Origin of the sequence: Sphingomonas sp. (assembly GCF_036269755.1) — a bacterium.
In the GTDB taxonomy this organism is placed as follows: Bacteria; Pseudomonadota; Alphaproteobacteria; order Sphingomonadales; family Sphingomonadaceae; genus Sphingomonas.
Genome location: NZ_DATBDV010000018.1, coordinates 1 through 54917 on the forward strand (window position 1 = coordinate 1; position 54917 = coordinate 54917).

Genomic DNA, 54917 nt, shown 5'->3' on the forward strand with positions numbered 1-54917 from the left:
CCGCCGCGGGAAGGCCGCCGGGTCATCGCGTATTTTCATGGCAATGGCGGCAATATCGCCTACCGCGCCGATCGGCTGATGCGGTTCGCCCGCGACGGCTTCGGCGTCCTGATGCCGGAATATCGCGGCTATGGCGGCAACCCCGGCACTCCGAGCGAAGCCGGGCTGTTTGCCGACGGCCACGCCTCGCTCGATTTTCTGCGGGGCGAGGGGATCGCCGGCAAGCGGCTCGTGCTCTACGGCGAATCGCTCGGCTCGGCGGTGGCGGTCGAGATGGCGGCGACCGTGCAGATCGGGGCGCTGGTGCTCGAATCGCCGTTCACCAGCATCGCGGCGGTGGCGCAGCACCATTACCCGTTTGTGCCGGCAAAGCTCTTGGTGCTGGACCGCTTCGACGCGCTTTCGCGCATCGGCCAGGTGAGGGCGCCCCTGCTGGTCCTGCAGGGCGGCCGCGACCCGGTCGTCCCGCCGCATTTTGGTGACGCGCTGTTCGCCGCTGCGATGGAGCCGAAGGAGCGCTGGTTCGCCCCCGAGGGCGGCCACGAGGACCTGGCCCGCTTCGGCGCGCTTGATGCGGTCGTCGATTTTATCGCGCGCCATGCCCGCTAGTCCTGATCGCGAAGTGTTGCCCAGCGCTCTGTGCGTTTTCCCGCCAACTCGGCGAAGGCCAGGACCCACGCTTCGGCCATTCGCGCCTGATGAGCGATGGGGCCCGGCCTTCGCCGGGATGGCCAACCCAGGGATGCGTTCGGATATCGGAGACGAGGCAGCTGGCCGTATTTTTTCTGCAGATAACAGCGAAAACATCGAACACCGTCGGGGATCGCCACCGCATGCGATTGCGGCTTTCCCGGCGCAATGACAAAACACCGGGGTGATTGTTGAGCGGAGCGGGACATGGCCGACAGGGTGAAGCCGGGCGAGGTGAAGAAAGTGGTACTGGCCTATTCGGGCGGGCTCGACACCTCGGTCATCCTGCGCTGGCTGCAGCAGACCTACCGGTGTGAGGTCGTCACCTTCACCGCCGATCTCGGGCAGGGCGAGGAGCTGGAGCCGGCCCGGGAGAAGGCCGAGCTGCTCGGGGTGCGCGCGATCTTCATCGACGATTTGCGCGAGGAATTCGTCCGCGATTTCGTCTTCCCGATGTTCCGCGCCAATGCGCTTTATGAGGGGCAGTACCTGCTCGGTACCTCGATCGCGCGGCCGCTTATCGCCAAGCGCCAGATCGAGATCGCCCGCCAAACCGGCGCCGACGCGGTGGCGCACGGCGCCACCGGCAAGGGCAACGATCAGGTCCGCTTCGAGCTCTCCTATTACGCGCTCGCGCCCGACATCAAGGTGATCGCGCCGTGGCGCGAATGGGATTTGACCAGCCGAAGCAAGCTGATCGAGTTCGCCGAAGCGCACCAGATCCCGGTGGCCAAGGACAAGCGCGGCGAGGCGCCGTTCTCGACCGACGGCAACCTTCTCCATACGTCGTCCGAGGGTAAGGTGCTCGAGGATCCGTGGGAGGAAGTGCCCGATTACGTCTATTCGCGCACCGACAATCCCGAGGACGCGCCCGACACGCCCGAAATCATCACGATCGATTTCGAGCGCGGCGACGGCGTCGCGCTCAACGGCGAGGGCATGTCGCCAGCGACCTTGCTGACCAGGCTCAACGAACTCGGCAAGCGCCACGGCATCGGGCGGCTCGACCTAGTCGAGAACCGCTTCGTCGGGATGAAGTCGCGCGGCATGTACGAGACGCCGGGCGGCACGATCTATCACCTCGCGCATCGCGGCATCGAGCAATTGACGCTCGACCGGGGTGCGGCGCACCTTAAGGACGAGCTCGCGCCGCGCTATGCCGAATTGATCTATAACGGCTTCTGGTTCTCGCCCGAGCGCGAGATACTCCAAGCCGCGATCGACCACAGCCAGGAGAAGGTCACCGGCACCGTCCGCCTCAAGCTCTACAAGGGTGGTGTCTATGTCATCGGGCGCAAGTCGCCTTACTCGCTCTACAGCGAGAAGGTCGTGACCTTCGAGGACGATCAGGGCGCGTACGACCAGCGCGATGCGGCCGGATTCATCAAGCTCAACGCGCTGCGGTTGCGGTTGTTGGGGCGGCGCGACCGCTGAGATCTCCCCTTCCCGGGAGGGAGGGGAGTTTAGCCTGCTCTTAACTGCCGCCGGGCTAAGCACCCGCGATGGAACGGACCGATCGCTTGGCGTGGATCGACGCACTGGTGGCGGCGTTGCTGGCGGGTGTGCTGGCCGCGGCGTGGAGCGTGCGCGACTGGTCCAATCTCGCCGCGCTGCGATTGCCCGACTCGGACGACATGATGCGGCTCCAGCAGATCCGCGACTGGCTCGGCGGGCAAGCGTTCGCGGACCTGACTCAATATCGCCTCGGCGCCGATGGTGTGCCGATGCACTGGTCGCGGCTGCCGGACCTGGTGCCGGGCGTGATCATCTGGTCGCTCGATGGGCTGGTCGGGCGGCATATGGCGGAAATCGTCGCGGTGATCGCCTGGCCGGCGATGCTGCTCGCGGCCGCGATCGGTCTGACCGGGCGGATCGCGCGCGCGGTCGGTGGCGCGGAGATTGCGCGGCCGGCGATGATCGTCGCTGCCTTCGCCTATCCCGCCAGCACCTTGTTTCTGCCGGGGCGGATCGACCACCACAATCTCCAGATCGTTTTCGCATTGCTTGCGACGCTGATGCTGGTGCGGCCCGGATCGATGATGGCGGGGCTGGTCGCCGGGGTCGCGACGAGCCTGAGCGTCGTGGTCGGGATGGAGACGACGCCGTTGCTCGCGCTGATCGGGTTGGTGATCGTGATCGATTGGGTGATCGGCGGACGGCCGGCGCGCGATCGGTTGATGGGGTTCGGCATCGCGCTTTGTGCGGCGACGCTGGCGTCGTCGATCATCTTCCGCACGATCGCGTGGGATTATGCCGCATGCGATGGCTTCACCGCGATTTCCGCGCGCGCGCTGATGGTCGCTTCCTTCGTCCCGATCGGGCTGGCGCTGGCCGGATGGGATTCGTCGGCGCGGGTCCGGCTGGCGCTCGGCATATCGAGCGCGCTGGCGCTCGCCGCGACGCTGGCGATCAGTACGCCACAATGCTTTGCCCCATATGGCAACGTTCCCCCGCTGCTGCGCTCGCTATGGCTGATGCGCGTCGGCGAGGCGCAGCCGCTGTTCGCGGCGCCGCTCGCGGTGGCGATCGGCTATGTGGGACTGACCGTCGCGGGGATCGCCGCCGGGGTCTGGCAATGGCGGCGCGAACGGTCGCGCGGCTGGCTGGTGCTGCTCGCGCTCCAACTCGGCGCGTTCGCGGTCGCGGTGATGCAAGTGCGCGGCGCCTATGACGGTGCGGTGCTCGCGGCTCCCGCGCTGGCGGCTGTGATCGTCGCCGCGCGTCGCGCCGGGGCATTGCCGCTGGCGGGCGCGTGGCTCGCCTCGGCAGGGATGCTCTATCCAATAGCCGCGCAAGCGATCGTGCCCGCGACACCGCCGAAGCCGGGTGCGAGCTGCACCGCGCCCGATCTGGTTGCGGCGCTCGGCGCCTTGCCGCCGGGGCGCGTGATGGCGCCGATCGACACCGGCGGGGTCGCGATCGCGGCGACGCGCCAGCGGTTGATCGCGGGCGCGTATCATCGTGACGGCGCGGGGGATCTCGCGATGTACGCTTTCTATCGCGGCACGCCTGAAGGTGCGGCCCACCTCGCGCGCGGCTGGCGAGTCGATTACGTCGTTGCATGCGACGGGTTTGCCGATGTCGCAGCGCCGTTCGCCGAAGCGCTCGAGCGCGGCCAAGCGCCCAACTGGCTGCGCCCGGTCGCGGCGGTGCCCTCGGGTGGGCGAATATTCGCGACCGTTGCGAGAAGCGCCGCCAAGCCCTAGCCACCGGCGATGGCGGGGGAAGAGACGATGTGGTGGCAGCGGCGGTGGGTCGCACTTACCGCGATCGTGATCGCGACCGTCCCGTTGCTCTATCCCGCCATTCCGCCCCTGACCGACGTGCCCGGCCATATCGGCGGCTATCGAATCCTTGCCGAGGCGGGTCGGGGCCCGCTCGCGCAGCATTACGCGGTGCACTGGGCGATGATCGGCAACCTTGGTATCGAGGGACTGGTGCTCGCGCTCCATCCGTTGCTCGATGTCGAACCGGCGACGCACCTGATCGTCGCGCTGATCCCCGCGCTGACGGTCGCGGCGATGCTGTGGCTGGCGCGCGAGGCGCATGGTCGCATGCCGGCGGCGGCGGGGTTCGCGCTGCCGCTCGCCTACGCGCTCCCGTTCCAGCTCGGCTTCGTCAACTTCGCACTCGCCGCTGCGCTCGCGATGGCGGGGTTGGCACTGTGGATACGTTTGGCGCGAACACGCGCGGGCTGGGTGCGGGTCGTTGTGCTGGCGGGGATCGCAGGGCCGGTATGGCTGTGCCACAGCTTCGGGTGGGCGATGCTCGGGCTGTTCGTGCTCGGTGCCGAATGGGTGATCCGTGGTCGGCGCGGCGAGCGCGGCTGGGGCCGGCTTGGGCTGACCGCGCTTGCCTGCGTGCCGATGGCTTGGCCGCAATTGCTGGCGATGGCCGAGGGCACGCCGATGTCGGGCGACACCGGCGATTGGTTCCACCTCTCCATCAAGGCGCAGTGGATCGTTTCGCTGCTTCAGGAGCGTTGGAAGATATACGATGTCACCTGCGTGGTCGCACTAGCAGCACTATTGTGGACCGCGATCCGCTCTCGGCGGATGCGGTTTGAACCGCTGCTTGGGGTGCCAGCACTGTTCGGGTTGATTGCGTTCGTGGTGACGCCGCGGCTGTTCGCGGGCGGTGCATATGTCGATATGCGGATGCTGCCTTATACTGTCGCGCTCGCGGCGTTGGCGATTCGCGCCGACGAAGATGTGGTACGTCCGCTTGCGGCATTCGGTGCGGCATTTTTCCTGCTACGACTGGGAACCTCGACGATTGCCTTCGCCCTGATTGCACAAGGGCAAGCCAAGGAACTGGCAGCAGTCGCGTACATACCGCCAGGGGCGGCCGTGCTGGCGCTGGTCGACGAGCCCTCGACGGCGAAGTGGGTTAATCCGCGCCTCGGTCATATCGCGGGCATCGCGGTGGCGCGGTCGCGTGCCTTCACCAACGAGCAATGGGCGATTTCGGGTCAGCAATTGATCGCGCCGCGCCATCCGGCCGCTGCGCCGCTCGACCGCGACCCGTCGCAACTCGTTCCCCAAGACGACCCCCGCGCCGAAAAAAGGTATTTCGATGCGGCGATCGCTGGGTTCGATCGCGCCACGTTCAATTATGTCTGGACGGTCGGGTTCCCGGCCGGGCGCGCGCGTGCTCGCGACCTGACGCTGATATGGTCGAACGCGCACTCGGCGCTCTACCGGGTCGATCGCGTCGCGGCCTTGTCGCCGGTGGCGACGGCCCGCTAAGGGATTGGCGATGGCGACCAAGCACGCGACCGATCTCGAATGGTGGCAGACGCGGCGCTTCGTCGTGGCGATGGCGCTGCTTGCGGCAGTGCCGTTGTTGTGGCCAGACATTCCGCCGTTGGTCGATCTGCCCGGGCATATGGGGCGCTATCGGGTCCAGCTCGACCTTTATCGCTATCCGTGGCTGACCGATTGGTACGACTTCAAATGGTCGCTGATCGGCAATCTCGGCATCGACATATTGGTGCAGATTTTCGCGCCGGTGTTGGGGCTCGAGTTGACGGTCAAGCTGATCGTGATGGCGATCCCGCCGCTGATCGTGGTCGGGCTGTTGTGGATCGCGCGTGAAGTGCACGGACGGATTCCGGCGACCGCGTTGTTCGCGCTGCCGCTGGCTTATTGCTTCCCGTTCCAGTTCGGGTTCGTCAATTTCATGCTGTCGATGGCGCTCGCGCTGCCGATGTTCGCATTCTGGCTGCGGCTCGGGCGGTTGGGCAAGTTCCGGCTGCGCGCGGCCTTGTTCGTGCCGCTGTCGTGTGCCTTGTGGATCTGCCACACGTTCGGCTGGGGCGTGCTCGGCGTGCTCGCTTTCTCCGCCGAAATGGTTCGCGAGCATGACCGCGCCAAGGAGACGGTCGAGCATCGCTTCAACCCGGTCACCAGCGCGGGGCTGAAGCGCTGGGCGATCGCCTGGTTTCGCGGGGGCCTGCACTGCCTCCCGCTCGCGTTGCCGATGCTGCTGATGGTCGCTTGGCGCAGCGGCCAGCATGTGACTGGGCAAACCGCCGACTGGTTCAATTGGCAGGCCAAGTTTGCCTGGTTGACGATGATGTTGCGCGATCGCTGGATCAGTTTCGATGTCGGGTCCGGCGCCTTGCTCGGGCTGATCCTGTGTCAGTCGTTCCGCGATCCAAACATCGAATATTCACGCAACCTCGGGCTGTCGACGTTGTTTCTGGTCGCCGTCTTTGTGCTGCTGCCCCGCATCGTATTCGGATCGGCTTACGCCGATATGCGGCTGGCGCCGTTCATGGTGGCGATCGCCCTCATCGCGATCCGGCCGCGTCCGCTGCCCGGCGACGCGCGGTGGCTGGCGCTCAAGCATCCCGGTCTCGACGATCGGCGACTTAAGGCAATGCTTGCGGCAAATCGCCGCCGAACGATGCAGTGGTTCGCAACCTTCGGGCTCGTGTTCGTGATTGCTCGTACTGCCGGGACGACGGTCAGCTATGTCCTGTTCGACCAGGTCTATGATCGCCAGCTCAAAGCGCTCGATCACATTCCGCAGGGGGCGCGACTGATCAGCTTCGTCGGCCAGAATTGCGTCGCCGACTGGAAGATGACTCGGCTCGAGCACATGCCCGCGCTCGCGCTCGAACGGAAGGAAGCCTATACCAACGATCAATGGTCGATGGCCGGCGCGCAATTGCTCACCACCAAATACGCGCCCGCCCGCCCGTTCGCGCACGATCCGTCGCAGATCACCACGCTGACGCAATGCCCGCGCGAATATTGGCGCCCGATCGACCGCAGCCTGGCGCGTTTCCCGCGCGCGGCGTTCGATTATGTCTGGCTGATCAACCCGCCGCCCTATGATCCCAAATACACCGAGGACCTGACCCCGATCTGGCGCGACGGCATCAGCGCGGTGTTCAAGGTCAATCATGTCGATGTCGCGCCAGTCACCAAGAACGGCGATTTCCCGCTGCCGCCGCGCGGCAAGACGCCGCTTTACTGATCGCGTTTGAACGGGGTCAGCGCGCCGAGATAATCACGGTCGCTCTCCACGCCGAGCCGCTCGCGCGCGAGAAAATCGGCGATCGCGCGGCGGAAGTTGCGATCGGGAATGTAATGCGCCGACCAAGTCGGCACCGGCACATAGCCGCGCGCGAGCTTGTGCTCGCCCTGCGCGCCCGCTTCCACCGTCGCCAGCGCGCGTGCGATCGCGGCGTCGATGGCTTGGTAATAGCATAGTTCGAAATGGAGGAATGGCACGTCCTCTATGCACCCCCAATAGCGGCCGTAGAGCGTGTCGGCACCGATCAGGTTGAGCGCACCGGCGATCGGGCGGCCGTCGCGCTCGGCGAGGATCAGCAGAACCTGATCCGCCATTCGCTCGCCGAGCAGCGAGAAGAACGGCCGAGTCAAATACGGATGCCCCCACTTCCGGCTGCCGGTGTCCTGATAGAACACCCAGAACGCGTCCCAATGCGCCTCGGTCAAACCGGCGCCGGTCAGGTGGCGGATCGTCAGCCCTTCGACCGCCTTTGCGCGCTCGTGGCGAATCGCCTTGCGCTTGCGGCTCGACAGGGCTGAGAGAAAATCATCGAAGCTGCGATAGCCCTCATTGCGCCAGTGGAACTGCGTACCCTCGCGGATCAGCCAGCCCGCCGCTTCGAACAACGGCACTTGGTCGGGCGCAACGAACGTAGCATGCGCCGAGGACAGTCCATTCTCGTCGGTCAACGCTTCGAGGCCAGCGATCAGCGCCGGGGCCAGCGCTTGGTCGCGCAACAACAGCCGCGGCCCCGGCACCGGGGTGAACGGCGTCGCCACCTGAAGCTTGGGGTAATAGGTGCCGCCGGCGCGCTCCCACGCATCGGCCCAAGCATGGTCGAAAACGTACTCGCCTTGGCTGTGGCTCTTGGCATAGGCTGGCGCGATCGCACCGGGGCGATCGTCCGTGTCATCGACGACGATCGGCAAGGGCTGCCAACCAGTGCCGCGCCCGACGCTACCCGATTGCTCGAGGATCGATAGGAAGGCGTGCCCGACGAACGGGTTTGCGGTGCCGGCGCACGCATCCCAATCGGCGGCCGAAATCGACGAAACGCCGTCGGCGACGCGTGCGGTAATCGGATGGGAAGTCACCGGCCCCAGATAGGGTCAGTCGGCTAGCTTCACCACCGCGTCCACCTCGACCGCCGCACCACGCGGCAATACCGCGACGCCGACCGCGCTACGGGCGTGCTTGCCGGCATCGCCGAACAACGCCTCCATCAGGTTCGACGCACCGTTCGCCACTTCGGGCTGGTCGGTAAAGTCGGGCGACGAATTGACGAACACGCCGAGCTTGACGATCCGCTCGACGCGCGAAAGGTCGCCGCCCAGCGCCGCCTTGATCTGCGCGACAAGCATCAGCCCGCACAATTCGGCGGCTTCCTGCCCCGCGACCTTGTCGAGATCGCCGCCCAGTCGCCCCGTGACGACCTTGCCGTCCTTGAACGGCAATTGCCCCGAAATGTGCAGCATCCCGCCGGCATCGACGCTCGGCACGTACGACGCGACCGGCGCGGCGGCGGCGGGCAGAGTCAGCCCCATTTCCTCGAGCTTGCGGTCGATACGGTCGGTCATGGCGATACTCCTTCGATGGGCGTGTTTGGTTCTTGTGCGGGTTGGTTGGCGTCAAAGCGCGCCGCGATCCAGCGCTGCGCCTCGGCCCAGTCATCGATCCGGGCGTGTGCGAACGGGGCCGGGGGAACGCTGGGCGCCATGCGCGGCTCGGCAATCAAGTGCAGACGATGGACTTGCGGCGCATGCCGGGCGACCGATTCGTGGTGCGTCGCCAGATCATCGACGAACACCGTCACCGGGTTGCCATGTTCTGCGACCAGCTTGGCAACGGGGCCGCCCTTCCCACCTTGGTTGGTCTCGACTCGGTGGTGAATGCCATGGCGGGCCAACTGAGTGATCCGATCGTCGCGGCAATGATCGCCGAGGTTCGTCAGGACGACGATGTCGGCCTGCTCCGACAGCGCCGCCAGTGCCTCCGCGGCGCCCGGCACCAAGGTCTGGCGATCCATTTCGCCAGGGAAGAATGCGTCGAGCATCCCCCACATCGTTTCGCGCTCGACCGGGCGTCCGTCGGCGTGCTTCATCGAATTCGCGAAATCGCCGCCGTCGGGCGAGAAGTCGATGTCGTGGTGCTCGCGCAGCCACACGCCGAAATGCCGCACCATGTGGAGCAGCACCTCGTCGCAATCGCAGATGAGGAGCGCGCGACTCACGCCTCGAGCTCGCGATGCGCGGCGACCAAGGCTTCGGGCTTCACCGCCAGCTCCTCGGCGCAGGCGATCAGATCGGGCTCATGGTTTTCGAGAAAGCCGAGTAGCGCCGACAAGGTCGCGCGATCGCCCGCCGATTGCTTGAGGTCGCCCGCGGTCAGACCGGTGACGGCGAGCAGCCGCGCAGCGCGCGCGGGCTCAGCGAGCGTCCAGACCAGGGCCTGGAGCGCGAGCGTCGCTGGATCGTGATTGGTGTCGGGCGCTGGCATTGCTATCGTGTCGGAATGGAGAACGAACTCCCCGTGGCAAAGCGCGTGCTCGTTGTCGAGGACAACGAGCTCAACCTCAAACTGTTCTGCGACTTGTTGCGCGCGCACGACTTCGCGACGGAGCCGGTGCGCGACGGGCGCGAGGCGGTCGAGCGCGCACGGTCGTTCGCACCCGACCTGATCGTGATGGACATTCAGCTGCCGCATGTCAGCGGTCTGGAGTTGATCGAGCAGATCAAACGCGACACTGCGTTGGGACGGACGCCGATCATGGCGGTGACCGCCTATGCCGGACGCGAGGACGAGGATCGCATCCGCGCGGCGGGCGCCGACGCATACGTGTCGAAGCCGATCTCGGTGGCGCGGTTCGTCGCGGAAGTGAGCGCGCTGCTTTAGGCAAAGCAAAGGCCGCGAAGGTTACCCCTGCGGCCTAAGGTCCCCGCCTTCGCGGGGACAAATAAGCCGGAGGCTTATTTGATCTTCGCTTCCTTGAACTCGACGTGCTTGCGCACGACGGGATCGTACTTGCGGAACGACAGCTTCTCGGTCTGGGTGCGCGGGTTCTTCTTGGTGACGTAGAAGAAACCGGTGTCGGCCGAGCTGACGAGCTTGATCTTGACGGTGGTCGGCTTTGCCATGACCCAAATCCTGTAGGTTGAAATGCAAAAGCGGCGGAACGCGCCGCCGCTTGTCGGGGTGGGCCAATGCCGAAGCTGCCTTGGTTTGTCAAGCAAAGGGGCGGGCGGCGCTCTTAATCCTTCGTTTACCATCTCGGGCGCACGCTGCCATTCGTCCCAACAGGAGTTCGGGCGATGGGGGTTTACCAACGCGATCTCGCCGCCAGCGTGGCGAAGCTCAACATGATGGCGGGGCATGCCCGTCCGGCCGACCTCGCCAGCGCGGTCGATGCGATCCGCGCCGCGGCTCAGGTCGAAGGGCGGCTTCCCGTCGTCGCGGTGGCACGCGCGATCGAAGCGGCACTGGCGCGCGGCGAGCGCGGCGTCGTCATCAGCGGCTGGATCACGATGCTGGGCGAAGCGGTCGGCTGCGACCGCAACGACGCCGACTGCACCAGCGCCTATCTCGCCGCCGGCGCGGTCCGGCTCGCACATTAAGCCGATACGATGGACTCGCTGATGGCGGCGCTGGTCGCGGCGCTGCTGATCCGGGTCACCGATCCCAGCGCGGACATGGTCGCAATTACCGCAGAGCGGTCGCGCAAGACCGGCGTCGTCGTGCTCGGCGTGGTGATCGCGCTTTTCGTGACTCAGGCAGTGGCCGCTATCGGCGGCTGGCTGGTCGCCCCTCACCTCAACGTTCATGCGGCGCGATTGCTGTTCGCCTTTTCGCTGCTGATGGCCGGCGGCGGCGCGATCTGGCCGAGAAAACCGGTCAAGCCGAGCGACGGTGGCCATCCCTTCGTGGCGACCACCAGCAAGTTGATCGCAAGCGGGATCGGCGACCGCACGATGTTCGCGACCTTCGCGGTGGCGGCGGGCGGTGTGCCGGTGCTGGCGGGGATCGGCGGGCTTGTCGGCGGGTTGGTCGTGCTGATCGGGGCGGCGATCACCGGCGAGACATTGTGGCGTGATCGGCCGGCGCGGGCGGTTGACCTGACGATCGGTGGCGTGCTTGTGGCGGCCGGCGCTTGGCTCGCGGTCTCGGCGCTGCGGCTGATCTAGCGGGCCGTCGCCTCAGGTGCTATCCTGGGAACGCCGCGCTTCAGCCGATCGTTGGCCGCGACGGGAGAACGATCATGTTGCGTTGGGCCATCATCTTCGCGATCATCGCGCTGGTTCTGGGGCTGCTCGGCTTCGGCGGCATCGCGAGCGCGTTCGCCGGCGTCGCCAAATTGCTTTTCTTCATCGCGATCGCGATCTTCGTCGTGCTGCTGGCGCTCGGGGTGATGGCGGGCCGCGCGATTAAAAAGGGGGTCGATTAGGGTCCGAGTGTCAGCAGCCAGAGGTCGGGCGGAACGCCGAGCCGCACCGGCGGCCCGCTGGTGCCGAGTCCCGCGGTGACGACGACGGTGCGCGATCCGTCGCGGATCACGCCGCAGCGATATCGCCGGTTGTAGGGCTGGTGACCCGGATACCAGCCGAACAGTTGCACTTGCCCACAATGCGTGTGCCCGGCGAGCAGCACGCTGCCGTCGGGCAGCAGCGGCACGATGTCGGGCGAATGAGTCACGAACAGGCGACCGCCGATGAGCGGTCGCAAGGCCGCGATGGTCGCGGCGAGATCAGCGTGGCCGGAAAAGCGATCGCCGATCCCGCCGATCGCAAGCGGGCCGCGCACGATCGCCCGATTGTCGAGCACGATGACGCCTGCGCGGCGCAACTGGTCCTTGACCACCGCCGCTCCGGTCCAATTGTCGTGGTTGCCGAGCACCGCGATGACGCCAAGCGGCGTCTTGAGGTGCGATAGCGGCGCGACCATCTTTTCGCCAATCGCGGCCGCGCTGTTGGCGCCAGCGCCGTTGATCATGTCGCCGGCAATGAACACGATGTCGGGCTTGAGCGCGTCGATCTGGCCGACGATCCGATCGAGCCGCGCCGCATCCATCGCAGGCGATCCGATGTGAATGTCGCTGATCAGCACCGCGCGGATCGGCTTGGCACCCGCCGGCCAGCCGGGCGGCGACAACGTCGCCGTCCTCACCACCGGGTCGCGGCGTGCTTCGGCGCGCGCGAAGAGATACAACCCGGCTCCGAAGAGCAGAGCCAGGATGACGATCAGCAGCCGTTTGCGCATCGGCCGAAGCTAGCGTGGCGATGCCGCTGGCGGAACTCCCCGCGCGCGGCCATGTTGATCCATACAATGCACGCCTTCGCGCAGCTCCTCGATTCGCTGATCTATACGCGGTCGCGCAACGCCAAGCTCAAGCTGATCGGCGATTACCTCAAGGCGACGCCCGATCCGGACCGCGGTTGGGCGATGGCGGCGCTGACCGGCGACCTGGATTTGCCGGCGGTCAAGCCCGCGGTGATCCGCGGGCTGATCGAGGCGCGGGTCGATCCGGTGCTGTTCCGGATGAGCCGCGACTATGTCGGCGACACCGCGGAGACGATCGCCTTGCTGTGGCCGGGTGCCGACGACGGGACGGGCGAGCCGTTGTCGGTGGCGCAGGTGGTCGACACGCTCAACAGCCTGTCGCGCTCCGACGCGCCGGCCGCGCTCGCGGCGATGCTCGACCGGATGGATGCCGAGGAACGCTTCGCCTTGCTCAAGATGGCGACCGGGGCGCTCCGGATCGGCGTTTCGGCAAGACTTGCCAAGACTGCGCTGGCGCAAGCCTTCGCGGTCGACGTCGAAGCGGTCGAGGAAGTGTGGCACGCGATCCGGCCACCTTATGCCGAGCTGTTCGACTGGGTCGAGGGACGCGGCGATCAGCCGACCGCGGCCGACGTGCCGGTGTTTCGCCCGTTCATGCTCGCCCACCCGCTCGAGGATTTGCGGGTCGACCTCAACGACTATGCCGCCGAGTGGAAATGGGACGGCATTCGCGTCCAGCTCGTCCATGTCGGCGGCGAGACTCGGCTCTATAGCCGGGCCGGCGACGACATCACAGGCAGCTTTCCCGATGTCGCGCGGGCGTTCGCGACGCCGGGCGTGCTCGATGGCGAACTGATGGTGAAAGGCGAGTTTCAGGGGGGCGAAGCAGCGAGCTTCAACGCGCTACAGCAACGGCTGGGGCGCAAGATCGTGTCGGCGAAGATGCTCGAGGAGTATCCCGCGTTCGTCCGGCTCTACGACATCCTGTTCGACGGTTCGCAAGACCTGCGCCCGTTGGCATGGACCGAGCGTCGCGCCCGACTCGAGCGATTCGTCGCCCAACTCCATCCCGATCGATTCGACCTCAGCGCGCTGATCGACGCCAGCGATTTCGACGCGCTCGAGGAAATCCGCGCCGGCGCGCGCGACGCCGCGATCGAGGGCGTGATGCTCAAGCGCCGAGACTCCGACTATGTCGCCGGACGCCGCACCGGCCTTTGGTACAAATGGAAGCGCGACCCGCTGACCGCCGATTGCGTGATGATGTACGCGCAGCGCGGCAACGGTCGCCGCTCGTCTTACTATAGCGACTACACCTTCGGCTGCTGGACCGACGAGGGCGAACTCTTGCCCGTGGGCAAGGCCTATTCGGGGATCACGGACGACGAGCTGAAGATGCTCGACAGCTTCGTGCGCAACCATACGCTCAACCGGTTCGGCCCGGTGCGCGAGGTCGAAAAAACCTTGGTGCTCGAAGTCGCATTCGATTCGATCCACGAATCGAAACGCCACAAATCGGGCGTGGCGATGCGCTTCCCGCGTATCCACCGCATCCGCACCGACAAACCCGCGGCCGAGGCGGACCGAATCGATACGCTTCGGCGGATGATTACCTGAGCCCGGCGCAAAGTTGACACCAGGATCACACTATCAGCGCCGTCCGCCCGAACCGAAGGTCACGAAAGTCACGGGACGGCACAGGCGGATTGCGACGAACCGAGCGAGGGGCAGACGATGAGAAAGAGCGTCGATGAACGCTGACAGACGAAATCCAACATTGCCAACCATTTATCGAGGGGCCGGCCACAGGAGGAAGGCCGGCCCCTCGCGACTTCCGGATGTTACGGTAACATCACGGTGTCGATGACGTGGATCACGCCGTTGGACTGCATCACGTTGGGAATCGTGATCATGCCCTTGTCGCCCTTGCCGTCCATGATCGCCCAGCCGGCGCCCATCTTCGTGAAGCTGAGCGTCTCGCCCTGCACGGTCGTGTAAGTCGCGGTGCCGCCATTGGCCTTGGCCTTCGCGGCGATCATCGCCGCGGTGATCCGCCCGGGGACGACGTGATAGGTCAGGATCGAGGTCAAGGTCGCCTTGTTCTCGGGCAGGACTAGCGTGTCGACGGTGCCGGCTGGGAGCTTGGCGAACGCCGCGTTGGTCGGCGCGAACACGGTGAACGGCCCCGACCCCGACAGAGTGTCGACCAACCCGGCGGCCTTGACCGCGGCGACCAACGTCGTGTGATCCTTCGAGTTGACGGCGTTCTGAACGATAGTCTTGGTCGAATACATTGCGGCGCCCCCGACCATCGGGTTCTTCATCGCCGCGATCCCCGCGGTCGATCCGATCGCGAGCGTCGTCGCGAGCATCAATTTCTGAAACGTCTTCATCTTTTTTCCTCCGCCTTGATGGCGGGGGGAGATACGGCCGGGCCGCCGCCGCGGATGCAGCTCAGGCGAGCGTAAGCTTGCCGCTCGCGACGACCGGGCCGGTCGGCTTTCCAGTCGGTGAGCCGCCGATCGGCTCGACCGACACGGCGAGCGTCAACCCGTCATGGAGTTGGCGGCGCTCGCCCGATGCCAGCGTCATCCGCGACGTGCCTTCGGGCGCGAGGATCCCCATCGGCTTGGGGATGCCGTCGCCGCCGATCATCCACAATTGCGCGCTCTTGCCCGTCGGCGCCATGTCGGCGTGCGGGATGCGCATTTCGCCCGTGGTCATGTCGATCACGGCGGGGACCGAGGCCGATTTGTCGGTCATCATCAACGACGCGACCATCATCGTGTGCGGCTGGCCGGCTTGGGGAATCGGCAGCGGCGCGGGGCCGGGGCGCGTGACGAAGAACAAGGCGATCGTCGCTGCAAGCGCGGTCGCGAGCGCGAGCACCGGCCAGGCCGCGCGAGGCCGCGCCGGCGCCGACGCATCCATCGCCGCCAGCCGCATCGCCACCGCATCGGGCGCCGCCACCGGGCGGTAATCGTCGAACAATCCGTCGAGCCGCTCGCGCCATTGCTCGACCTCGCGCGCGAAGACGGGATCCGCCAGCACGCGGCGCAACGCCGCCGCGCGTTCGTCGCCGTCGAGCAGCCCGAGCGCGAACTCCGCCGCGGTCATATCGGGATCGGGATCGTCAGTCGTCACCGACGCATCCTTTCAATTGCTGCAATCCCCGCCGTACCCAGCTCTTCATCGTCCCCAGCGGCACACCCTTGGCGGTGGCGAGCTCGGCATATGTCAGCCCGTCGAAAAATGCGGTGCGGATCGACTCGCGCTGGCGTTCGTCGAGCGCATCGAGGCAGTCGTGCAGGCGGCGCGAGCGGTCGTCGCGTTCGGCCAGCGCCAGCGGATCGGGTGTGTCGTCGGCGATGTCGGCGGCATCCTCGATCGGCCGGCTCGATCGCTTGCCGCGCGCGCGAACCCAATCGATCGAGCGGTTGCGCGCGATCGTCGCGAGCCACGATATCGGGCTGGCGCGTCCCGGCTCGAACGCACCCGCGCGCTTCCAGATCGTCAGATACACGTCGTGCAACACATCCTCCGCGCTACTGCGGTCACCGCAGACACGCAGGCAAATCCCGAAAAGCTTCGCCGAGGTCAGGGCATAGACTTCGCGGAACGCGCCGCGATCCTCGGCGCCGACGCGTTCGAGCGCTTCGCAAAGGCGAGCGCGCGCTGCCGCGGCGGCATCAGGGGCGGGATCGCGCACGGCCAACGACTACCCGTCGGCATCGACTTAGGCAACGCGCCGGGGCGACGCGCGCCGGACAAGGAAAAGCCCGGCCCGCAGCGATGCGCGAGCCGGGCTTTTATCGATTCGCGGGCCTTACTGGATCGGCGAAAGGTTCACCGCCGCATACTTGCCGCGGCGATTGTCGACCTCGAGCTCGAACTCGAGCCGGTCGCCTTCGTTGAGGTTGGTCATCCCGGCGCGTTCGACCGCCGAGATGTGGACGAATGCATCGGGCTGGCCGTCGTCGCGCTGAATGAAGCCGAAGCCCTTCATCGCGTTGAAGAACTTGACCGTGCCGGTCGCCTTCTCGCCGGTGAGCTCACGCCCGCCGCCGCCACCACCGGCGCCACCGCGCGGAGCGGCGTCGCGATCGCGCGGCGGACCGCGGTCGGTGACGGGCAACGGCTCGCCCTCGATCTTGAGGTCGGTCGCTGAAATGCGCCCCCCGCGATCGACCAGGGTGAAGCCGAGCGGCTGACCCTCGGCGAGACCGGTCAGGCCGGCTTGCTCGACCGCGCTGATGTGGACGAACACGTCCTCGCCGCCATCGTCGCGCACGACGAAGCCGAAGCCCTTTTGCCCGTTGAAGAACTTAACCACGCCGGTGCCTTCGCCGACGACCTGGGGGGGCATGCCGCCGCCACCACCGCCGCCGCCACGGAAGCCGCCGCCACCGCCGCCGCCGCCGCGGAATCCACCGCCACCACCGCCAAAGCCGCCGCCACCGCCAAAGCCGCCGCCACCGCCGCGATAGCCACCGCCGCCGCCGCCATAGCTGCTACCGCCACCGAAGTCGCCGCCGCCGCCGCCAAAATCGTCACTGCCGCCGAAACTGTCGCGCTTGTCGCGACCGCGCCCACCACGGTTACCGCGACCACCTTTATCGAAACTCATGCCCTGTTCGTCTTTCCCGGTTCGCCCAAATCCTATCCAAGGACCAACACGCCGGACGACGGACGCGATCCCTCGGGCGCAAACAGCCGCGCCACCCGAGTCGCTTAAACCAAAAACGGCAACGCCGCGAACGAAATCGTCCCCATTCCGGCGCTTGCAGTCGCGATACTTGCGCGGGCGTTGCCGAGACGGCACAGCCGGAGGCATGGGGTTGATCGAACTGCTTACCAATCCGGCTGCCTGGGCGGCGCTCGTCACGCTGATCGTAATGGAGGTCGTGCTCGGGATCGACAACCTCGTGTTCGTCGCGTTGCTGTCGAACAAGCTGCCCGAGGCGGAGCGCGCACGGACTCGGCGAATTGGCATCGGGCTGGCGCTGGTGATGCGCATCATCCTGCTATTCTCGCTGTTCCTGATCGTCGGGATGGTGAAGCCGGTGTTCGATCTGGGGCTCCATGCGAGCGACGCGAACGGGCACACGATTTACGAGACCGCTTTCTCGATTCGCGACCTGATCATGATCGCGGGAGGCACGTTCCTGCTGTACAAGGCGACGAGCGAGATCCACCACAATCTCGATTCGCACGAATCGGCGGCGCCGGCGGCAAAACGCGGCGCGAAGCCGCTGGGGTTCGTGTCGGCGATCGTCCAGATCCTGTTGCTCGACCTGGTGTTCTCGATCGATTCGATCCTGACCGCGGTCGGGATGACCGACGAGCTGCCGATCATGATCGCCGCGGTGATCGTCGCGGTCGGGGTGATGATGCTCGCCGCCGATCCGCTCGCCAGGTTCATCGAGCGCAACCCGAGCGTGGTGATGCTCGCGCTCGGCTTCCTGCTGATGATCGGGCTGGTGCTGATCGCCGACGGTTTCGGCGTCCATGTGCCCAAGGGATATGTCTATACCGCAATGGCGTTTTCGGGGCTGGTCGAGGCGCTCAACATCCTGCGCCGCCGAAGGGGCAGCTAGCTTGGCAGCTTCGGTGTGGGCCGGTACCGCATCCGGTTCAGTTTCCTGAACCGGCACAAGCACGGCCATTGAGCGTTCAGCGCGATCAGGTTAGGCGAGCACGATGACCGTTCATCTGCATGAGGAAGACATCCCCGCCGACCTGTTCGCGCCGGGAGTATCGATCGCCGTCGACACCGAGACGATGGGGCTGATCACGCCGCGCGACCGGCTGTGCCTGGTCCAGTTGTCGGATGGCGGCCCAGACGAGCACCTCGTGCGGTTCGCGCCGGGGAGCGACTATGCCGCGCCCAACCTCAAGGCGTTGCTGAGCGATCCGTCGCGCGACAAGCTCTACCATTTCGCGCGGTTCGACCTGGCCGCGATCAAGCACTATCTCGGCGTGGTGGCCGCCCCGGTCTATTGCACCAAGACCGCGTCGCGGTTGGTGCGCACCTATACCGACCGCCATGGTTTGAAAGAACTGGTCCGCGAACTGCTCGGGCAGGATATCTCGAAGCAGCAGCAATCGTCGGACTGGGGCAGCCCCGATCTGTCCGACGCGCAGAAGGATTATGCCGCGTCCGACGTGCGCTACCTCCACCGCATGCGCGAGGAACTCGACCGTCGGCTGGTGCGTGAAAACCGCGCCGAGCTCGCCAAAGCCTGCTTCGATTTCTTGCCCTGGCGCGCCGAGCTCGACCTGGCCGGCTGGCCGGAAATCGACATTTTCGCGCATGTCTGATGTCTGACGTTGCCGTCAGGATGCGGTCCGAACGCCAGCTATGGGCGGCGCCGGGCAGCGCACATGACCATCTGGTCGCGGTGCTGCGCATCGTGCTGCCGGCCGCCGTGGGCGTAGTTGCGGCGATGATGGTGTTCCTGCCGCTGACCAGCGGCAGCGAGGTCAGCTTCGTGCTCGACAAGAACAAGGTCGAAGTGTCGAAGGAGCGGCTCAAGGTCGAGGCGGCGAGCTATCGCGGGCAGGACAATAAGGGCCAGCCGTTCGTGCTGACCGCGCAATCCGCGCTACAGAAGAGCGCCGCCGACCCGATCGTCGACATGCAGCAACTGGTCGCCGAGATGCAATTGCCCAACGGCATCGCCAAGCTTCAGGCGCCCAGCGGACGCTTCAATCCGATCAACCAGCAGGTCGAGGTCGCCGGCCCGATCACGTTCGATGGCCCCAACGGCTACAGCCTCAAGAGCAACGCCGCGACGGTCGACCTCAAGACCAAGACGATGAACGGCTCGTCGGGCGTATCGGGCACGGTGCCGCAAGGCACGTTCTCCGCCAACACGATGAGTGCCGATCTCGACAATCGCTCGGTCGAGCTCGACGGGCACGTCCGCTTGCGCATTGCGCCGCGACACGCGAGATAGGCGCGATGCGTATCACCACCCTTCTCGCGATAATCGGCGGGCTCGCCGCAGCCGATGCCGCGGTCGCGCAACAGCGTCACGATTCGAACGCGCCGATCAGCTTCGATGCAGGGCATGCCGAACTCCAGGACCAGCAGGGCCGTGCGATCCTGTCGGGTGGCGTGACGGTGCGTCAGGCCGAAATGACGTTGCGCGCGTCGCGGGTGACGATCAGCTATTCGGGCAAGGCGCTGAGCGGCGGCTCGCCGCAAGCCTCGCGGATCGACGCGTCGGGCGGAGTCGTCGTGACTCGGCCGGACCAGACCGCGCGCGGCGCGTATGGGGTCTACGACATCAATCGGCGCGTCGTGATCATGCTCGGCGGGGTCGCGCTGACGCAGGGCGGCAATACCGTCAACGGCAATCGGCTGACGATCAATCTCGACACCGGCAGGGCGGTGATCGATGGCGGCGGCGGCGCGGCCGGTACCAGCTCGACGACACCCGGCGGACGCGTGACCGGGACCTTCTCGGTGCCCAAACGCAATTAGTTTGCGATGCAGCTTGGCTGTATCGAGACGGTGCCAGCCCGCTCCCCCACCCGATCGCCCATAGGGTAAACTGATTGGGCGGCCGGGTGGGGAGCGGGCTGGCACCGCACACGCGCGTGAGCGCGTCAAACAAAATAGCCGATTTTTGCCTGAGATTGTCGCGTGCCGCTTCCCTTGGCGGCGCGGGCGGGGCATGGATTTGCGCGTGCGCCATGCACGAAGCTTGCCAATTGGCTCACCGGTAACGATCCGGTAACCATGCGGCGGGCACTGACGGAGCCGGTATGGACGAGATGACCACTCTGGAATCGATCGAACCGATCGCCGAAGCGCCGGTGATGCGGGGTCTGTCGGTGGTGTCGATCGCCAAGTCGTACGACAAGCGCGTGGTGCTGTCCGACGTGTCGGTGTCGGTCGGGCCGGGCGAGGTGATCGGACTGCTCGGCCCCAACGGAGCGGGCAAGACGACCTGCTTCTATTCGGTGATGGGGCTGGTGAAGCCCGATTCGGGCCGGATCATGCTCGACGGCGACGATATCACTGGCCTGCCGATGTATCGCCGCGCGATCCTGGGGTTGGGGTATTTGCCGCAGGAAACCTCGATCTTTCGCGGGCTGACGGTCGAAGGCAACATCCTCGCGGTGCTCGAACTCTCCGAGCCCGACAAGTCGGCGCGTGCCAAGCGGCTCGACACGTTGCTAGAAGAATTCGGGCTCACGCGGCTGCGCGATGCGCCCGCGATGGCGCTGTCGGGCGGCGAACGTCGCCGCGCCGAGATCGCGCGCGCGCTTGCCGCCAATCCGTCGATCATGCTGCTAGACGAGCCGTTCGCCGGGATCGACCCGCTGTCGATCTCGGACATTCGCGACCTGATCGTCGAATTGAAGAAGCGCGGCATCGGCGTGCTGATCACCGACCATAACGTGCGCGAGACGCTCGACATCGTCGATCGCGGCTACATCATCTATGACGGCCGCGTGCTGTTCGCGGGCTCGCCCGAAGAACTCGTCGCAGACGAGAATGTGCGGCGGCTGTATCTGGGCGAGAGTTTTACCTTGTAGCCATGCGTGACTCTTCTCCTCTCGTCGTCCTGGCGGAGGCCGGGACCGTTGGCGGTGAAGGACCGGCAAATTACCAAGCGGCCCCGGCGTTCGCCGGGGCGACGGTGTCAACGCTATGAGCCTCGCGCCGCGTCTCGACCTTCGGCAGTCGCAATCCTTGGTGATGACGCCGCAGCTGCAGCAGGCGATCCGGCTGCTTGCGCTCAGCAACCTTGAGGTTGAGGCGTTTATTGGAGAGGAAATCGAGCGCAATCCGCTGCTCGATAGCGCGGCACCCGACGACGACGGCCCGACGATCGATCGCGAACCCGAGCCGGTCATCGGCGAGGAGCCCGCGAGCGCCGACGCCTTGCTCAACGGCGACAGCGGCGGCGAGGCGGCGCTCGACGTCGATTTCGCCGCCGAAAGCTTCCACCACGACAGCGCCGCCGACCAGGCCGGGATGGACGGCTCTCTCGGGCTCAACGGCGGCGGCTCGGGCGGAATGAGCGAGGACGGTCCCGATCTCGACGCGTTCGCCGATACCTCGCTCAGCCTCGCTGATCATCTGCTCCACCAGGCGGGCGAAGTGTTGTCGGCGCGCGACTTGTTCATCGCCCAGCATCTGATCGATCTGATCGACGAAGCCGGATATCTGACCACGCCGGTGCTCGACATCGCCACTCGCCTCGGCGTGCCGCTCGTCGCGGTCGAGGACGTGCTCGAAACGATCCAGACGTTCGACCCGACCGGGGTCGGCGCGCGCGACCTCGCCGAATGCCTGGCGCTCCAGGCGAAGGAAGCCGACCGCTACGATCCGTGCATGAAGCGGCTGATCGAGAATCTGGATCTCGTCGCGCGCGGCGATCTCGGGCGATTGAAGCGGCTGTGCGACGTCGACGACGAGGATCTGGCGGACATGATCCGCGAGCTGCGCGGCTACGACCCCAAGCCCGGCTGCAAGTTCGGCGGCGAGGCGATGCAGGCGGTCACCCCGGACCTGTTCGTCGCTCGGCGCAAAGACGGCTGGGCGATCGAAATCAACGCCGCGACCCTGCCCAAACTGCTCGTCAACCGCTCTTATTATGTCGAGCTGTCGGCCGGGCCGCAGGACAAGGCGTCGAAGGCGTGGTTGTCGGACATGCTCGCCAGCGCCAACTGGCTGGTCAAGGCGCTCGACCAACGCCAGCGCACGATCATCAAGGTCGCGAGCGAGATCGTGAAGCAGCAGGAGGCGTTCTTCCTTCACGGCGTCGCGCATTTGAAGCCAATGACGTTGCGCCAGGTCGCCGACGCGATCGAAATGCACGAATCGACCGTCAGCCGCGTGACGTCGAACAAATATCTCAGCTGCGCGCGGGGGTTGTTCGAGCTCAAATATTTCTTCACCAGCGCTATCCAGGCCGCCGACGGCGGCGACGCGGTGTCGGCCGAAGCGGTCAAGTCGGCGATCCGCGCGCTGATCCAGGCCGAGGATTCCAAGGCGATCCTGAGCGACGACACGTTGGTCGACATGCTCAATGTCAAGGGCTTCGGCATCGCGCGGCGTACCGTGGCCAAATATCGCGAGGCGATGGGGATCGGCAGCTCGGTCCAGCGCCGCCGCCAAAAGGCGCTGGAGGGCGTGGGCTAGGTTTTAGCAATTTTGCAAAACTTTCGCCTTACCGATCGGTGACATGCCCGCGCAATTCACCGTCACCGCCGAGCCGGCGCGCGATTTGATCCGGATCAGGATGTCCGGCTTCTTCACCCCCGACGACATCCAAGCGTTCTATGCCGCGCGCGCGGTCGAGCACGCCAAGCTGACCTGCGGACCCAATCGTCACCTGACGCTCAACGACGTCTCGGGCATGAAGGTGCAGGCGCAGGATGTCGTCGCGTCGTTTCAGGCGCTGCTCGCCGATCCTGCCTATCGCTCGCGCCGGCTGGCGTTCGTGGTCAGCCGCACGCTCGCGCGCAGCCAGTTGATGCGCGCGCTCGATACGCGGAGCGCGCGCTGCTTCGAAGATGCGGCGACTGCCGAAAAATGGCTGCTCACGCCCGATGCCGACGCCGAAGCGGCCTGATTGACCGTTCCCCCGTCGCCGCTCTAGCTGGTCGGCGAAGGAGAAGACGATGATCATCGTCACCGGCAGCGTCACCGCCAAGCCCGGCAGTTTCGAAGCCTTGCTCGAGGCCGCCCAAGCGCACGTCCACCGTTCGCGCTCCGAAGGCGGCTGCATCAGCCACGCGGTGCGGATCGACAGCGAGGAGCCGCTCAAGCTCGTCTTCTTCGAGGAGTGGCGCGACATGGCGGCGCTCCAGGCGCATTTCGCGACGCCGGGGATCAAGAAGTTGCTCGCCGCCTTCCGCGAGCATTCGTGCGCGAGCGAGAAGATCACGACTTATGAGGCGACCAAGCTGCCGCCGATAATGTAGAGCGGTCGCTTAAGTCCACGCTTCCCCGGCGAAGGCCGGGGCCCAGCTACGAGCGGCCTGCTACTGGGCCCCGGCCTTCGCCGGGGAAGCGTTGGCAGGGCGGCTCAGTCATCCTCGTCCTCATACCCCACCAGCGCCAGCGCCCTCGCCTTGATCTGGCGAGTCATGCACCAATGGATCAGCGCTTCCTCGCGGCCGTGCGTGACCCACACTTCCTTGGGCGCGATTTCGGTCAGCGTTTCGATCAGCTCGTCCCAATCGGCATGGTCGCTGAGGATCAGCGGAAGCTCGACGAGCTTTTGCCGCGCGCGCTGGCGGACTCGCATCCATCCGCTCGCCATTGCGGTGATCGGGTCGGGCAGACGGCGCGACCAGCGATCGTTGAGCGCGCCCGGCGGGCACATCACGATTCGACCCTGCAATTCGGCCTTGGGCACGCCGGTCGCGGGGCGAAGTTCGCCGAGTTCGACGCCCAATTCGACATAGAGATCGCACAGCCGTTGCAGCGCGCCGTGGATATAGATCGGATCGTCGAACCCCATGTCGCGGAGCTCGCGGATCACGCGCTGCGCCTTGCCCAGGGCATAGGCGCCGACCAGCACGCAGCGCGTGGGGTTGGCGCGCAAAGCGGCGAGAAGCTTGTCCATTTCGTCGTGCGTTTCGGGATGACGGAACACCGGCAGGCCGAACGTCGCCTCGGTGACGAAGATGTCGCATTTGACCGGCTCGAACCGGGCGCAAGTCGGGTCGGGGCGGCGCTTGTAGTCGCCCGATACGACCACCGTCTCGCCGCGATGGCGAAGCACGATCTGCGCCGACCCAAGCACGTGCCCGGCAGGGACGAACTCGACCTCGACCCCGCCCATGTCGCGCTTCTCGCCGTATCGGACCGCATGCCCGGCTTGCGGGCCGTAGCGCGTTTCCATGATCGCCAGCGTCCCGGGCGTCGCCCACACCGCCGCGTGCCCGCCGCGCGCATGATCGGCATGGCCGTGAGTCACCAGCGCGCGGGGGGACGGCACCGACGGATCGATCCACGCGTCGGCGGGCGCGACGTAGATGCCTTGCGGATGCGGCACGATCCAGTCGCCGAGCTTTGCCATATCGGTTGAACAAGATGCCCGCATACGCGGTTCCGCGCCAGTGCGCGGACCCGTCGGACGGGTCGCGCGTTGGCTGTTCGACATCTGACCGAATTGGGAGCGTCGCGATGGAAGGCTTGTGGGGTTTCGTGATCATCGGCGGGCCGATCCTGCTCGCTCTGGTGCTGATCATCGCCAAGTTGCGCAACCGCCGGATGCCCGCGCCGGGACCCGAAGGCGCCGACCGGACACCATCCAGCTACGAGAATGCCGGCGACCGCAAGACATAGCGCCGCGCCCGAATCCGCTTATATCGCGGCGGTGTCCGCAACGCTGCCGCCCATAGTTTCGCGCTGGTTCGCGGCACGCGAATGGCAGCCGCGGCGGCACCAGCTGGAGATGCTCGACGCCGCGCGCGCTGGGCATCACGCGCTGTTGGTCGCGGCAACGGGGGCGGGCAAGACGCTTGCCGGGTTCCTGCCGACGCTGGCGGAACTGATCGAGGCGCCGGCCGACGGGCTGCACACGCTCTACGTCTCGCCGCTCAAGGCGCTCGCCGTCGACGTGCAGCGCAATTTGCTCACGCCGATCGAGGAGATGGGGCTCGATATTCGAGTCGAGACTCGCACCGGCGACACGCCATCGGACCGCAAGGCGCGCCAGCGGGTCAAGCCGCCCAACATCCTGCTGACGACGCCCGAATCGCTGTCGCTGCTGCTCAGCTATCCAGACAGCTTCACGATGTTCGCGGGGTTGCGAACGATCGTGATCGACGAGGTCCATGCGTTCGCCACGGGCAAGCGCGGCGACTTGCTGTCGCTGTGCATGGCGCGGCTGCAGCGGATCGCGCCCGACCTGCGCCGCGTGGCGCTGTCGGCGACCGTGGCCGATCCCGACGGCTATCGCGCGTGGCTGGCGCCTGATGGCGACATCGATACGGTCGACCTCGTCCTCGGTGAAGCCGGCGCGGAGCCCAATGTCGCGATCCTGCTGCCCGAGGATCGCATCCCCTGGGCGGGGCATTCGGGGCGCTATGCCGCCGAGCAAGTGATGGCGGAAATCGAGACTCACCGCACCACTTTGGTGTTCTGCAACACGCGCAGCTTGGCCGAACTGATCTTCCAGGATTTGTGGAAGGTCAACGCGATGTCGCTGCCGATCGGGGTGCATCACGGCAGCTTGGCGCGCGAGGCGCGGCGCAAGGTCGAGCAAGCAATGGCCGACGGGCGGCTGCGTGCGCTGGTCGCGACCGCTTCACTGGACTTGGGTGTCGATTGGGGCGACGTCGATTGCGTGATCCAGATGGGCGCACCCAAGGGCGCGTCGCGGCTGACGCAGCGGATCGGGCGCGCCAACCACCGGCTCGACGAAGTATCCGAAGCGATCATCGTGCCGGGCAACCGGTTCGAATATCTCGAAGCGCGCGCGGCGATCGATGCGGTGGAATCGGGCGCGCTCGACGAGGATGTGTTCCGGCTGGGCGCGCTCGACGTGCTTGCGCAGCACGTCATGGCGTGCGCGTGCGCGGCGCCGTTCGACCAGGCCGCGTTGCTCGACGAAGTGCGATCGGCGCTGCCTTACTCGGCGTTGTCGGACGAGCTGTTCGACCGCGTGCTCGGGTTCATCCGCGATGGCGGTTATTCGCTCCGCGCGTACGATCGCTTCAAGCGATTGACGCAGGACGAGGACGGCATCTGGCGAGTCAGCCATCCGCGTTTCGTCACGCAGCATCGCCTCAACGCGGGGATCATCGTGGAGGCGACGATGCTCAACGTTCGCTTCAAGAACGGCCGGATGCTCGGCAAGGTCGAGGAGAGTTTCGGTTCGACCCTATCGATCGGCGACACGTTCTTCTTCGCCGGGATCAGCTGCGAAGTGCTGCGGATGGACACCGAGGATCTGTTGGTGCGCGCATCGGCCAAGCCGGCGCGGATCCCGACCTATGGCGGCGCGCGGATGCCGATCTCGACCAACCTCGCCGACAGGGTGCGCGCGTTTCTGGCGACGCCGGACGAATGGAGCCGGTTTCCCGACGACGTCCGCGAGTGGCTCGAGGTCCAGTCGTACCGCTCGGTCTTGCCCCGCGCCGACCAGCTTCTGGTCGAGACGTTCCCGCGCGAGGGGCGGCATTACATGGTCGCGTACAGCTTCGAAGGGTGGAACGCGCACCAGTCGCTCGGCATGCTGCTGACGCGGCGGATGGAGACGCAGGGGCTGCGCCCGCTGGGGTTCGTCGCGAGCGATTACGCGATCGGCACCTATTCGCTCGACCCAGTGACCGACCCGGCGAGCCTGTTCTCCGCCGACATTCTCGAGCACGAATTCGTCGACTGGGTGCAGCAGAGCCACCTGCTCAAGCGCGCGTTCCGCGAGGTCGCGGTGATCGGCGGCCTGGTCGAGCGCCAGCATCCCGGCAAGCGCAAGACCGGCAAGCAAGTGACCTTCTCGACCGACCTGATCTATGACGTGCTGCAGAAATACGAACCGACGCATCTGCTGCTCCAGGCGGCGTGGGACGATGCGCGCGCCAAGATGACCGATGTCGGTCGGCTTGCGCACCTGCTCGATCGCGCGGGCAGCACGATGATCCATGTCGACCTCGACCGCGTCTCGCCGCTCGCGGTACCGGTTCTGACCTTGATCGGGCGCGAGCGAGTCGCGACGGGTACCGCCGACGACGCCTTGCTCGTCGAGGCCGAGTCGCTGGCGCAGGAGGCGATGCGGATCGACTGACCGCGCGTCTATTATCCGCTTGGTACGCGAAACGAATAAGCGTACGCTTCCGGGATGCGCAGGCTCCCCTTCCTGCTAATTGCGGCTGCGACGGCCGCGACGGCGGCGCCGCCCCCGCAAAAGCCCGACGCGCCGGCAGTGCCCCCTCCCGCGCCAGCCCCAGCGCCGCCGGGCGAGGTCTTCACGCTAGGACAGACGACCGACCGAATGACCGTTCCGGTCGGCGTTGCCGGGCAAGGTCCGTTCCCGTTCATCATCGACACCGGCGCCGAACGATCGGTGGTATCGCGCGAACTCGCCGAGCGGCTGAAGCTCGATCCCGGCGCCGACGCCAAGGTTTTCGACTTTGCGGGCAGCAGCACGGTCGAAACCGCCAAGGTTCCCCTGTTGTCGGCGGGCAAGATCGAGACCGGCGCGATCGAAGCGCCGATGTTGATGGCGGCAAATATCGGCGCGCCGGGGATGCTCGGGATCGACGCGTTGCAAGGGCGTAAGATCATCCTCGATTTCGACCGCAAACAGATGACGCTGGTGCCCGCGAAGCGGCATGCGGGGGGCGACATCATCGTTCGCGCGCAATCGCGTACCGGTCAGTTGATCGTCACCAAGGCGTCGTTCGAAGGCAAGCCGATCGCGGTCATCATCGATACCGGATCGTGGCTGAGCATCGGCAATTCGGCGATGCGCGCGCTGGCCCGGCAACGGCCGCGAAATTATGGTCCGGTCGAAGTCAAGTCGGTCACCGGGCGAAGCTTCGAGGCCGATTACGTCGCGGTGAACGATGTCAGGATCGGCGATATCCGGATCGACCAATTCAACCTGTCGTTCGCCGATGTGCCGCCGTTTGCTCGCTTCGGCCTGCGCGATACGCCAGCGCTGATCCTCGGCATGAGTTCGCTCCAGCTCTTCCGCCGTGTCGAGATCGACTTCGTCAATCGCGAGGTCGCGTTCACGCTGCCGCGGCCGAAACCGAACTTTCATGATACCTGCCGCGGGTTTTCGCTTTGCAAGCAATTGTGAGCCGCCCGGCGGCGATTCTGGCCGTTGTCTTTTGCTCGATATTGGCCGCGCCGTCGCTGCGCGCACAGAACGACAGACCCGCAACGCCGGCGCCGGCCGAACCGGCCGCCGCCACGGCGGATACGCTCGGGATCGGGTTCGAGGAAACCCGGATGACGGTGCCGGTATCGATCGGCGACAATGGGCCATACCGCTTCGTCATCGATACCGGAGCCGAGCGGACCGTGGTGTCGCGCGAGCTTGCCGGCTCGCTCAACCTCACCGCCGGGCGCCGCGTTCGCGTGACGACGATGGCTGGGCAAGGCGAGCTCGATACCTTTCTGCTGCCCGCGCTCCAGGTCAGTCTGGTCAGGCCGGGTGTGATCGAGGCACCGGCGGTCGACGCGAACAACCTGGGCGCACCCGGTATGCTCGGGATCGACGCGCTGCAGGGGCATGCCGTCGCGATCGATTTCGACAAGAACCTGATGGAGGTGCGTCCATCGGCAAAGCGTGGCATGACGGCAGGACCGGACGACATCGTGATCCGCGCCAAGAACCTGTACGGCCAGTTGATCGTCACCGACGCGCGTTATCGCGGGCGGCGGATCTCGGTGGTGATCGATACCGGATCGCCGGTGACGATCGGCAACCTGGCGCTCCTCAAGCGCGTGCGCACCGACAAATCGCTGGGGCAGATCCGGCTGATGTCGGTCACTGGCCAGTGGCTCCAGGCCGATTACCGGCAGATCGACACGCTATCGATCGCGGGGATCGGGTTCGAACACATACCGATCGCGTTCGCCGAAGCGCTGCCGTTCAAGAAGTTCGGGCTGACCGACACCCCCGCTCTGATGCTCGGGATGGACACATTGAAGCTGTTCCGCCGCGTCCAGATCGATTTCGCCAATCGCGAGGTGCGTTTCACGCTGCCGCGTAACGTGATCGTCGTGCCGCCGATCCAGCGGCAATAGCGCCGATTGCCAGCGCGGCGAATTGACGCTTTATAGGCGGCTATCGGCAATGAGGGGGAAACCAATGCGCGGCTTGGGGTGGATCGTGGGGGCGGCATTGGTCGCGCAATCGGCGGCGGCATCGGCGGGCGAGCTTCGTCCCGATCAGCAAGCATTCTTCGGGCTCTACAAGGAGCTGGTCGAGACCAACACCGTGGTCGACATCGGCAGCTGCACGCAGGCGCGCGACCAGATTGTGGCGCGGATGAAGGCGGCCGGCTATACCGACCAGGAGCTGACGCCGTTCTCGGTCCCCGAACACCCCAAGGATGGCGGGTTGGTCGCGGTCCTCAAGGGGAGCGACCCCAAGGCCAAGCCGATCCTGCTGCTCGCGCATATCGATGTCGTCGCGGCGAAACGCGAGGATTGGGTGCGCGATCCGTTCAAGCTGGTCGAGGAGGACGGCTATTATTACGGCCGCGGCACCGTCGACGACAAGGCGATGGCGGCGATCTGGGCCGACGCGATGATCCGCTTCAAGACGAGCGGGTACCGCCCCAGGCGCACGATCAAGATGGCGCTTACGTGCGGCGAGGAAACCACCTATGCGTTCAACGGCGCCGAATGGCTGGCCAAGAACAAGCCCGACCTGATTGCGGCGGAGTTCGCGCTCAACGAAGGCGGGGGCGGGCGCTACAACGACAAGGGCGAGCGCGAAATGCTGGCGATCCAGGTCGGCGAGAAGGCGGCGCAGAACTTCACCTTCACCACCACCAATCCCGGCGGCCATTCGTCGCAGCCGGTCCCCGACAACGCGATCTACGAACTCGCGGACGCGCTGCAGCGCGTGCGGACGTACGAGTTCCCGATCAAATTCACCGACACGACTCGCGCGTTCTTCGGCATGGTGGCGAAGGCGCCGACCACGCCCAAACCGGTGGCCGACGCGATCACGACGTTGCTCGCGAACCCGAACGACGCGGCGGCCGACAGGATCGTCAGCATCGACAAGGCGATGCACTCGACGCTGCGCACGACTTGCGTCGCGACCTTGCTCAAGGCCGGGCATGCCGAAAACGCGCTGCCGCAGACTGCAACCGCCAACGTCAATTGCCGCATCTTCCCGGGCGAGAGCGTCGACGGCACGCTCGCCAAGTTGAAGGAGCTCGCCGGTCCCAAGGTGACGGTCACCGCGAACATGCCGATCCGCCCGATCGGGATTCCGCCCAAGCTCGACCCGAAGATCGTCGGCCCGATGAAGGCGGTCGCGGACAAATATTTCCCGGGCGTGCCGATGCTGCCGTCGATGTCGACGGGCGCAACCGACGGCATCTTTCTGGAAGCGATCGGCATCCCGGTCTACGGCGCGCCTGGCGTATTCATCGATGCCGATTTCTCGGGCATCCATGGGCTCAACGAGCGGATCCGGACCGAGTCGCTCTATGCCGGGCGCGATTATCTGTTCGATCTGGTGAAGGCGTATGCGGGTTAGGCTCGCTGGAGTGAAATAGCGGCGCTATTTCACCCCCGGCCAACGAGCCCGGCCGACGCTGCCCCGGTAGCGGCCGACGGCGCGAATTCACTTCGCGCCGCTTTGCCACCCGACGCAGCAGCGGCACCCAGATCAAGTTCGGGTGACGATCGGGTCGTCCCGCACCCGCGTTCAGGGGTTGGCGGTAATGGACTTGCCCGCCGCGGAAAGTTCGCTGCCCATCGCGGTCAGTTCGGCGATGCAGCGGGCACGGTCCGCATTCACCACGTTGGCGTCGCTCGTGTAGACACGACGTAGCGTCGCCTCGATCCCGACATTCTCGTTCACGCCTTTCAACTTTCCGACGAAAAAGGCTACGCCAGTGACGGCGGATTGCTTGCCTGCCGGATCGGTGACGGTACCGGCAAGGTATGCGAACACCGCCAGGCATCGCGCGTCCGCGTCGCTCGGCGGTGGTGGTGCAGCTGCGGTGCCGAGTAGCAGCGGCAGGGCAAGTGACAGCATAGATTTGCTCCGGAAAATGGTGGCCTTGGTGCGAAGATGCTGCCGTAATCGCCGGCGTTCGTCTAGCGCTACACCGTAACCTGCTCGCCAAGCTCGAGCACCTTGCCTGGCGGGATGCGCAGGAAATCGGTGGGGTCGCTCGCGTTTCGCTGCAGGAACATGAAGATGCGGTCCTGCCAGATCGGCATGCCGACCTCGGCGTCGGCCTTGAGCGTGTTGCGGCCGATGAAATAGCTCGCCTTCATCGGATCGACCGACAGCAAGCCGGCCTGGGAAGCGACCGCGAGATCGCGCGGTACGTCGGGGCTTTCCATGAAGCCGTAGCGCAGCACCACGACGCTGAAATTATTGTCGAGCCGCTTGATCTCGCAACGGTCGTCGGGATCGACCTGCGGCCGGTCGGTGGTGCGGACGGAAGCGATCAGGTTGGTCGCGTGGAGCACCTTGTTGTGCTTCAGGTTGTGGAGCAGCGCGCCCGGCGCACTTTCGGGATTGCCGGTCAGGAAGATCGCGGTGCCCTCGACTCGCTCGGGTGGGCGGCGGGTGAGCGCGGCGGCGAGGTCGGCGAGCGGCACGCTCTGGCGCTGTTCGAAGGTGCGCACGATCGACTTGCCGCGCACCCAGGTGAAGATCGTGAACCCAATGCACGCCGCGATCACCAGCGGCACCCAACCGCCCTCGACCACGCGCAATATGTTGGCGCCGAAGAAGACCAGGTCGAGCGTCAGGAACGGCGCGATCAGCCCGATCGCCCACGGCCGCGACCAGCGCCAGCGATGCCGCACGACGAGGTAGGCGAGGCAGGTCGTGACGACCATCGTGCCGGTCACCGCGATGCCGTACGCCGCCGCCATCGCCGACGAAGTGCGGAACTGGATCACCAGCACCAGCACCCCGACCAGCAGCAGCCAGTTGATCGACGGAAGGTAGATCTGGCCAGCATAATCGGCCGAGGTGTTGCGTATGCGCAGGCGCGGCAGCAGCCCGAGCTGGACCGCCTGCTGAGTGAGCGAATAGGCGCCCGTGATCACCGCCTGGCTGGCGATGATCGTCGCCAGCATCGCCAGGATGATCAGCAGCGGTCGCACCGCGTCGGGCGCCATCAGGAAGAACCAGTCGGCGTTGTCGTTCGGCCCGAACACGCGCCCCGCCGCGGCGAAGGCGTCGAGCTTGTGCAGCGCATAGGCGCCCTGCCCGAGGTAATTGAGCATCAGCGCCGGCCATACCAGGGCGAACCAGCCGAGCCGGATCGGCTTCAACCCGAAATGCCCCATGTCGGCGGTCAGCGCTTCGACCCCGGTGACGGTGAGGAACACCGCGCCGAGCACGAACAGCCCGAGCACGCCGTGAGTCACGAGGAATTCGCCGGCGTAATAGGGGTTGAACGCGAATAGGATCCCCGGCCCGTCGGCGATATGCCACAGCCCCAGTCCGCCAATCACCACGAACCACAGGATGCAGACCGGGCCGAACAGCGCGGATACTCGCGCGGTGCCGCGCGCCTGGATTGCGAACAGGCCGATCATCAGCACGATCGTGATCAGCATGATCTGAGTCTCATTGACCGCATGGCTTCCGCCCGGGAGCGTGCGCAGTCCCTCGACCGCCGACAGCACCGACAGCGCCGGGGTGATCATCGCGTCGCCGTAGAACAACGCCGCGCCCGCCGCGCCGAGCACGAGCGCGGTGCGCGAGCGCCAGCCGAGCGCGCGCCGCGCCAGCGCCGCCAGCGCGAGCACGCCACCTTCGCCGCGATTGTTCGCGCGCATCAGGAACAGCACGTATTTGACGGTGACAACGAGGAACAAGGTCCACAGCGCGAGGCTGAGCACGCCCAGCACTTCGTATCGAGTCAGCCCGTCGGACGCCGCCTGGCCCAGCGCTTCGCGAAACGCGTAAAGCGGGCTGGTGCCGATATCGCCGAACACCACACCGATCGCGCCGATGGTCAGCGCGATCAGAGCAGGTCTGGAAAGTTGGGCTTTGCGCGACACCGAGTGCTGGCCCCCGAAAGAGCGCGCGCTTTACGCTTGTTACGCGGCCGATCAAGCGGATTCTGCTGCACCGCCGCAAGCCATTGCTCGGGCCGCGCCAATGCGGCATTGCATGGCTATGGTTCCCTTTTCGTTCGCCGGTCATGACCTCGCCGCACTGCCCGATGGCGCGCTGTACTGGCCGGCGCGGCGCGCGTTGATCGTTGCCGATCTGCATTTCGAGAAAGCGAGCTGGTTCGCGAGCTTCGGCCAGATGCTGCCGCCGTACGACAGCGCGGCGACGCTGACCGCGATCGAGGCTCTGGTGGCGGCGACGAAGCCGGCGGAGATCTGGTGCCTTGGCGACAGCTTCCACGACAGCCGAGGCTGCGAGCGTTTGCCCGCCGCCGAGCAGGCGCGGCTGCGCGCGCTGACGGCGGCGCACCGCTGGGTGTGGATCGTCGGCAATCACGACAGCAGCATCGGCAATCCGTGTGGCGGCGTGGTGATGGACGAAGCGTTGGTCGACGGGCTGGTGCTCCGGCACGAAGCCGACCCGCGCGAGCCAAGGCCTGAGCTTTCCGGGCATTTCCACCCAAAACTGCGCGTGCGGGTGCGTGGCCGGCTGGTGTCGCGGCGCTGCTTCGTCGCGACTGGGTCGAAGCTGATCCTGCCGGCGTTCGGCGCGCTCACCGGCGGGCTCGATGCCGGGCACCCGGAGATCGTCCGCGCAGTCGGGCGGCACGGCGAAGCGCTGGTGCCGATCGCCGACCGCTTGTTGCGGTTTCCGCTGGCTGCCTGACTATTTCGCGAGCTGGGGAAACACTGCCCTGAACGCCGCAACCTTGGGCTTGTCCCAGGTGACGATGTACGGGTGGTTGGGGTTCTTGTCGTAGAAGTACTGGTGGTACGATTCGGCCGGAAAGAAGCGGCCGCTCTCCAGCTTGGTGACGATCGGCCGCCGGAAGGCCTTGGCGCGAGTCAGCTGCGCGATATAGGCGGCGGCGACGCCGCGCTGCGCCGCGTTTTGCGGAAAGATCGCGGTGCGATAGCTCGGCCCGGAATCCGGCCCTTCGCGATCGAGCGAGGTCGGATCGGTCGCGACCGAGAAATAGACGCGCAGCAATGTGCCATAGCTCACGACGCGCGGGTCATAGGTGATGCGGATCGCCTCGGCATGGCCGGTGCCTTCGGTCGAGACCTGATCGTAGGTCGCGGTCGCCGCGCTGCCGCCGGCATAGCCCGCGGTCACGCCGGTCACGCCCTTCACGCGCTCGAATATAGCCTGCATGCCCCAGAAGCAGCCGCCGGCGAACACCGCGACTCTCGGCTGCGCAGTCGGGACGACGTCGCCTGCGGGGGCGGGGATCGGCACGGCGCGATCAGCGACAGCCGGGCTGCTGGCCAAGGCGATGCCGATCGCGGCTACGGCAACGGTCAGCGGAAGGGCGATGGTCTTGATCATGGCTGCGGCTCCGGGGTTCGTTCGCATATAGGAACGGCCCGGATGCGGCCAAGGATGCGCGGAATCAGCGAGTCGCGGCGATCGTCGTCGGCGCGGGGCTCGAGGTTTCGGCGGTTGCGGGGTGCAGCGCGAGCACGCCCAGTCCACCCAGCGCGAACCCGCCGAGGAACCGCCACAGCATCGCGGACTTGATCAGGATCTTCATCGGACTGTTCCCTTTCTGCTGGCCGCGACGTGGCGATGTTTCCCGTCGCTTCAACCAGCCAGACGTGAACAATAGGTTTCCCGATCTGAACTTTTGCTGGGTTCGCGGTTCATCCGCGAGCAGGGATCGTTAACGCAAAGCGGCGCAGGCGGTCTGGATTCGCTCGCACGCTTCGCGCAGCAGCTCTTCCGACGTCGCGTAGCTAATTCGCATCGCCGGCGAGAGCCCGAACGCCTCGCCCTGCACCGCCGCCACTCGCGCGTCGTCGAGCAGATAGCCGACGAAATCCTCGTCGGTCGCGATCCGCTTCCCGCCCGGGGTCGCCTTGCCGATCAGCTCCGAAATGTCGGGATAGACGTAGAACGCCCCGTCGGGGCGCGGGCAGCGGATCCCGCTTGCCTGGTTGAGCATCGACACGACCATATCGCGGCGGCCTTCGAACAGCGCTGCGTTATCCTTGAGAAACGCCTGGTCGCCGGTCAGCGCTGCGACCGAGGCGGCCTGCGCGATCGAGCAAGGATTGCTGGTCGATTGCGACTGCAGCTTTCCCATCGCCTTGATCAGCCAGGCGGGGCCGCCCGCGAAACCGATCCGCCATCCCGTCATTGCATACGCCTTCGACACGCCGTTGGCGGTCAGCGTTCGGTCGTGGAGCGAGGGGCAGACCTGCGCGATCGTGCGGAACTCGAAGTCGCCGAACACGATATGCTCGTACATGTCGTCGGCGTAGATCCACACCTGCGGATGGCGTTCGAGCACCTCGCCGAGCGCCTGCAATTCGTCTTCGCTGTACGCGGCGCCGGTCGGGTTCGACGGCGAGTTGAGGATCAGCCATTTGGTGCGCGGCGTGATCGCCGCCTCGAGCTGTTCGGGCCGAAGCTTGTAGCCCTGGTCGGCGCCCGCCGCGGCGAACACCGGTGTCCCGTTCGCAACCAGCACCACGTCGGGATAGCTGACCCAATAGGGCGCGGGCACGATCACTTCGTCGCCGGCGTCGAGCGTCGCCATCATCGCGTTGAACAAGGTGTGCTTGCCACCCGCGTTCACGGTGATCTGGTCGACGCGGTAATCGAGGTCGTTGTCGCGCTTGAACTTGAGCCGCACCGCCTCCTTGAGTTCGGGCGTCCCGTCGACATTGGTATATTTGGTCTGGCCGTCGCGGATTGCGCGGATCGCGGCCTGCTTGATGAAATCGGGCGTGTCGAAATCGGGCTCGCCCGCACCCAGCCCGATCACGTCGACCCCCGCGCGCTGCAACTCGCCGACGCGCTGCGTGATCGCCAGCGTCGGTGACGGCTTGATGCGATTGAGCGCGGCGGACGGCTGCATGGCGATATCCTTCAGACCAGCCGCTATAGTCAGGCGGGTTCGGCGTGCGCAACCGCGAGCGTCGCGGGGAGGAGGCCGCGCAGCGCATTGCCGACAAGAAAGCCGTGCGCGAGGTCGGCGCGGGTGAGGGGCGCTTCGACCGCGCGGCCGGTGTCTAGCAGCTCGCCGCGCAGCACTCCGGGGAGCAAGCCGAGCCCGAGCGGCGGGGTCAACAGCACGCCGTCGCGCTCGACGAACAGGCTGGTGAAGCTACCCTCGGTCAGCTGGCCGTCGCGTTCGAACAACACCTCGAATGAATCTCCGCGGGCCTGGTCGTAGAAGGCACGATCGCTGGTTTTGTGGCGCAAGCGGAAATCGGCGCGGGCCACGGGCATCGGCACGATCTCGACTGCCACTGGGCCGGTTGGGGCGGCGGGCAACGGCGCGACCTCGATCGCCACCGCGCCGCTTCGCGCGAGCAGCAGCCGGACTCGCGCCGGCTCGCGCAGGCGGAAGGTCGCCGCCTGGAGCTCGTTGCGCGCGGCGTGGCGGTCGAACGCGAAGCCGAGCAGGCTCGCGCTGGTCTTCATCCGCGCCAGATGCCGTTCGAGCAACGTAATGCCCTCGACCGGGTCGAACGCCATCGTCTCGATCAGGTCGATCATGCGCGCGTTCGCGGTCACGAAATCCATCTTGGCGAGCGCTTCGTCCCACTCCTCGGCCTCTTGCGAATCGGCGACGATCCCGCCGCCCGCACCGAGCACCGCGTGATCGTCGTCTCCGCTGATCGCCAGCGTTCGGATCGCGACGTTGAACATCGCGTCGCCATCGGCATCGAACCGCCCGATCGCGCCGGTATAGGCGCCCCGCGGTGCGCTCGACGCCTCGATCTCGGCGAGCGCTTCGATCGCGCGGATCTTGGGCGCCCCGGTGATCGATCCGCACGGGAACAACGCCGCGAGCACGTCGACCGCGTCCTGGTCGAGCGCCAAGGTCGCGGTCACGGTCGAGGTCATGGTGTGGATCGTCGGATAGGTTTCGACCGCGAACAGTTCGGGCACCGTGACGTTGCCAGCGACGCGCGACAGGTCGTTGCGCAACAGGTCGACGATCATCAGATTCTCGGCGCGCTGCTTGGGGTGATCGGCAAGGCTGGCGGCGAGCGCACGATCCTCCGGTGGTGTCGCGCCGCGCCGCGCGGTTCCCTTCATCGGCTTGGCGGTGAGGCGCGGGCCATCGAGCGCGAAGAACAATTCGGGCGATAGCGAGAGTAGCCAGTCGGTCCCGGTCGACACCACCGCGCCATACCCCGCCCGCGCCCGGCTGCGGAGTTGCGCGTAGATCGCCAGCGGATCGCCCGCCACCGGCACGCGCGCCCTGAACGACAGGTTGGCTTGGTAGAGGTCGCCCGCGTCGATCAGCGCGCGGACTTGCTCGAACCGCTCGGCATAGGTGGCGCGATCGACATCGGGAACGGGGGCGCCCGCCCAGCCCGACATCGGATCGGGAAGCAGGCCAGGCACGTCGTCGGGCGCGATCTCGTCATAATGGTCGAACAGCCCGAACCAAAGCAACGGTCCCTTGCCGCCGGGGAGAGCGCCGAGCACCGGCTCGAACGCTGCCGCGGCCTCGTATGCGACGAATCCGGCCGCATGCAGTCCGCGATGCCGCGCGCCGCGCAAGCGGTCGAGTGCTGGCTTGACCTCGATCGCGGCGTGCGCCGCGACGATCGACACCGGCGCCTGGAACAGCCGCGCCGGCGCAGCGCCCTCGGCACGGGCGTCGTCGAGCAATACGAAAGGGCGGTCGCGGCGGATCACTGGCGTGAGATGCAACTGACATCGCCTCCGGGGCAAGCCCAAGCTTGCAGCCTTCTCGTCGTGCCGGCTGCGCGAGCTTGCCGTCATGCCGCCCGCGCCCTAATTCGCCGCCATGGCCGAGCCCAACCAGCCGCTTCGCGCGGCGATCATCCCTGTCACGCCGCTCCAGCAGAATTGCACGCTTGTGTGGTGCACCAGTACGATGCGCGGCGCGTTCGTCGATCCGGGCGGCGATTTGCCGATGCTCAGGTCGGCGATGGAGAAATACGGTGTCACGATCGAGAAGGTGCTGATCACCCACGGCCATTTCGATCACGCCGCGGGCGCCGCGCAACTCGCCGAAGATCTGGGCGTCGAGATCGAGGGGCCGCACCCCGACGACCTATGGCTGCTCGAAAAATTGAGCGAGGACGGGCTAAAATACGGTGTGCCGGGGCGCTCGTTCGTTCCAGCGCGGTGGTTGGACCAAGGCGATGAGGTGACGGTGGGCGAGGTAGGTTTCGCAGTCCACCACACCCCCGGCCATACGCCGGGGCACGTCGTGTTCCACAATGCCGAATCCAAGCTCGCGATCGTCGGCGACGTCTTGTTCCAGGGATCGATCGGCCGCACCGATTTCCCGCGCGGCGACCACAACCAATTGATCAGCTCGATCGTCACGCGGCTGTGGCCGATGGGAGACGACACCGTATTCCTCCCCGGCCACGGCCAGCCGAGCACGTTCGGTCAGGAGCGCGCGAGCAACCCGTTCGTCGCGGACTCGGTGTTGGGTTAACCCTGTGGGGTGCCGATGACGATCGTGCTGGGCGCCGGACGCACTGCGGCTGCCTGATACCCGATCGCCAGCGCCCATATCGCTAGCGCGAGCGTCACCAGCAACGTCGTGATCGCACCGAACGGGCGAAGCCAGCGCAACTTGGGCGCATCCATGCCGATCCCGTGCGCCAGCCGAGCGACGATGAACAGCGCGCCGAGCAGCCACAGCCACAGGTTCGCGCCGCGTGCCAGCTCGATCAGCGCGATCAGGATCAGCACGATCGGCGCATATTCGGCGAAGTTGGCGTGTGCCCGCGTCCGCGCGACCACCGGCTCGTTTCCGCCGTCGCCCATCCACACCCCCGCCGCCTGCCGCACGCGCGTGACGCGCATCGCCAGCCAGATGTTGATCAACCCCGCCGCCGCGGCGATCACGAGCGTTACCGGTAAGATCATGCGTATGTCCTCCCCTTCGTGCCCGCCTAGGTGCCCCACCGCCGCGTGGGTTGCAACCGCGCGGCAAATCGGTATAGCGGCGCGCTTCCGCGATCAGACCGCCGACCAGGCGCGCGGCCGGCTCCCACGTCGGTTGCGCCGCTTCGCTTTCGGGCCTAATCGCTTCGTCGAAATCGTTTTACGCTAGAAGGTTGTCGCCGCAATGGCCGTTCCGAAGAGAAAGACCTCGCCCTCCCGCCGTGGCATGCGCCGCGCGCACGATTCACTGTCGGTCGAATCGTATCAGGAATGCCCGAACTGCGGCGAGCTCAAGCGCCCGCACAATCTGTGCGGATCGTGCGGCCATTATAACGGCCGCGAGATCGTCTCGGTCGAAGGCTGATCGACCACCCCGAGGGGAACAGGCTGTGACCACCGGCTCCTGGATCGCCGTCGACGCAATGGGCGGTGACGAGGGGCTGGCGGTGATGCTGGCCGGAGTCGCCGAAGCGCGGCGCCGGTACGAAGGCACGCACTTCCTGCTGGTCGGCGACGAAACGGCCATTGCTACGGGGCTTAAGAAGCACCCCAACCTCACCGCCAATTCGGAAATCGTCCACGCGCCCGACGTGATCAAGGGCGACGAGAAGCCTAGTCAGGCGCTCAGGCGTGCCAAGACGACGTCGATGGGCGTCGCGATCGATCTGGTGAAGCAAGGCCGCGCCGCCGCCGCGGTGTCATCGGGCAACACTGGCGCGTTGATGGCGATGGCCAAGGTCTCGCTCCGGACGATGCCGGGGATCGACCGGCCGGCGCTGGCCGGGCTGATGCCGAGCCTGGGCGAGCACGACACCGTGGTGCTCGACCTCGGCGCCAATACCGAGTGCGACGCCAACAATCTGGTGCAGTTCGCGGTGATGGGCGCGGCCTATGCGCGAACGATGCTCGACCTTGAATCCCCCCGCGTCGCGCTGCTCAATATCGGCACCGAGGACATGAAGGGCACCGAGGAGATTCGCGACGCGGCGCAAGCGCTGCGCGCCGCCGAGCATTTGCCGATGACCTTTGCCGGGTTCATCGAAGGCGATAAATTGTCGCGCGGCGACGTCGACGTAATCGTGTGCGACGGCTTTTCTGGCAATATCGCGCTCAAGACCGCCGAAGGGACCGCGCGGTTCGTCGCCGATTTGCTGCGCGAGGCCTTCTCGAGTTCGATGCGGTCGAAGATCGGTTTCCTGATCTCGCGCCCCGCGACCGAGGTGCTGCGGCACCATCTCGACCCCAACAACCATAACGGCGCGGTCTTCCTTGGCCTCAACGGCTTGGTCGTGAAGAGCCATGGCGGCGCCAACGAAACCGGGGTCGCGACCGCGATCGCGGTGGCGGCGAAGAGCGTTCGCGACGACCTCGCGCGGCGGATCGCCGACGATCTCCAGCATTTCGCGCGAGCCGAACCGGAAGGGGCGGCGGCATGAGGCGCTCGGTCCTGACCGGGACCGGATCGGCACTGCCCGCGCGGCGCGTGTCGAACGCCGAGCTTGCCGAGACCGTCGATACCACCGACGAATGGATCGTCGAGCGCACCGGCATCCGCTTCCGCTACCTCGCCGGCCCCGACGAGACGACGGGGACGCTTGCCGCCGACGCGGCGCGCGCGGCGCTCGGCGCGGCAGGCAAGGCGGCGGCGGACATCGACCTGATCGTGCTCGCCACCGCGACCCCCGACCAGACCTTTCCGGCGACTGCGACCAAAGTCCAGGCGATGCTCGGTATCGACGATTGCGTCGCGTTCGACGTCGCAGCGGTATGCTCGGGCTTTCTCTATGCCGTGCAAGTCGCCGACAGCCTGATCCGCACCGGCGCGCATAACCGGGCGCTCGTCATCGGGTCGGAGACGTTCAGCCGGATCCTCGACTGGGAGGATCGCACGACCTGCGTCTTGTTCGGCGACGGTGCCGGCGCGGTGGTGCTCGAGGGGCAGGAGGTGGCCGAGGACGGCCCCGGCATCCTCGCGACCAAGCTCCATGCAGACGGGCGGCACAACGAATTGCTCTATGTCGACGGTGGCCCGTCGACCACCGGCACCGTCGGCAAGCTCCGGATGAAGGGGCGCGAAGTGTTCCGCCACGCCGTCACCAACCTCGCCAATGTGATGGGCGAATCGCTCGGGCTGGCCGGGCTGACCGCTGCGGAGGTCGACTGGGTGGTGCCGCACCAGGCCAATGCGCGAATCTTGGACGCGACCGCGCGCAAATTGTCGCTGCCGGCGGAAAAGGTCGTCGTCACGGTCGACCAGCACGCCAACACCTCGGCCGCGTCGGTGCCGCTCGCGCTCGATGCGGCGACGCGCGACGGGCGGATCAAACCGGGACAAATCATTGTTCTCGAAGCGATGGGCGGGGGCTTCACTTGGGGCGCGGCGGTGCTACGCACCTGAAGGGGCGCGGCGATGCTGCGGGCCTGACGCTGGACCGACATGCGTCGGTAACGGCCACGTAACTATCCGTTTCCTGGGTGCGGTCATTGTGTTACGACGGATTCCTGTCACCTGGGGAGGGGCGCTTTAGTGAGTGTAGGGACATTGACGCGGGCCGATCTGGCCGACGCATTACAGCGCGAAGTCGGGCTGTCGCGCGCCGATTCGGCCAAGCTGGTCGAAGAGATTCTCGAACAGATGTGCGAAGCGCTGTCGCGGGGCGAGAACGTCAAGATTTCGGGCTTCGGCACTTTCGTGCTGCGCGACAAGGGCCAGCGGATCGGGCGCAACCCCAAGACCGGGGTCGAGGTGCCGATCGCGCCGCGCCGCGTGCTGACCTTCCGCGCCAGTCAGATGATGCGCGATCGCATCGTCGGCGCGGGCTGACCGCCGAAGTGGCGGCCGGCGACAAGGCGGCTGGCGCGTTCCGCACCATTGGTGAGGTATCGCGCGATACCGGCCTGCCGCAGCATATCCTGCGCTATTGGGAAACGCGCTTTCCCCAGCTTCGCCCGCTCCAGCGCGCGGGCAACCGGCGCTATTACCGGCCCGAGGACGTCGCGCTGGTGCGGCGGATCGATTCGCTACTCAACGCGCAAGGCTACAGGATCGAGGGCGTGCAGAAGCTGCTCGCCGCCGAACGGCGCGGCGCGTCGGAACCCGCAGTGCCGGTTTCGGCTCACGGCGCTACCATCGATGGCGCGAGCTTGAGAGCGATCCGTGACTTGCTCGCCAGGGCGCTCGCCGCGGCTTGACCGGTCAATGCGGCGCGAGGCCGCGGCGCAGCATGTCGGCGACCGTGTCGGCGATCGCGTCGGTCGAGCGATCATCGTCCCACACGCCGTAGCGCAGCCCCAGGAACACGTTCATTCCCATGATCGCCCAGGCGTGAACGTCGGATACGTCGTCGCGCAATTCGCCGCGCGCCGCCGCCGCCTTCAGCCGCTGCTCGATACGCTCGGCGGTGGTCGCGTAATGTTCGTGGAAGCTCGCCGGATCGACGAACTCGGCTTCGTCGATGATGCGGTAGATTTCCTTGTGGCTGCGCACGAAGTCGAGAAAGCCGAGCAGGCCCGCGCGTTCGGCGGCGATCTGGTCGGGCGCGGCGCGTAAGGCAGGGGCGACGGTGTCGCGGACTTGGCCCGACATGTCGCGGACCAGTGCGCGGAAGATCGCGTCCTTCGAATCGAAATAGGTGTAGAAGCTGCCGAGCGCGACCCCCGCCCGGCGGGTGATCCCGCTGATCGATCCTTCGTGGAAACCCTTTTCGCCGAATTCGGCGGCGGCGGCGTCGAGCAGCGCGCGCATCGTGCGGCGGCCGCGATCGGTGCGCGGCGCCTTGCCCGCGCTCGCCGACGCGTCGAGCCCCCGCGCGTCGGTGGTGCCCTCCCCCGCGACCGGCGTTGCCGATGCGCCAAGCTCTCTCACTTTTTCGCACCCCCTCAAAAGACCAAGTTGAAACCCGGTTCAGGTTTCAGTATACGCGGCTTCGACAAGCGTTCAACCGGGTCGTTGCCGGTGAGAACGATAAAACATTGGGAGGGAGATCACGATGATTCACCGTCATGCGCGCGCGCTGTATGTTGGGGTTGCCGCAGCCGCCCTGTTCGCCGGACCGGCCTATGCGCAAGAGACGCCGGCCGCCGCGGCGCCTGCCGATACGCAAGCCAGCGATGACAACGGCGGCGACATCATCATCACCGCTCGGCGCCGCGAGGAAACCCTGCTCAACGTGCCGATCGCCGTGACGGCGATTACCGGCGACAAGCTCGAAAAGATCGGCGCGGTCGACCTGACCGATATCCAGACGATCAGCCCCAACACTACCTTGAAGGACGCGCGCGGCACCAACTCGACGCTCGCCGCGTTCATTCGCGGCGTCGGCCAGCAGGACCCGGTGCCGGGGTTCGAAGCCGGCATCGGCATCTATCTCGACGACGTCTACCTCAATCGTCCCCAGGCGGCGGTGCTCGACATCTACGACGTCGAACGGATCGAGGTGCTGCGCGGGCCGCAGGGCACGCTGTATGGCCGCAACACGATCGGCGGCGCGGTCAAGTACGTGACCAAGAAGCTGCCCGACCATTTCTCGCTTGCGGTACGCGGCGCCTATGGCTCGTACAATCAGGCTGACGGCATCGTCACTGCCTCGGCGCCGATCGGGTCGCTGCTCAAGATCGGCGTGTCGGGCGCCCGGCTGAGCCGCGACGGGTTCGGTCGGAATCTCTATCTGAACATCCCGAACTACAACAAGGACATCTGGGCGGGCCGCGGCACGATCGAATTCGAGACCCCCGATAGCGGGTTGTTCGTTCGGATCACCGGCGATTACACCCACGACAAGTCCGCGCCGCGCAACGGCCATCGCCTGTTTGCCGGCCTGCTGACCGGATCGCCGGTGCTGTCGAACGTCTACGACACCAATGCCGGGCTCAGTAACCCCAAGGAAGATGTCTGGGCCGGCGGGTTGTCGATGGCGGTGACGGCCAAGCTCAGCCAGAACTTCACGCTGCGGTCGATCAGCGCGTGGCGCAAGGATCGCAGCTATACCCCGATCGATTTCGACGCGACCCCGTCGGTCGATGTCGACGTGCCCGCGGTATACCGCAACGAGCAGACCAGTCAGGAATTCCAGTTGCTCTATTCGAGCTCGAAGCTCAACGGGCTGGTTGGCTTCTATTATCTGGGGGCGAAGGCGGCGACGGCGTTCGACGTCCTGCTCAACACCACGCTCGCCAACCTCGACGCCTACACCGCCGGCGACGTGCGGACTGAGACGTCGTCGGTGTTCGCCGACTTCACCTACGATTTCACGCCGCAGTTGAGCCTGTCGCTCGGCGGGCGCTATACGTGGGATCAGCGCAGGTCGTTCATCTACAAGGCCAACTTCCTCGGCGGACCGCTGTTCGGCGCGACCAGCGAGTTCGGCGGCAATCCGACGCTGAACCTCGGCGCATCGACCAACTTCCGTGGCGAAGCGAACTTCAAGCGCTTCACCCCCCGCGCGTCACTGAGCTTCAAGCCCAACGACAACCACATGTTCTATGCGTCCTATTCGGAAGGCTTCAAGGGCGGCGGGTTCGATCCGCGCGGATCGGGTACGTCGGCGCCCGACGCCAATGGCGACGGCGTCCGCAGCTATCAGGAAATCTACAACTATCTGTCGTTCAAGCCCGAAGTGGTGAAGAGCTACGAGATCGGGTGGAAGGGATCGGCGCTCGACAAAAGGCTGACCTGGTCGCTGGCGGCGTTCCACGCCAACTACTCGAACGTGCAGATTCCGGGGTCGGTCGCGTGCGTCATCGGCGGCGTCCAGAGCTTCTGCGGCATCACCACCAATGCCGCCAGGGCGCGGATCAACGGCGTCGAGCTCGAGACCAACGCGGTGCTCGCGCGCGGTTTTGCCGGGGCGGGCTCGAACGTCACCTTCTCCGGCGCGCTCGGCTATATCGACCCCAAATATAAGAGCTATATCGGTCCGACCGGTGCGGAAGTGTCACAATACCGCCAGTTCCAGAACACGCCGAAATGGACGCTGGCGGGCACGCTGTCCGGCAATGTGCCGGTCGGCGGGGGCACCGTCAACGCGTCGACCACGGTGTCGTATCGCAGCCTGACGCACCAGTTCGAGGTGGCGAGCCCGTTCCTCGACCAGCCCGGCTATACGTTGTGGGATGCCAATCTGACGTACAGCTTCGGGTCGAACGACCGCTATTCGATCGGCATCCACGCCAAGAACATCACCGATGTCCGCTACAAGACTGCGGGCTATCAGTACCTCGCGGCGAGCGCGGCGACCGGCCAGATCATCTATACCGGCGCGGGCGGCGTGACCCCGACGCTGGGGAAGGAAGGCGTCGCCACCGTATTCTACGGCAACCCGCGCCAGGTTTTCGGAACCTTCTCGCTCAAGTTCTGATCGACGGACGCGGATCGCCTGATACAAGGGGGAAAGGGGGCTGGGCGCGACCATGCGTCCGGCTCCTTTTTCATGCGCCGGGAGAGGCCAATGACGACGCGAACCGAGCGGCCCGGCTATCCGGCGCTGGTGCTGATGATGCTGTTGATCGTCTACACCTTCAACTTCCTCGACCGTCAGATCCTCGGCATTTTGGCCAAGCCGATTCAGGCCGGCCTCGATCTCAACGACGCGCAGTTCGGCGCGATCGGGGGCACGGCATTCGCGATTCTCTATTCGGTGCTCGGCGTCCCGCTGGCGCTGGCGGCCGATCGCTGGGGTAAGACGCGGGTGATCGCGGGGTCGCTCGTCGTGTGGAGCGGGTTCACTGCGCTGTGCGGCACGGCAACGGGGTTCTGGCAGCTGTTCTTCTATCGCCTGGGTGTTGGGGTCGGCGAGGCGGGGGGTGCCGCGCCCTCCTACGCTCTCATTGCCGACTATTTCCCGGTCGACCGGCGCGCACGGGCGGTCGGCATCTATTCGATGGGCATCCCGATCGGGCTGGGAGCGGGCGTGCTCCTGGGCGCGTATATCGCGAAGTACATCAACTGGCAGGCGGCGTTCATCGTCATGGGGGTGGCCGGCATTCTCGTCGCGCCGGTGTTTCTGTGGCTGGTCCGCGACCGCTATCCCCCCACCGTCGCGATCAAGGGGGCGCCGTCGCCTTTCCTGGTCGTGCCGCTGCTGATGAAGAAGCCGGCTTATTGGCTGCTGTCGATCAGCGCTGGCTGCAGCTCGATGGCGGGGTACGGCCTCGCTTTGTGGGCGCCCAAGATCATTGCCGTCCAGTTTGGCTGGACCGCTCCGGCGCAGCTGACGAACGTCGGCTGGTTCATGGGGGGGCTGCTGCTGATCGGGGGTTCGGTTGGTATCTTCCTTGGCGGCGTCGTGTCCGACCGGCTCGGGAAGATCGACCGCGGCTGGTACCCGCGCGTGCCTGCCATCGCCTGGCTGATCACCGCGCCAATGTTCATTATCGGCTTCCGCACCGGCAACCCGATGCTCGCGTGGTTCATCCTGCTGATCCCCAACGCGCTCAATACGCTGTGGCTGGGGCCGATCATCACCGCGGTTCAGCACCTCGCACCGTCGGAGATGCGCGCGGGAACGTCGGGGACGTTCTTGTTCATCAACAACTTGCTGGGGCTGGGGCTGGGGCCATTGCTGATGGGCACGCTGTCGGTGGCGTTGAAAGCACAATATGGCGATCAGTCGTTGGGGATCGCGGCTATGGCGGGGGTGTGCCTTTATCTGGTCGCGGCACTGCTCGCATTCCTCGCGATCAAGCCGCTCAAGCGCGGCTGGGTTGAGGCCGCCGACTAAAAGATTCCTAGCGCTCCCTCGTCGCGGCGAAGCGCACCTTGGGATAGCGGTCGGCGACGTAGCCGACGTCCCAGTTGGTCTTGGCCATATAGACCGGGTTGCCGTCGCGATCCTTGGCCATCGCCGATCGGTTGAGGTCGGCGAACGCCTTGAGGTCGGCGGGGTCGTCGGCCGAAATCCAGCGCGCCGTCTCGAACGGGGCCATTTCGAGGCCCGCCGCGACCTTATACTCGGCCTCGAGCCGCGAGATCAGGACTTCGAGCTGGAGCTGCCCGACCACGCCGATTACCCAGTTCGACCCGATCTCGGGATAGAAGACTTGCGTGACGCCTTCCTCGGCCATGTCGTCGAGCGCCTTGCGCAGTTGCTTGGTTTTGGTCGGATCCTTGAGCACCACGCGGCGCAGAATTTCGGGGGCGAAATTGGGCAGCCCGGTAAAGCGTATGTCGGCGCGCTCGCTCAGCGTATCGCCGACGCGCAACGTGCCGTGGTTGGGGATACCGATGATGTCGCCGGGGAACGCTTCGTCGGCGACCTCGCGGTTCTGCGCGAAGAACAGGATCGGTGAGTGGATTGCGAGCGGCTTGCCCGATCCGCTCGGCGTCAGCTTCATGCCGCGCTTGAACGTCCCCGAGCACAACCGCATGAACGCGATCCGGTCGCGATGCTGCGGGTCCATATTGGCCTGCACCTTGAAGATGAAACCGGTGACTTCGTCGAAATCCGGCGCGACCGGCGCGGGCTCGGCGGGTTGGGGGCGCGGCGGCGGGGCATAGTCGGCGAGCGCGGCGATCAGCTCGGCGACGCCGAAATCCTTGAGCGCCGACCCGAAATATACGGGGGTGAGGTCACCGTTGCGATACGCCTCGGCATGGAACGACGAATAGCCGCCCTGGGCCAGCTCGACTTCGTCGGCGATCTCACCGGGCAAATCCGGGTCGGCCTCTACCTTGCCCTGAAACGTCCGGCTGTCGCCCTCGGGTCGGCTGACGGTATTGGTTGCGAGGTTGAGCACGCCCTGGAACTGGCCGCCCATCCCGACCGGCCACGACATCGGGCAGACGTCGAGCGCGAGCATGTCGGCGATCTCGTCGAGCAATTCGAACGGGTCGCGCCCCTCTCGGTCGACCTTGTTGACGAAGGTGATGATCGGCACCGACCGCAGCCGGCAGACCTCGAACAATTTGCGAGTCTGCGCCTCGATCCCGCGCGCGGCGTCGATCACCATCACCGCCGAATCGACCGCGGTGAGCGTTCGATAGGTGTCTTCCGAAAAGTCCTCGTGCCCCGGCGTATCGAGCAGGTTGAAGGTGATGCCGTCTTTCTCGAACGTCATCACCGACGAGGTGACCGAGATGCCGCGCTGCTGCTCGATCTTCATCCAGTCGGAGCGCGCTCGCCGAGTCTGACCCCGCGCCTTGACCTCGCCGGCGAGATGAATCGCGCCGCCGAAATAGAGCAGTTTCTCGGTCAGCGTGGTCTTGCCGGCATCGGGGTGGGAGATGATCGCGAAGGTGCGGCGGTCGGAAATGGTCATGGGCGGTCTAAGGTCACATAGGGTCACACTATCGCGCATGACGGGAAGAGGTTGGCGCGCGGGCGCGATCGGCAAGGATAAAGCGACCTGTCAGGCGAAACCCAACATTGCAACCCCGTCAGGCAGCGAGCGCCGGTCGGCCGTCGTCGTCATTGGCGGGCGGCCGCGAGCGGCGGACGCGAATCGTACGTTGACGTGGCCGCCGCGGCGCCGGTCGGCCGCGCATCCACGCAACGATCGACCGCACGCGCACCGCCGACGCGGCGGCGACCGCGACCAGGGTAACGTCGAGCAAGGTGCCGAGGTCGATCGCCGCAGCCAGCCCCGCCAGATCGGGCAGCCCGAACGCGAGCATCACCCGGGCCTCTTCGGCAAGCAGCCAGGTCGCGACAACGACGATCCCGACGATGACCAACAGCAGCAACACGTGGCTTCGCTCGACCCGCGACAGGCGATCGGCGGGCATCGCTACCAGCCAGCGGTGGAGCAAGCGCCCCACCGGCGTGCCGCGCGCGGCGATCAACGTCAGCCACAGTCCAATCGCGCCAATCGTCAGCATACGTCTTCCCCCCTGATCGACCTGATATGGCGCTCGACCGGCTATCGGCAAGGGTCAGCGTTCGAGCGTAATCGCTATCGTGCAGCGCCGCTCTCGGCCCGGCGCGACTTTGAACACGCCGGGCTTGTCGCGAAACTCGCCGGTGAAGCCTTGCGGGTCGGCATGGCCATGCCACGGCTCGATGCAGACGAAATGTGCGCCGGGCTTGGTCCAGACGCCGAGCTGCGGCGTGTCGGGAAAGTCGACACGCAGCTGTGGCCCGTGATCGGCGCCATAGGTCACGCTTTGCGACCGCACCGGATTCCAGATTAGCGCGTCGTCGGCGAACAGATCGTCCGCCAGGTGCAGCGTGCGGCCATTGAGCGGCGAGGGACGGTCGCCGGCGATCAGCCCCTCGGCCAGGCGCTCGACCGGCTCCGGCACGTCGTCCGCGAAAACGATGCGGTGCGCGTCGCGCGGCCGGCCATAGGGAAGCGGCCAGGCAAAAGCGGGGTGGAAGCCGAAACTCGCCGGCAGCGGCACTGCTCCCGGATTGGCGATCCGCGCCTCGATCGCCAGCGTCGCACCCGCGATCGAGAAATGCACGTCGAGCACGAAGTCGAACGGATAGATCGCACGAGTTTCCTCGTTCGCGCTCAGCCGCAACGTCACGCTGGCATCGTCGCGTGCGACCGGGGAGAACGTCTGGCGTCGCGCAAAGCCGTGCTGCTTCATGCGATACTCGCGCCCATCGACCCGCAACACATCGTCGTTGAGCCGCCCGACGATCGGAAACAGGATCGGCGCATGCCCGGTCCAGAATGCCGGATCGGCATCGGTCATCAACTCGCGGCCCCCGGCGTCGCGGAGCGATGTCAACTCGGCGCCGAACGTATTGATCGATGCAGTAAGTCCCGCCGAGCGAAGACGGATCAGATCCGGCAGAGGGCCGACCTCGTCGGTCACAATTGTTCCTCGTCGATCGAGCGCGGCTCCGCGACGAGCCAGCGTTCGCCGTCCCCGCGATCCTCGCAATCGTCAAACTGGACCAGGGTGCGGGGCGGACAACCGAGCTCGGCGAGGTGTTCGCGCATCAGGGCTAGACCCTTGTCGAGCTCGGTCACGTGGGCGTCGAGGATCATAGAGCGTATACCAATCGTCGTCATCGTCATCCCGCGCCTGGATCGCGCTGCCGCCGCCGGCGCTGCCCAGCCCCGTCGTCCGCAATTCGGCGTCGATATCGATCGAGAAGCGCTCGTGCCGTTTCGAACGGATCGAAATCGCCTGGTAGCAGGATCGGCACGTAGATGTCGCCCGAGTCGATCCCCAATTTCGCGCCGCTCGACTCGATCCGGATCACCGATCGGGTCGAGATCATTCGGGCCTCGAGCGAAGAGGCAGATGTCGCTGAAATGATCATGCGGCGCTGGAGCTGGCCAGGGGCGAAGGCCAAACCGGTCTACAACCGCCCGCTTCCCGAGGGCACGCTGCAAGTGCGGCAAGTACGCTGACGCACCATCTGCCGATCGCGATTCGACTCGACGGAGATCAGAACATAACATGAACACGTCGTCCGATTCGGAGAGATGCCATGCTCGTGCAAACGCTTCACCGTCTGTTCTTCGCGATCAAGCCCGCACCGCACGTGATCCCCGCGATCGAGGCGGCGCGGCGGCTTTATTGTCCCGGCCATCCGGTGAAGAACGAACACCTCCACGTCACGATGGAGATTTTCGACGATTCTGTCGGGATGCCCGAGCGGCTGGCGGAAGCGTTGATCGCGATCGGCGGCGAGATTGACGTGCCGGGGTTCGTGTTGCCGCTCGGGCGCGTGGTCGGCACGACGCGGTCGGTGGCGTTGCGTCCCAAGGGGCGCTCGACCGGGCTGATCTTGCTCCAGCGTGCGATCCATGAACGCGTGACGGCGGCCGGACTGTCGGTGCGCGAGGGCTGGAGCTTCAACCCGCACATGACGCTCGGCTATCGCGACGGGTCCGCCTTCGCTCGATCGATCGACGCTATCACCTGGCAGGTCGACGAGCTGGTGCTGGTCCACAGCCATGTCGGCCAGACGCGCCACGACATTCTCGGTCGCTGGCCGCTCGCGCCCGAACTCCCTCTATTCGAATGACGGCAGCGCCCAGTCGATCGGCTTTTGCCCGTGCGCGGTGAGGAAGGCGTTGGCCTTCGAGAAGGGCTTGGAGCCGAAGAAGCCGTTATGCGCGGAGAGCGGCGAAGGGTGCGGCGATCGCAGCACGAGGTGGCGCCCGCCCCGCTCGGTCGAATCGACGAACGCCGCCTTCTTTTGCGCGTGGCTGCCCCACAGCATGAACACTACCGGCTGCGCGCGCGCATTGACCAGCCGGATGACGGCATCGGTGAAGCGCTCCCAGCCGCGGCCCTGATGCGACGCCGCGCACCCCATCTCGACCGTCAGCACCGCGTTGAGCAGCAGCACGCCTTGCTTCGCCCAATGTTCGAGGAAGCCATGCCGCGCCGGTGGCACGCCGAGATCGGCCTCCATTTCCTTGTAGATGTTGACCAGGCTCGGCGGCGTTCGCGTACCGGGGCGGACCGAGAAGCACAGGCCATGCGCTTGCCCCGCGCCATGATAGGGATCCTGCCCCAGGATAACGACGCGGACGTCGCCGAGCGGGGTCAAATCGAGCGCGCGGAACCAGTCGTTGCCATGCGGAAAGATGTGCTTGCCCGCCGCCTTTTCGGCGACGAGGAACGCGCGCAGGGCGGCCATGTAATCCTGCTCGAATTCACCGCGCAGTGGTTCGAGCCAGCTCGGGTGCAGCTTGACGGCCATCGCGCGGTGTTGACCGCAGCGGGATGGTTCCTGTCAATGCGCACCCGGAATTGGGGCAGCGTCCCGGTCAGGCGACCGGGACGAGCGAGGTTGCGGTGTTGATGAGCACCGCCGAGCAGAGCAGCGCACTGAAAACTGCGAAAGCCGACTGGGCTGAAAAGAAACGAACCGACATTTGAACAAACTCCCTGATCGACCCGGCCGGACCATCCGGCTGCCGATGCAGCTACGATTGCAGGGAGCGTGCCAACTTTTTAAGCTGTTGAAATATCTGGCGAGTAGGAAATGAGAAGCTTTTTGTTGGTGAATGGCGCCAAACGAAGACCGGTATCTTCGCTTAGCCTTGGCGGATTTTACCATCCGATTGGACGCTGTTTCGGCCCGCAGCCTTCGCCGCGTAGAGCAAGCGGTCGGCGCGGCCCAATACCGATCCCATCACCTCGCCCGCTTCGTGCGCGCTGACCCCGCCCGAAAAGGTCACCGTGCCCAAAGGCGCGTCGGTTTCGCGCAGCCGGTACCGTTTGCCCGCGACCATGCCACGCGCCGAGTCGAGCGTCGCGACCGCGTCCGCCAGCGCGGTCCCGGTGAAGAGGATTGCGAATTCCTCGCCACCGTAGCGCGCGACGAGGTGATCCCCGCACGCTTCGCTCAGCGCGCCCGCGATCACTTTGAGCACACGGTCGCCGACGGCGTGCCCGAACCGGTCGTTGACCGCCTTGAAATGGTCGATGTCGCACAGCGCGACGCAGATCGGCGCATTGGCTTCGGACGCGGCGGTGAAGGCGTGCTCGAACGCGCGGCGATTGGCGAGGCCGGTGAGCGGATCGCGCCGCGCGTCGTCGCGCGCGGCCTCCAGCTCGCGGCGCAGCGCTTCGGCCTCGACCGTCGCCGCGGCGAGCCGCTCCTCGGCGACCTGGACTCGGCCGAGCATCGTGTCGGCGAGCCGCGCGATGTCGGCCACCGCGGTTCCGCTCGACCCGCGGATGGCGTCCGCACCGGCGAGCAAGTCGCGGCCGAACCCTTGAGTCTCAACGCGCATCGCCGCGACGGTGTCGGCAAAATCCTCGACCTGCATTTGCGTGCGCGCGACCAACGCCTGCATCATTTCGTTGGGCGATGCCGGCGGGGTGTCGCGGCCGGGCGGCTGCTCGCGATCGACCGTCGCACCCGCGACCGGAACCGGGCCGCCAAGCTCCTCGATATCGCGCGACGTCAGCCGCACGCCCCCGTCGGTGATCCGCGCAACGCACTGGGCAAGCGGCCCGGTGGGGTGAGCGATGACGCGGTGCGCAAAGGCGTAGTTGACAGGATCGACGCTCAGCCGATGGTCGGCGAGGAAATCGCCGATCGTCGCGTAAAGCCGGTCGGATGGCCCGAACGGCTGGCTGTTGTGCGCGACGCTGGCCACTGGATCGCTGCCCGTTTCCCCAAATCCGGGCGCTCCATAGACCGGCACCGCCTAATAGAGTGTTGCCGGACCTGTGCGAGGGGTTGCGCTATTTGAGTGCGCGCACCGCCTCCAGCGTCAGCTTGACGTGATTGTCGGCGCTCAAGTCCGAATGGACGAAGGTGATGTGCCCGTCGCGCGCGATCACGTAGCTGGTGCGGTTGGTCACGGCGCGCAGCTTCTTGGTCTCGATGTCGGGGACCATCCGGCCGAGATCGACGTCATATGCCTTGACCACGCGCGGGCCCGCGCTCGCCACCGCGAACTTGCCCGCGCATTTCTCGGTGCTGAACTTGGTGAGCCGGTCGACCGTGTCGGTCGACATTCCGATCACCGTCGCGCCGAGCGCCTGGAACTGCGGCACCGCCTCGGAGAATTCGTGCGCTTCCTGGTTGCACCCGCCGGTGTACGCGGCGGGGAAGAAGTACAGCACCACCGGCCCCTTCTTGAGCTGCTGCGACAGCGTCAGCTTGAACACCTTGCCGTCGATCGCACCGCGCGTGGTGAAATCGGGCGCGATCGCGCCGGTCGACAAGGCCGCGACGGCGGGGGCGGCGGCGAACAGCAACGGCAGCACGAGAAAACGGCGGCGCATGGCATCTCTCCTGTGATTATCGCCATGCTTTCTAGACCCCGCCGCGCCGCGCGGCTAGGGGCGGACCCATGCGCATCACCGACGCCGACATCGCGCTCGCGGGGCGCCTCGCCGACGCCGCCGGCGCCGCGATCCGCCCGTATTTTCGCGGCAGCCACGGGCTGGAGATGAAGGCGGACACGTCGCCGGTAACGCTTGCCGACCGTGCCGCGGAGCAAGCAATGCGCGCCGTGATCATCGCCGAATCGCCGCGCGACGCCATCCAAGGCGAGGAGTTCGGCAACCGCGACGGCGACACCGGGCGGACGTGGGTGCTCGACCCGATCGACGGGACTCACAGCTTCATCGCCGGGCGCGCGATCTTCGGAACGCTGATCGCGCTGGTGATCGACGGCTGGCCGGTGCTGGGCGTGATCGACCAGCCGATCCAGCGCGAACGCTGGGTCGGTGCTGCCGGCCGTCCGACGACGCTGAACGGGGCCGTGGCGCGGACGCGCGCGTGTGACGATCTGTCGCGAGCCGCGCTTGCCACCTCCAGCCCGCATTATTTCGGCGAGCACGATGCCGAGCATTATCTCGCGCTGGTCGCCGCGACCAAAGCCGCTGGCGGGCACGGGCCGCTCTACGGCGGCGACTGCTACAATTACGGCCTTCTCGCGAGCGGGCACCTCGACCTGGTGGTCGAAAGCGGACTCAAGATCCACGACTTCGCGGCGTTGGTGCCGGTGGTCGAGGGCGCGGGTGGGCGGATGTGCGACTGGTCGGGCGACCCGCTGACCGCGGCGAGCAAGGGCGACGTGATCGCCGCCGGCGACCCGGCGCGAATCGACGACATATTGGAAGCGCTCGCCTGTCGCGGGCACTAATTTCAACTCCACGCCTCCCCGGCGAAGGCCGGGGCCCGGCATCGGACCGCTCGCAACTGGGCCCCGGCCTTCGCCGGGGAGGCGTTCTTGAAGGCAACACCTAACTAGAAGATCCCGAGAAACTTCTTCTTCTGCTTGCGCTTGTCGGCAGGCGATTCCTTGCCGCTCTCCGACTTGGCGGTAGTGCCGTTGCCGACATCGTCG

The 54917-nt window shown here is 66.3% G+C and carries 63 protein-coding genes (1 of these 63 running past the window's edge); 36 read left to right on the top strand and 27 right to left on the bottom strand.

The genetic code is table 11. The features are described from left to right. From VH326_RS10825 to VH326_RS10845, 5 genes are all read left to right on the top strand, one after another. Positions 1-609: alpha/beta hydrolase (locus tag VH326_RS10825; protein ID WP_329631836.1), on the top strand; the 609-nt coding region annotated here is incomplete at its 5' end. A gap of 288 nt (positions 610-897) precedes the next feature. Beyond that, positions 898-2124, top strand: coding sequence for an argininosuccinate synthase (locus tag VH326_RS10830; RefSeq protein ID WP_329631837.1), 1227 nt, complete (start codon positions 898-900; stop codon positions 2122-2124). A 68-nt stretch (positions 2125-2192) separates the two neighbouring features. Continuing rightward, positions 2193-3896, top strand: a complete 1704-nt coding sequence (locus tag VH326_RS10835; protein WP_329631838.1) for a hypothetical protein — start codon at positions 2193-2195, stop codon at positions 3894-3896. 9 nt (positions 3897-3905) lie between these two features. After that, entirely contained in the window at positions 3906-5438 is a 1533-nt protein-coding gene (locus tag VH326_RS10840; RefSeq protein ID WP_329631839.1) for a hypothetical protein, read from the top strand. Positions 5439-5448: 10 nt separating this feature from the next. Next, a complete protein-coding gene (locus VH326_RS10845) occupies positions 5449-7176 on the top strand; it encodes a hypothetical protein (protein ID WP_329631840.1) in 1728 nt (575 codons plus the stop codon). On the opposite strand, the gene VH326_RS10850 is transcribed toward VH326_RS10845, so the two are convergent. Genes VH326_RS10850 through VH326_RS10865 form a run of 4 tightly spaced genes read right to left on the bottom strand, consistent with a single transcriptional unit; the run spans position 7170 to position 9711 of the window. Continuing rightward, complete coding sequence (locus VH326_RS10850) at positions 7170-8309, bottom strand: GNAT family N-acetyltransferase (protein ID WP_329631841.1); 1140 nt, start codon at positions 8307-8309, stop codon at positions 7170-7172. The genes VH326_RS10845 and VH326_RS10850 overlap by 7 nt on opposite strands. 15 nt (positions 8310-8324) lie before the next feature. Continuing rightward, on the bottom strand, positions 8325-8792 hold the full coding sequence (locus VH326_RS10855) for a RidA family protein (protein WP_329631842.1): 468 nt from the start codon (positions 8790-8792) through the stop codon (positions 8325-8327). Beyond that, entirely contained in the window at positions 8789-9397 is a 609-nt protein-coding gene (locus tag VH326_RS10860) for an HAD family hydrolase (RefSeq protein WP_329632076.1), read from the bottom strand. The genes VH326_RS10855 and VH326_RS10860 overlap by 4 nt, the downstream gene beginning before the upstream one ends. A 44-nt stretch (positions 9398-9441) precedes the next feature. Beyond that, positions 9442-9711: a DUF3572 family protein gene (locus VH326_RS10865; RefSeq protein WP_329631843.1), complete on the bottom strand. Its 270-nt coding sequence runs from the start codon at positions 9709-9711 to the stop codon at positions 9442-9444. Positions 9712-9744: 33 nt separating this feature from the next. Between VH326_RS10865 and VH326_RS10870 the strand changes: the two genes are divergently transcribed. After that, positions 9745-10107, top strand: a complete 363-nt coding sequence (locus VH326_RS10870; RefSeq protein ID WP_329632077.1) for a response regulator — start codon at positions 9745-9747, stop codon at positions 10105-10107. A gap of 74 nt (positions 10108-10181) precedes the next feature. Here the strand turns inward: VH326_RS10870 and rpmG are convergent, their stop codons facing one another. Continuing rightward, entirely contained in the window at positions 10182-10349 is a 168-nt protein-coding gene (gene rpmG, locus VH326_RS10875) for a 50S ribosomal protein L33 (protein WP_066808222.1), read from the bottom strand. 174 nt (positions 10350-10523) lie between these two features. Here rpmG and VH326_RS10880 point away from each other — a divergent pair, with 174 nt between their 5' ends. The 3 genes from VH326_RS10880 (at position 10524) to VH326_RS10890 (ending at position 11653) form a co-directional block, all read left to right on the top strand. Continuing rightward, entirely contained in the window at positions 10524-10826 is a 303-nt protein-coding gene (locus VH326_RS10880; protein ID WP_329631844.1) for a hypothetical protein, read from the top strand. A 9-nt stretch (positions 10827-10835) separates the two neighbouring features. Continuing rightward, a complete protein-coding gene (locus tag VH326_RS10885; RefSeq protein ID WP_329631845.1) occupies positions 10836-11393 on the top strand; it encodes a hypothetical protein in 558 nt (185 codons plus the stop codon). Positions 11394-11467: 74 nt separating this feature from the next. Then, positions 11468-11653, top strand: coding sequence for a DUF1328 domain-containing protein (locus tag VH326_RS10890; protein ID WP_329631846.1), 186 nt, complete (start codon positions 11468-11470; stop codon positions 11651-11653). On the opposite strand, the gene VH326_RS10895 is transcribed toward VH326_RS10890, so the two are convergent. Further along, on the bottom strand, positions 11650-12465 hold the full coding sequence (locus VH326_RS10895; protein ID WP_329631847.1) for a metallophosphoesterase: 816 nt from the start codon (positions 12463-12465) through the stop codon (positions 11650-11652). The genes VH326_RS10890 and VH326_RS10895 overlap by 4 nt on opposite strands. Positions 12466-12531: 66 nt before the next feature. Between VH326_RS10895 and VH326_RS10900 the strand changes: the two genes are divergently transcribed. After that, complete coding sequence (locus VH326_RS10900; RefSeq protein WP_329632078.1) at positions 12532-14103, top strand: cisplatin damage response ATP-dependent DNA ligase; 1572 nt, start codon at positions 12532-12534, stop codon at positions 14101-14103. Positions 14104-14327: 224 nt separating this feature from the next. Here VH326_RS10900 and VH326_RS10905 read toward each other — a convergent pair whose 3' ends face one another. From VH326_RS10905 to VH326_RS10920, 4 genes are all read right to left on the bottom strand, one after another. Beyond that, complete coding sequence (locus VH326_RS10905) at positions 14328-14858, bottom strand: fasciclin domain-containing protein (RefSeq protein WP_414714276.1); 531 nt, start codon at positions 14856-14858, stop codon at positions 14328-14330. Between the two features lie 82 nt (positions 14859-14940). Continuing rightward, entirely contained in the window at positions 14941-15630 is a 690-nt protein-coding gene (locus VH326_RS10910; protein WP_329631849.1) for an anti-sigma factor, read from the bottom strand. Then, a complete protein-coding gene (locus VH326_RS10915; protein ID WP_329631850.1) occupies positions 15620-16195 on the bottom strand; it encodes a sigma-70 family RNA polymerase sigma factor in 576 nt (191 codons plus the stop codon). Before VH326_RS10915 ends, VH326_RS10910 begins: the two co-directional genes overlap by 11 nt. Positions 16196-16312: 117 nt before the next feature. Further along, positions 16313-17113, bottom strand: coding sequence for a cold-shock protein (locus VH326_RS10920; RefSeq protein WP_329631851.1), 801 nt, complete (start codon positions 17111-17113; stop codon positions 16313-16315). 205 nt (positions 17114-17318) lie between these two features. On the opposite strand from VH326_RS10920, the gene VH326_RS10925 reads away from it, so the two are divergent. The 8 genes from VH326_RS10925 to VH326_RS10960 all read left to right on the top strand — a co-directional run bounded on the left by VH326_RS10925 (position 17319) and on the right by VH326_RS10960 (position 23433). Beyond that, entirely contained in the window at positions 17319-18083 is a 765-nt protein-coding gene (locus VH326_RS10925; protein ID WP_329631852.1) for a TerC family protein, read from the top strand. A gap of 103 nt (positions 18084-18186) precedes the next feature. After that, a complete protein-coding gene (locus VH326_RS10930) occupies positions 18187-18807 on the top strand; it encodes a ribonuclease D (RefSeq protein WP_329631853.1) in 621 nt (206 codons plus the stop codon). Next, the gene (lptC, locus tag VH326_RS10935) at positions 18807-19445 is read left to right on the top strand and encodes an LPS export ABC transporter periplasmic protein LptC (protein ID WP_329631854.1); all 639 of its coding nucleotides are present in this window, start codon (positions 18807-18809) and stop codon (positions 19443-19445) included. The genes VH326_RS10930 and lptC overlap by 1 nt, the downstream gene beginning before the upstream one ends. A 5-nt stretch (positions 19446-19450) precedes the next feature. Further along, a complete protein-coding gene (locus VH326_RS10940) occupies positions 19451-19975 on the top strand; it encodes an LptA/OstA family protein (protein WP_329631855.1) in 525 nt (174 codons plus the stop codon). Between the two features lie 284 nt (positions 19976-20259). Further along, complete coding sequence (lptB, locus tag VH326_RS10945; protein WP_329631856.1) at positions 20260-21036, top strand: LPS export ABC transporter ATP-binding protein; 777 nt, start codon at positions 20260-20262, stop codon at positions 21034-21036. Between the two features lie 115 nt (positions 21037-21151). After that, positions 21152-22648 (top strand): RNA polymerase factor sigma-54, encoded by a 1497-nt coding sequence (gene rpoN, locus VH326_RS10950; protein ID WP_329631857.1) that lies wholly within the window; start codon positions 21152-21154, stop codon positions 22646-22648. Positions 22649-22691: 43 nt separating this feature from the next. Further along, positions 22692-23081 (top strand): hypothetical protein, encoded by a 390-nt coding sequence (locus tag VH326_RS10955; RefSeq protein WP_329631858.1) that lies wholly within the window; start codon positions 22692-22694, stop codon positions 23079-23081. A gap of 49 nt (positions 23082-23130) precedes the next feature. Then, the gene (locus VH326_RS10960) at positions 23131-23433 is read left to right on the top strand and encodes a putative quinol monooxygenase (RefSeq protein ID WP_329631859.1); all 303 of its coding nucleotides are present in this window, start codon (positions 23131-23133) and stop codon (positions 23431-23433) included. A gap of 104 nt (positions 23434-23537) precedes the next feature. Here the strand turns inward: VH326_RS10960 and VH326_RS10965 are convergent, their stop codons facing one another. Beyond that, positions 23538-24536 (bottom strand): ligase-associated DNA damage response exonuclease, encoded by a 999-nt coding sequence (locus VH326_RS10965; protein ID WP_329631860.1) that lies wholly within the window; start codon positions 24534-24536, stop codon positions 23538-23540. Between the two features lie 107 nt (positions 24537-24643). Between VH326_RS10965 and VH326_RS10970 the strand changes: the two genes are divergently transcribed. From VH326_RS10970 to VH326_RS10990, 5 genes are read left to right on the top strand one after another with little or no spacing between them, the layout of a single operon-like run. Next, positions 24644-24805, top strand: coding sequence for a hypothetical protein (locus VH326_RS10970; RefSeq protein ID WP_329631861.1), 162 nt, complete (start codon positions 24644-24646; stop codon positions 24803-24805). A 31-nt stretch (positions 24806-24836) separates the two neighbouring features. After that, a complete protein-coding gene (locus VH326_RS10975; RefSeq protein ID WP_414714268.1) occupies positions 24837-27248 on the top strand; it encodes a ligase-associated DNA damage response DEXH box helicase in 2412 nt (803 codons plus the stop codon). Positions 27249-27302: 54 nt separating this feature from the next. Beyond that, positions 27303-28268, top strand: coding sequence for a retroviral-like aspartic protease family protein (locus VH326_RS10980; protein WP_329631863.1), 966 nt, complete (start codon positions 27303-27305; stop codon positions 28266-28268). Positions 28269-28309: 41 nt separating this feature from the next. After that, positions 28310-29221 carry an aspartyl protease family protein gene (locus VH326_RS10985; RefSeq protein WP_329631864.1) on the top strand — a complete coding sequence of 304 codons (912 nt, stop codon included), beginning with the start codon at positions 28310-28312 and terminating at the stop codon, positions 29219-29221. A 49-nt stretch (positions 29222-29270) separates the two neighbouring features. Beyond that, positions 29271-30692, top strand: coding sequence for a M20/M25/M40 family metallo-hydrolase (locus VH326_RS10990; RefSeq protein ID WP_414714269.1), 1422 nt, complete (start codon positions 29271-29273; stop codon positions 30690-30692). 171 nt (positions 30693-30863) lie between these two features. On the opposite strand, the gene VH326_RS10995 is transcribed toward VH326_RS10990, so the two are convergent. Both VH326_RS10995 and VH326_RS11000 read right to left on the bottom strand, forming a co-directional pair. Then, positions 30864-31196: a hypothetical protein gene (locus VH326_RS10995; RefSeq protein WP_329631865.1), complete on the bottom strand. Its 333-nt coding sequence runs from the start codon at positions 31194-31196 to the stop codon at positions 30864-30866. Between the two features lie 68 nt (positions 31197-31264). Next, the gene (locus VH326_RS11000; protein ID WP_329631866.1) at positions 31265-33190 is read right to left on the bottom strand and encodes a potassium transporter Kup; all 1926 of its coding nucleotides are present in this window, start codon (positions 33188-33190) and stop codon (positions 31265-31267) included. Between the two features lie 118 nt (positions 33191-33308). Here VH326_RS11000 and pdeM point away from each other — a divergent pair, with 118 nt between their 5' ends. Beyond that, positions 33309-33971, top strand: coding sequence for a ligase-associated DNA damage response endonuclease PdeM (pdeM, locus tag VH326_RS11005; RefSeq protein ID WP_329631867.1), 663 nt, complete (start codon positions 33309-33311; stop codon positions 33969-33971). Here pdeM and msrA read toward each other — a convergent pair whose 3' ends face one another. The 4 genes from msrA to pabB all read right to left on the bottom strand — a co-directional run bounded on the left by msrA (position 33972) and on the right by pabB (position 37967). Further along, positions 33972-34634 (bottom strand): peptide-methionine (S)-S-oxide reductase MsrA, encoded by a 663-nt coding sequence (gene msrA, locus VH326_RS11010; RefSeq protein ID WP_329631868.1) that lies wholly within the window; start codon positions 34632-34634, stop codon positions 33972-33974. Positions 34635-34698: 64 nt separating this feature from the next. Then, positions 34699-34839 carry a hypothetical protein gene (locus tag VH326_RS11015; protein ID WP_329631869.1) on the bottom strand — a complete coding sequence of 47 codons (141 nt, stop codon included), beginning with the start codon at positions 34837-34839 and terminating at the stop codon, positions 34699-34701. A 129-nt stretch (positions 34840-34968) separates the two neighbouring features. Further along, complete coding sequence (locus VH326_RS11020; protein WP_329631870.1) at positions 34969-36168, bottom strand: pyridoxal phosphate-dependent aminotransferase; 1200 nt, start codon at positions 36166-36168, stop codon at positions 34969-34971. A 29-nt stretch (positions 36169-36197) separates the two neighbouring features. Next, positions 36198-37967 carry an aminodeoxychorismate synthase component I gene (pabB, locus tag VH326_RS11025; protein WP_329631871.1) on the bottom strand — a complete coding sequence of 590 codons (1770 nt, stop codon included), beginning with the start codon at positions 37965-37967 and terminating at the stop codon, positions 36198-36200. A gap of 112 nt (positions 37968-38079) precedes the next feature. On the opposite strand from pabB, the gene VH326_RS11030 reads away from it, so the two are divergent. After that, positions 38080-38742, top strand: coding sequence for an MBL fold metallo-hydrolase (locus VH326_RS11030; RefSeq protein WP_329631872.1), 663 nt, complete (start codon positions 38080-38082; stop codon positions 38740-38742). Here VH326_RS11030 and VH326_RS11035 read toward each other — a convergent pair. Further along, entirely contained in the window at positions 38739-39179 is a 441-nt protein-coding gene (locus VH326_RS11035) for an MAPEG family protein (RefSeq protein WP_329631873.1), read from the bottom strand. The two genes, VH326_RS11030 and VH326_RS11035, sit on opposite strands and share 4 nt — an antisense overlap. A 202-nt stretch (positions 39180-39381) precedes the next feature. Here VH326_RS11035 and rpmF point away from each other — a divergent pair, with 202 nt between their 5' ends. From rpmF to VH326_RS11060, 5 genes are all read left to right on the top strand, one after another. Then, the gene (gene rpmF / locus VH326_RS11040; protein ID WP_329631874.1) at positions 39382-39561 is read left to right on the top strand and encodes a 50S ribosomal protein L32; all 180 of its coding nucleotides are present in this window, start codon (positions 39382-39384) and stop codon (positions 39559-39561) included. Positions 39562-39619: 58 nt separating this feature from the next. After that, positions 39620-40633: a phosphate acyltransferase PlsX gene (plsX, locus tag VH326_RS11045; RefSeq protein WP_414714277.1), complete on the top strand. Its 1014-nt coding sequence runs from the start codon at positions 39620-39622 to the stop codon at positions 40631-40633. After that, positions 40630-41595: a beta-ketoacyl-ACP synthase III gene (locus VH326_RS11050; protein WP_329631876.1), complete on the top strand. Its 966-nt coding sequence runs from the start codon at positions 40630-40632 to the stop codon at positions 41593-41595. The genes plsX and VH326_RS11050 overlap by 4 nt, the downstream gene beginning before the upstream one ends. A gap of 129 nt (positions 41596-41724) precedes the next feature. Beyond that, positions 41725-42021 (top strand): integration host factor subunit alpha, encoded by a 297-nt coding sequence (locus VH326_RS11055; RefSeq protein ID WP_414714270.1) that lies wholly within the window; start codon positions 41725-41727, stop codon positions 42019-42021. Between the two features lie 8 nt (positions 42022-42029). Further along, positions 42030-42389: a MerR family transcriptional regulator gene (locus tag VH326_RS11060; protein WP_414714271.1), complete on the top strand. Its 360-nt coding sequence runs from the start codon at positions 42030-42032 to the stop codon at positions 42387-42389. A gap of 4 nt (positions 42390-42393) precedes the next feature. Here the strand turns inward: VH326_RS11060 and VH326_RS11065 are convergent, their stop codons facing one another. Further along, positions 42394-43062: a TetR/AcrR family transcriptional regulator gene (locus VH326_RS11065; protein WP_329631877.1), complete on the bottom strand. Its 669-nt coding sequence runs from the start codon at positions 43060-43062 to the stop codon at positions 42394-42396. A gap of 124 nt (positions 43063-43186) precedes the next feature. On the opposite strand from VH326_RS11065, the gene VH326_RS11070 reads away from it, so the two are divergent. Together VH326_RS11070 and VH326_RS11075 are read left to right on the top strand one after the other, a co-directional pair. Further along, a complete protein-coding gene (locus VH326_RS11070; protein WP_329631878.1) occupies positions 43187-45553 on the top strand; it encodes a TonB-dependent receptor in 2367 nt (788 codons plus the stop codon). A gap of 90 nt (positions 45554-45643) precedes the next feature. Next, a complete protein-coding gene (locus VH326_RS11075; RefSeq protein WP_329631879.1) occupies positions 45644-46915 on the top strand; it encodes an MFS transporter in 1272 nt (423 codons plus the stop codon). 7 nt (positions 46916-46922) lie between these two features. Here VH326_RS11075 and VH326_RS11080 read toward each other — a convergent pair whose 3' ends face one another. From VH326_RS11080 to VH326_RS11095, 4 genes are all read right to left on the bottom strand, one after another. Then, the gene (locus VH326_RS11080) at positions 46923-48452 is read right to left on the bottom strand and encodes a peptide chain release factor 3 (protein WP_329631880.1); all 1530 of its coding nucleotides are present in this window, start codon (positions 48450-48452) and stop codon (positions 46923-46925) included. 118 nt (positions 48453-48570) lie between these two features. After that, positions 48571-49011, bottom strand: a complete 441-nt coding sequence (locus tag VH326_RS11085) for a hypothetical protein (protein ID WP_329631881.1) — start codon at positions 49009-49011, stop codon at positions 48571-48573. A gap of 54 nt (positions 49012-49065) precedes the next feature. Then, positions 49066-49956 (bottom strand): aldose 1-epimerase family protein, encoded by an 891-nt coding sequence (locus VH326_RS11090; protein WP_329631882.1) that lies wholly within the window; start codon positions 49954-49956, stop codon positions 49066-49068. Then, complete coding sequence (locus VH326_RS11095; protein WP_329631883.1) at positions 49953-50132, bottom strand: hypothetical protein; 180 nt, start codon at positions 50130-50132, stop codon at positions 49953-49955. The genes VH326_RS11090 and VH326_RS11095 overlap by 4 nt, the downstream gene beginning before the upstream one ends. Positions 50133-50297: 165 nt before the next feature. On the opposite strand from VH326_RS11095, the gene VH326_RS11100 reads away from it, so the two are divergent. Both VH326_RS11100 and VH326_RS11105 read left to right on the top strand, forming a co-directional pair. Continuing rightward, positions 50298-50501, top strand: coding sequence for a hypothetical protein (locus VH326_RS11100; protein WP_329631884.1), 204 nt, complete (start codon positions 50298-50300; stop codon positions 50499-50501). 80 nt (positions 50502-50581) lie between these two features. Beyond that, positions 50582-51121 carry a 2'-5' RNA ligase family protein gene (locus VH326_RS11105; RefSeq protein ID WP_329631885.1) on the top strand — a complete coding sequence of 180 codons (540 nt, stop codon included), beginning with the start codon at positions 50582-50584 and terminating at the stop codon, positions 51119-51121. Here VH326_RS11105 and ung read toward each other — a convergent pair. After that, entirely contained in the window at positions 51110-51805 is a 696-nt protein-coding gene (gene ung / locus VH326_RS11110) for a uracil-DNA glycosylase (protein WP_329631886.1), read from the bottom strand. The genes VH326_RS11105 and ung overlap by 12 nt on opposite strands. A gap of 23 nt (positions 51806-51828) precedes the next feature. Between ung and VH326_RS11115 the strand changes: the two genes are divergently transcribed. Further along, positions 51829-51984 (top strand): hypothetical protein, encoded by a 156-nt coding sequence (locus tag VH326_RS11115; RefSeq protein WP_329631887.1) that lies wholly within the window; start codon positions 51829-51831, stop codon positions 51982-51984. Between the two features lie 158 nt (positions 51985-52142). Here VH326_RS11115 and VH326_RS11120 read toward each other — a convergent pair whose 3' ends face one another. Then, positions 52143-53213, bottom strand: a complete 1071-nt coding sequence (locus VH326_RS11120; protein ID WP_329631888.1) for a GGDEF domain-containing protein — start codon at positions 53211-53213, stop codon at positions 52143-52145. A gap of 88 nt (positions 53214-53301) precedes the next feature. Beyond that, positions 53302-53847: a peroxiredoxin gene (locus VH326_RS11125; protein WP_329631889.1), complete on the bottom strand. Its 546-nt coding sequence runs from the start codon at positions 53845-53847 to the stop codon at positions 53302-53304. 68 nt (positions 53848-53915) lie between these two features. Here VH326_RS11125 and VH326_RS11130 point away from each other — a divergent pair, with 68 nt between their 5' ends. Then, positions 53916-54713 carry an inositol monophosphatase family protein gene (locus VH326_RS11130; RefSeq protein WP_329631890.1) on the top strand — a complete coding sequence of 266 codons (798 nt, stop codon included), beginning with the start codon at positions 53916-53918 and terminating at the stop codon, positions 54711-54713. Positions 54714-54817: 104 nt separating this feature from the next. Here VH326_RS11130 and VH326_RS11135 read toward each other — a convergent pair whose 3' ends face one another. Next, on the bottom strand, positions 54818-54917 hold the 3' end of the coding sequence (locus VH326_RS11135) for an AsmA family protein (RefSeq protein WP_329632082.1). 2021 nt of this gene lie beyond the right edge of the window; only the last 100 of its 2121 coding nucleotides appear in the window; the start codon falls outside the window, past its right edge; it ends in the stop codon at positions 54818-54820.

Bases quoted from the DNA above. Each gene is read 5' to 3' on its own strand.
- VH326_RS11100 (WP_329631884.1), top strand. From the start codon at position 50,298: ATGTCGCCCGAGTCGATCCCCAATTTCGCGCCGCTCGACTCGATCCGG.
- VH326_RS11015 (WP_329631869.1), bottom strand. From the start codon at position 34,839: ATGAAGATCCTGATCAAGTCCGCGATGCTGTGGCGGTTCCTCGGCGGG.
- VH326_RS10885 (WP_329631845.1), top strand. From the start codon at position 10,836: ATGGACTCGCTGATGGCGGCGCTGGTCGCGGCGCTGCTGATCCGGGTC.
- VH326_RS10830 (WP_329631837.1), top strand. From the start codon at position 898: ATGGCCGACAGGGTGAAGCCGGGCGAGGTGAAGAAAGTGGTACTGGCC.
- VH326_RS10865 (WP_329631843.1), bottom strand. From the start codon at position 9,711: ATGCCAGCGCCCGACACCAATCACGATCCAGCGACGCTCGCGCTCCAG.
- VH326_RS10930 (WP_329631853.1), top strand. From the start codon at position 18,187: ATGACCGTTCATCTGCATGAGGAAGACATCCCCGCCGACCTGTTCGCG.
- rpmF (WP_329631874.1), top strand. From the start codon at position 39,382: ATGGCCGTTCCGAAGAGAAAGACCTCGCCCTCCCGCCGTGGCATGCGC.
- VH326_RS10845 (WP_329631840.1), top strand. From the start codon at position 5,449: ATGGCGACCAAGCACGCGACCGATCTCGAATGGTGGCAGACGCGGCGC.
- VH326_RS11115 (WP_329631887.1), top strand. From the start codon at position 51,829: ATGGTTCCTGTCAATGCGCACCCGGAATTGGGGCAGCGTCCCGGTCAG.
- VH326_RS11035 (WP_329631873.1), bottom strand. From the start codon at position 39,179: ATGATCTTACCGGTAACGCTCGTGATCGCCGCGGCGGCGGGGTTGATC.
- VH326_RS10860 (WP_329632076.1), bottom strand. From the start codon at position 9,397: ATGGTGCGGCATTTCGGCGTGTGGCTGCGCGAGCACCACGACATCGAC.
- VH326_RS11030 (WP_329631872.1), top strand. From the start codon at position 38,080: ATGGCCGAGCCCAACCAGCCGCTTCGCGCGGCGATCATCCCTGTCACG.
- VH326_RS10890 (WP_329631846.1), top strand. From the start codon at position 11,468: ATGTTGCGTTGGGCCATCATCTTCGCGATCATCGCGCTGGTTCTGGGG.
- VH326_RS11080 (WP_329631880.1), bottom strand. From the start codon at position 48,452: ATGACCATTTCCGACCGCCGCACCTTCGCGATCATCTCCCACCCCGAT.
- rpoN (WP_329631857.1), top strand. From the start codon at position 21,152: ATGAGCCTCGCGCCGCGTCTCGACCTTCGGCAGTCGCAATCCTTGGTG.
- VH326_RS10970 (WP_329631861.1), top strand. From the start codon at position 24,644: ATGGAAGGCTTGTGGGGTTTCGTGATCATCGGCGGGCCGATCCTGCTC.
- VH326_RS10965 (WP_329631860.1), bottom strand. From the start codon at position 24,536: ATGGCAAAGCTCGGCGACTGGATCGTGCCGCATCCGCAAGGCATCTAC.
- VH326_RS10980 (WP_329631863.1), top strand. From the start codon at position 27,303: ATGCGCAGGCTCCCCTTCCTGCTAATTGCGGCTGCGACGGCCGCGACG.
- VH326_RS11130 (WP_329631890.1), top strand. From the start codon at position 53,916: ATGCGCATCACCGACGCCGACATCGCGCTCGCGGGGCGCCTCGCCGAC.
- lptC (WP_329631854.1), top strand. From the start codon at position 18,807: ATGTCTGACGTTGCCGTCAGGATGCGGTCCGAACGCCAGCTATGGGCG.
- VH326_RS10995 (WP_329631865.1), bottom strand. From the start codon at position 31,196: ATGCTGTCACTTGCCCTGCCGCTGCTACTCGGCACCGCAGCTGCACCA.
- VH326_RS10880 (WP_329631844.1), top strand. From the start codon at position 10,524: ATGGGGGTTTACCAACGCGATCTCGCCGCCAGCGTGGCGAAGCTCAAC.
- VH326_RS10920 (WP_329631851.1), bottom strand. From the start codon at position 17,113: ATGAGTTTCGATAAAGGTGGTCGCGGTAACCGTGGTGGGCGCGGTCGC.
- VH326_RS10925 (WP_329631852.1), top strand. From the start codon at position 17,319: ATGGGGTTGATCGAACTGCTTACCAATCCGGCTGCCTGGGCGGCGCTC.
- VH326_RS10900 (WP_329632078.1), top strand. From the start codon at position 12,532: ATGCACGCCTTCGCGCAGCTCCTCGATTCGCTGATCTATACGCGGTCG.
- VH326_RS10960 (WP_329631859.1), top strand. From the start codon at position 23,131: ATGATCATCGTCACCGGCAGCGTCACCGCCAAGCCCGGCAGTTTCGAA.
- ung (WP_329631886.1), bottom strand. From the start codon at position 51,805: ATGGCCGTCAAGCTGCACCCGAGCTGGCTCGAACCACTGCGCGGTGAA.
- VH326_RS10895 (WP_329631847.1), bottom strand. From the start codon at position 12,465: ATGCGCAAACGGCTGCTGATCGTCATCCTGGCTCTGCTCTTCGGAGCC.
- VH326_RS11105 (WP_329631885.1), top strand. From the start codon at position 50,582: ATGCTCGTGCAAACGCTTCACCGTCTGTTCTTCGCGATCAAGCCCGCA.
- VH326_RS10955 (WP_329631858.1), top strand. From the start codon at position 22,692: ATGCCCGCGCAATTCACCGTCACCGCCGAGCCGGCGCGCGATTTGATC.
- VH326_RS10905 (WP_414714276.1), bottom strand. From the start codon at position 14,858: ATGCTCGCGACGACGCTCGCGATCGGATCGACCGCGGGGATCGCGGCG.
- VH326_RS11050 (WP_329631876.1), top strand. From the start codon at position 40,630: ATGAGGCGCTCGGTCCTGACCGGGACCGGATCGGCACTGCCCGCGCGG.
- pdeM (WP_329631867.1), top strand. From the start codon at position 33,309: ATGGTTCCCTTTTCGTTCGCCGGTCATGACCTCGCCGCACTGCCCGAT.
- VH326_RS10990 (WP_414714269.1), top strand. From the start codon at position 29,271: ATGAGGGGGAAACCAATGCGCGGCTTGGGGTGGATCGTGGGGGCGGCA.
- VH326_RS11125 (WP_329631889.1), bottom strand. From the start codon at position 53,847: ATGCGCCGCCGTTTTCTCGTGCTGCCGTTGCTGTTCGCCGCCGCCCCC.
- VH326_RS11070 (WP_329631878.1), top strand. From the start codon at position 43,187: ATGATTCACCGTCATGCGCGCGCGCTGTATGTTGGGGTTGCCGCAGCC.
- VH326_RS10840 (WP_329631839.1), top strand. From the start codon at position 3,906: ATGGCGGGGGAAGAGACGATGTGGTGGCAGCGGCGGTGGGTCGCACTT.
- lptB (WP_329631856.1), top strand. From the start codon at position 20,260: ATGGACGAGATGACCACTCTGGAATCGATCGAACCGATCGCCGAAGCG.
- VH326_RS10940 (WP_329631855.1), top strand. From the start codon at position 19,451: ATGCGTATCACCACCCTTCTCGCGATAATCGGCGGGCTCGCCGCAGCC.
- msrA (WP_329631868.1), bottom strand. From the start codon at position 34,634: ATGATCAAGACCATCGCCCTTCCGCTGACCGTTGCCGTAGCCGCGATC.
- VH326_RS10855 (WP_329631842.1), bottom strand. From the start codon at position 8,792: ATGACCGACCGTATCGACCGCAAGCTCGAGGAAATGGGGCTGACTCTG.
- VH326_RS10835 (WP_329631838.1), top strand. From the start codon at position 2,193: ATGGAACGGACCGATCGCTTGGCGTGGATCGACGCACTGGTGGCGGCG.
- VH326_RS11085 (WP_329631881.1), bottom strand. From the start codon at position 49,011: ATGCTGACGATTGGCGCGATTGGACTGTGGCTGACGTTGATCGCCGCG.
- VH326_RS11075 (WP_329631879.1), top strand. From the start codon at position 45,644: ATGACGACGCGAACCGAGCGGCCCGGCTATCCGGCGCTGGTGCTGATG.
- plsX (WP_414714277.1), top strand. From the start codon at position 39,620: ATGGGCGGTGACGAGGGGCTGGCGGTGATGCTGGCCGGAGTCGCCGAA.
- VH326_RS11020 (WP_329631870.1), bottom strand. From the start codon at position 36,168: ATGCAGCCGTCCGCCGCGCTCAATCGCATCAAGCCGTCACCGACGCTG.
- VH326_RS11095 (WP_329631883.1), bottom strand. From the start codon at position 50,132: ATGATCCTCGACGCCCACGTGACCGAGCTCGACAAGGGTCTAGCCCTG.
- rpmG (WP_066808222.1), bottom strand. From the start codon at position 10,349: ATGGCAAAGCCGACCACCGTCAAGATCAAGCTCGTCAGCTCGGCCGAC.